Here is a 56,629-nt window from a genome sequence, read left to right as displayed (position 1 = left end):
GAAACGACTGCGCGACGCCGAGGACGCCCAGTGGCAACGCACCGACCCCGAGGCGCAGGCGCGCGCCGCCCAATTCGCCGACCGCGCCGCACAACTCGAGGACCAGGCGCGCAAGGCCGACGAGCGCGGCAAGGCCAAGGACGCCGCCAAGCTGCGTGAACAGGCAGCACAGTGGAAAGAGTGGGCCGACGCCGCGGCGAGCGCCATCGCCGACCGCTGATCGTCGGTCCGCCGACTCCGCCGTTCGCGAAAACGGCGGAGTCGTGGTTCACACTGTCAGCGACGTCAGTGCGGTGGTCGCCGCCTGCGACAGCGGCCGTGACCGTCGGGTCTCCTCGTCCATCGAGACGATGACCGTCCTCGCGGTGGCGACACACCGGTCACCCTGGAAGATCCCCTGCTCGAGCGTCACCGAGCTCCGCCCGATGGCGGCCACCCGCGTCCCGACGATCGCCTCTCCGGGCCAGGTCATCTCGGCCCGGAAGTCCAGTTCGAGCCGCGCGATGACGAATCCGGAACCCGGTTCGGCCAGCGGCGCATGCGGATCGTAGAGGACGGCGACGCGTCCGGATTCCAGGAACGTGGCGAACACCGCGTTGTTGACGTGGCCCTGTCGATCGGTGTCGGCATAGCGGATCTTCTCGGTGACGCAGGCGGGATAGTCGTCGACGGTGATGGTGTCGGTCATACCCTGATCCCACCACAGTCGTTCCGGCTGACCCGGCCTCCACCCCGCTCCCAGCGGTGACGGAAGCCGGCTCACCAGGCTCCGGGTCGGCGGGCCGATGCACTCCCCCCGCTACCGCGATCAGGGGTACGTCAGCGGGTACTTGTCGATGATCGGCGCCAGCAACTGCGCGGCGCGAGCACCGGTGATGACGTCGGCCGGCGCGACCTCGGTGACCACCTTCGACTCGGCGTCCTCGTAGACGTGCTCCCCGATCATCCGGAGGTTCTCGTCATACGGCCAGACGAACGCCAGCGTACGACGAACCAGGTACCAGCCGTCGGGGTCGAACGCCGATCCGACTGATGCGGAACCGTCGTCGAGGGCGCCGAAGACGTTGTCCCCCAACATGCGACCAGGGACGAATTGACTGAACTCGGCTTCACCGGCGAAACCCCAGTCGGCGACGGCCATCTTCTGCCGGCCCGTCCACATCACCAGCATGTCCATCTTCGCCAGCGAGGCGTAGAAGTCACGAACGGTCTCGAGCCCGTCGAGGATGACGCCGTTGCCGCCTTCGAAGATCCGATAGTGCGGGTGACGCACCGTCATCTCGGGTGCAAGCAGTTCGTCGTAGCGGCCGGCGACCTCGAGGAGTCCGTGACGGCGATAGTTGACGAGAATCGCACGGTGGGCGGGATCGGCGGTCGACTCGATGAGGACGTCGATGTCGTCCATCATGTCGACCAGTTCGTGCTCGTAGGCGGTCCTCGGGGTCGCCGTGTCGTCGGTGGTGGCGGCGGTGATGGCGTGGGCTGCGGTCATCGTTGTTTCCTCTTCCTTCTTCTAGAGATACTTGCTGAGATCCGGATAGCCACCGATCTCGTAGCCGCCGTCGACGACGAGTTCGGTTCCGGTGATGTAACTCGCCGCAGAGCTGGCGAGAAATACTGCGGGAGCGGCCAACTCGCGCGGCTGCGCCGGACGCTTGAGGACAGCGTTGGCGTCGAACTCGGCCATGATGCCCTCGTTCTCGAGGATGAAGGCCGCCATCGGCGTGTCCACCAGCCCGGGCAGGATCGTGTTGACCCGAATTCGATGCCGCGCCAGTTCGAGCGCAGCATTGCGCCCGAACATCTCCACGCCGGATTTGCCTGCAGCGTAAGCACTTCCGCCGTACAGCGGCATGTGCGCATTCACCGAGGAGATGTTCACGACGGCGCCACCGGCGCCCGCCGCGATCATGCTCCGCGCGACGTACTTCGTGCACAGGAAGACCCCACGCAGGACGACGTCGATGGTGAAATCCCAGTCATCCTCGGTCAGTTCGACGATCGGCGCCGGACGAAGGCCGCCGGCGACGTTGAAGAGTCCGTCGACGCCGCCGAGTTCACTCTCGGCCGTGCCGACCGCCGACGCGACGGTGCTCACGTCGGTCACCGAACCGTCGAGAGGAAGGTAGGCATCGCCGAAACGGGCAGCCGCCTCGGCCAGGGCGTCCTTGTCGAGATCGAGTGCGAGCACGCGTCCGCCGCCCTCGATGAGCGTCTCGGCAATGGCCAGACCGATCCCGGATGCCGCTCCGGTGACGATCGATCGGCGTGGTGGTTCGTACTCGATCACAGATGCTCCTGACCTCGTCGGGACATGCGGCAACAAGCCACGACACCGCCGGACTGCGGTGCGGCCGTTCATTTTCCGCTGGTGTAGCAACAACATTGACATCGGTCACAGCAGTTGTACATTGAGACCCACGACACGGTGTTAAGGCTCCACTTAACGCCGTCGGAGAGACCGGGAGTTGTGGTGACGGAGTTCTTGAATCTCGGTCTGGTGAACTCACTCGAGGTACTGATCGAGGAGGGGAGCTTCGCCCGCGCGGCGGAGCGGCTGTTCATCACACCCCCGGCGATGACCCAGCAGATCCAGCGCCTCGAGGCGGCCGTGGGTCACCGACTCGTCGAGCGGGGCAGCAAGCCGGTGCGACTGACCGAGCGGGGTGCGGTCTTCATGGGGTACGCAAGCGTCGCACTGATGCAGTCACGGCTCGCGCTCGGTACCGATGCCGAGCACCAGACACTGCGGATCGGTTTCATCAACGGCTATCCCGACGGCCAGGACAACGGTTTCCTGGCCCGATTCCGACGGGAGAACCCCGGCGTCACACTGTCGTTCGTTCAGCTGAGCTGGGGCGAGCAGATCGGCCGGTTGCTCGACGGAGACGTCGACGCGTCCCTTGCGCGCCCGCCCTATGACGACACGAACGGGTTCGACGCGCTGCCGGTACACGCCGAGAAGCGGGTGGTCGCTCTGCCGTCCGACAGTCCACTGGCCGCCCGGGACTCACTGAGAATCGATGATCTCGACGGCTACCCGGTCGTCGGCGCGGCCGGGATCAGTCGCGCCTGGACGAGGTACTGGGTCATCGACCCGCGTCCGAGCGGACGTGCCGTCGAGTACGGCGTGTGGGCGGCGACGATGGAGGAGGCCTTCAACGGCGTCGCGCTCGGCGGGAACATCATGATCACCGCGGAATCGGTCGCCAAGAGGTTCCAGCACGCCGGCGTGGTGTATCGCGATCTCGCAGACGGCGGCAGCTGTCGGGTGGAACTGTGCACACGGACCACCGACAGCCGACCGGCGGTCAGGGCGCTACGTCGTGCCGCCCGAGACGCTGCACCGTCGACCGGCGTGAGAGCACATCCGGACGACCGGTCGTCACGAGTCGGCCCCGCTCATCCCTGATCAGGTTTGTGCTGCAACGAGCGCGCGAGGTCTTCACGCGCGGCGGCCTCCTTGCGGCGTTCCTCCTCGAGGGCCAGCTGGTAGGTGCTGCGTGCCCACACCACGCGAGCCCAATGGAAGGTGAGCACCAACACGGCAAGCCAGCCGATGATCAGTCCGATGCCGACACCGGACGGCGGCTGCACTCCCCCGACCCCCGGGGTGTTCCGCGACCACCAGGCCAGCATGCCGGCGACACAGGCGATGGCGTTGCCGCACAGCGCGATCCAGGCCAGAATCCAGCGTCGGGTGAGCAGTGCCAGCACCGACGCGCCGATGCCGAAGATCGCCACCAGGTAGACGAACACCTTCGAGGTGATGGTCACCCGCTCGGCAACCGAGTCCGGGGCGAATGTCAACACCTCGATACCGGTGGCGGTTCCGGTGTGCGGGAGCACCAACGACAGCATCGCGACGAGAACGGCGACCGCGACCACCACCGCGCGCATTCCCGGGTCGATCTCGCCGGCGACCTTGCGTTCGGCCTTGCGGAGATCTCCCTCGTACTCGGCGAACCGACCCGCGTCCGACTCGCGTCGGGCACGCTGGTCCGATGGACGGTTGACCTCTCGGTCATCGTCTGCGGTCATCAGCCACATCCTCCTGAACATCCGACGGTGACCGGCTCGACCGGCGCGGCCCCGATGCTGGGCATACCCAGACCGACGCCGACCGGCGCCGTGGTGGGCATGCGACTCGCCTCGTGTGCGTCGCCCGCCTTGGTGCGGCGATGCGTCGCCAGGCCGGAATCGGCGATGAGGTGGTGCGGTGCAGCACCGGTGACGCGCGTCGTGACGACGTCTCCGGGCCTGATCGTCGCGGTCGGGTCGAGGCGCTCTCCCTCACCGCTGGTCGCGGCGAAGTGGACCAGACGTCCGTCGCGGGCTCGTCCGGTCATCCGCCCGGTGTGCGCGGACTTGCGCCCTTCGTCGGCGACGACCAGCAGTTCGACCTCGGACCCGACGATCCGTCGATTCTCGGCGAGACAGATCTCCTCCTGGAGGGCGATCAGTCGGCGGTAACGCTCCCCGACGACCTCCGGCGGCACCTGATCGGTCATCGTCGCCGCCGGGGTGCCTGGGCGAGGCGAGTACTGGAAAGTGAACGCGCTCGAGAAGCGCGCTTGCGCAACGACATCCAGTGTCTGCTGGAAGTCCTCTTCGGTCTCGCCGGGAAATCCGACGATGATGTCGGTGGTGATCGCGGCATCGGGCATGGCCGCCCGCACCTTGTCGAGGATGCCGAGGAACTTGCGCTGCCGATAACTGCGTCGCATCGACTTGAGGATGCGGTCGGATCCCGACTGCAACGGCATGTGAAGCTGCGGGCACACATTGTGCGTCTGCGCCATGGCGTCGATGACGTCGTCGGTGAACTCGGCCGGGTGCGGGGAGGTGAACCGGACACGCTCGAGACCGTCGATGGTCCCGCAGGCCCGGAGCAGGTCGGCGAAGGCTCCACGCTGTCGGCCGAGGTCGGGGTCGGCGAACGACATGCCGTAGGCGTTGACGTTCTGACCGAGCAGCGTCACCTCGAGGACTCCCTGCTCGACGAGCGCGGACACCTCGGCCAGGACGTCTCCGGGGCGTCGGTCGACCTCTTTGCCGCGCAACGACGGGACGATGCAGAACGTGCAGGTGTTGTTGCATCCGACCGATACCGACACCCAGCCGGAGTACGCCGAGTCCCTTTTGGCCGGCAGGGTCGACGGGAACCTCTCGAGGGACTCGAGGATCTCCACCTCGGCGGATTCGTTGTGCCGGGCACGCTCGAGCAATGCCGGTAGCGACCCGATGTTGTGGGTGCCGAAGACGACGTCGACCCAGGGCGCCTTGCGCAGGACCGCATCCTTGTCCTTCTGCGCGAGGCAGCCGCCGACGGCGATCTGCATGCCGGGACGCTCGGCTTTGGCCGGCGCCAGATGCGACAGGTTCCCGTACAACTTGTTGTCGGCGTTCTCCCTGATGGCACACGTGTTGAAGACGACCAGATCGGCGTCACCACCGTCGGAGGCCTCGACGTAGCCGGCGTCCTCCAGCAGGCCTGCGATCCGCTCCGAATCGTGCACATTCATCTGGCAGCCGTACGTGCGGACCTGATAGCTGCGGGTGGAATCGGCCGACGCCCCGGACCTCTGTCCGTGGGCGCCACGCCGCTGCGACAACTCGATGCTCACCTTTTCCAGGGTACTGGCCTGCGCAAATCGGCCTTGCGCGGCATTCACGGCGCCGGCCGTGCACCCGATGGCCGAGACGGCGGGTCGCGGCACCATTAGGGTGAGCGTCTATGACCGATTCGCCGAGCGACGATTCCGTGACGACCGGGGATGCGACGACCGGGCAGGCGGCGCCGACGGCGGGCGCGCCGCCGATGATCGCGATGAAGGGCGTCCAGAAGCACTTCGGGTCGTTGCACGTCCTCCGCGACATCGACCTCGAGGTGCCGGCCGGACAGGTCGTCGTGGTGCTCGGCCCGTCGGGCTCGGGCAAGTCGACGCTGTGCCGAACCATCAATCGCCTCGAGCCGATCGATGGCGGTGAGATCTCCATCGGCGGACAACACCTGCCCGAGGAGGGCAAGGACCTCGCCCGCCTGCGCGCCGATGTCGGCATGGTCTTCCAGTCGTTCAACCTGTTCGCGCACAAGACGATTCTGGAGAACGTGACCCTCGCCCCCATCAAGGTGCGCAAGAAGAGCAAGGACGACGCCACCAAGCGGGCGCTCGAGCTGCTCGACCGCGTGGGCATCGCCAGCCAGAAGGACAAGTTCCCGGCGCAGCTCTCCGGCGGTCAGCAACAACGCGTGGCGATCGCGCGGTCGTTGGCCATGGACCCGAAGATCATGCTGTTCGACGAGCCGACGTCGGCCCTCGATCCCGAGATGGTCAACGAGGTCCTCGACGTCATGGTCTCCCTCGCCAAGGAGGGGATGACGATGCTGGTGGTCACCCACGAGATGGGCTTCGCGCGCAAGGCGGCCGACCGGGTGATCTTCATGGCCGACGGCGCGATCGTCGAGGACTCCGATCCGGACAGCTTCTTCTCGGCACCGAAATCCGACCGCGCCAAGGACTTCCTCGGAAAGATCTTGGGCCACTGACATGACGGGCACCCGAGCTTCCACATCGCACCCCGCCCTCCGTCGGTTCTCCGGTCTCGCCGTCCTCGCACTGGCTCTCGCGCTCATCGCGGGCACCGTCTCCGCGTGCGGCAACACCGACCCCCGCAACCTGATCGATTCGATCCGCAGCGGGTCCGTCGTCCTGGGCACCAAGTACGACCAGCCGGGCCTCGGCATCCGCAACCCCGACAAGTCGGTGACCGGTTTCGACCCCTCGGTCTCGGAGTTCGTCGTCGATCACATTGCCGACTCGCTCGGCGTCGATCGTCCCGAGATCCGTTGGCGCGAAACTCCGTCGGCGCAGCGCGAGACGCTGATCGACAACGGCGAGGTCGACATGATCGCCGCGACGTACTCGATCACCGCAGCACGTCAGAAGGAGGTCGATTTCGCCGGCCCCTACCTGGTCAACTACCAGGGATTGCTGGTCCGTGAGGACGACGACTCCATCTCCACACTGACCGATCTGAACTCGGGCAAGAAACTGTGCTCGGTGACCGGATCGACTCCCGCACAGAACGTCAAGGCGCAGCTGCCGTCGGTGCAGTTGCAGGAGTACGACTCGTACTCCTCGTGCGTCGAGGCGTTGCGACGCGGCAAGGTCGACGCGCTGACCACCGACGAGGTGATCCTGGCCGGGTACGCGAACTTCTTCCCCGGCGAGTTCAAGCTGGTCGGCATGAGCTATCCGAAGGACGCGTGCGTCAAGGACGCACTGAAGAAGGCAGGGACGCCGTTCTCCACCGAGTACTACGGCATCGGCATGGCCAAGCAGTACCCGGAGGCGGTCACCAAGGTGAACGAGGCTCTCGACGCGATGATGGTGCCGGGGCCCGGCGGAGAGTCGCCCTGGGATCGCGCGCTGCGGGATGCGATCGGCAATAAGACCGTCGACTCGATGATCGCCCGCGCGGACGCGCCGGATTCGAAGTACAAGTTCACTCCCGATCCCGGGAATCTGGGATTCCTCGACTCCACCTCCACCCCGTGCCCGCCGGGCCTGAGCTGACGCGGAAGGGACTGACGCGCAATGAGTGAACTCTGGGCGGACATGGGGCCACAGTTGTGGCCGGCGTTCTGGGTGACGCTGAAACTGACCTTCTTCTCGTCCATCGGTGCGCTGGTCTGGGGAACGCTGCTGGCCGCGATGCGGGTGTCCCCGGTGCCGGTGATGCGCGGATTCGCCGAGACCTATGTGAACATCGTGCGCAACACCCCGCTCACGCTGATCGTGTTGTTCTGTTCGATCGGGCTCTATCAGAATCTCGGTCTCGCCCTCGCGCCCGACAACGAGAACTTCATCGAGAACAACAATTTCTGGCTCGCTGTACTCGCGTTCGTGCTCTACACCGCGACGTTCGTGTGTGAGACGCTGCGCTCGGGCTTCAACACCGTGCCGCTCGGACAGGCGGAGGCGGCTCGTTCACTCGGCCTGACCTTCCCCCAGGTGTTCGGCATCATCGTTCTGCCCCAGGCGATCCGATCGGTGATCGGCCCGCTCGGCAGCGTGCTCATCGCACTCACCAAGAACACCACCATCGCCTCGGTGATCGGTGTCGCGGAGGCATCGCTGTTGATGAAGGAGGAGATCGAGACGTACTCGGATCAGATCGTCGCGATCTTCGTGATCATCGCGATCGGCTTCATGATCATCACCCTGACCGAGGGATTCGTCTTCGGATACCTCGCCAAGCGACTGGCGGTGAAGCGATGAGTGCCGACGCCACCGTCCTCTATGACGCTCCCGGACCGAAGGCGCGTCTGCGCAACCGGATCATCGCGGCCGTCTTCATCGCGATCCTCGTCGCGGTCGCCGTGTACGTCCTGGTCATTCTCGCCGGCAACGATCAACTCAGCGGCGAGAAGTGGGATCCGTTCATCACGGCGACCACATGGACGACGTACATCCTTCCCGGCCTCTGGGGAACGCTGAAAGCCGCCGCACTCTCGATCGTGCTGGCCCTCGTTCTCGGTGCCGTCCTCGGCATCGGCCGGTTGTCCGACCACGGCTGGGTTCGGCGCCTGTCCGGTGTGTTCGTCGAGGTCTTCCGCGCAATCCCGGTGCTGATCCTGATGATCTTCGCCTACTACCTCTTCGCCGACTACGCGATCTTCCCGTCGTCGCAACTGGCGTTCGCCGCCGTCGTCACCGGCCTCACCCTCTACAACGGGTCGGTGATCGCCGAGATCCTGCGATCCGGTATCAACTCACTGCCGAAGGGACAGACCGAGGCGTCGATGGCGCTGGGGCTCCGCAAGTCCCAGATGATGCGGGTGATCCTCCTGCCGCAGGCTGTCACCGCGATGCTGCCCGCGCTCGTCTCCCAGATGGTGATCGCGTTGAAGGACAGCGCACTCGGCTATGCCATCGGCTACATCGAGGTGGTGCGCTCGGGAATCCAGTCCGCGTCGTACTACGGCAACTACCTTCCAGCGTTGGTCGTGGTCGCGATCGTCATGATCGTCATCAACTTCGGCTTGACAACGCTGGCAACGTACCTCGAAGGCCGCCTACGGAAGGGCCCGCGCGGTACCGTCGTTCCCGACGCCGAGGAGGCCGATCTCGCGGCGATGGAGAACATGCCGTTCGGACAGAAGTAGCCCGCTGCGTGGCCTGATCGCCGGTCGGCGCTCAGGCCGCTGCGACGCCGTCGAGCGCCTCGTTCACGACGTCGATCGCCGTCGACTGCGGATAACCGCGCCGCACCAGCATCCCGACGAGCCGGCGGAACAGCTTCTCGCGAAGCGCTGGATCGGCCTGAAGCCGTTCCACCTGGGCAGGTGTGAGTTTCTTGCTGACGAGGTCGGCCGCGACGGCCCGTTCGTCGTCCGGATCGACCTCGGCCAGCGCGGACTCGATGATGCCGGCGTCGACGCCCTTGGCCTTCAGTTCGTGCCGTAACGCCACGCGGCCGCGGCCGGAGTACGCGTGGCGCGAGCGCACCCACTCGTTCGCGAACTCGACGTCGTCGAGCAGCTGGTGTCGGTCCAGGCGGGTCATCACATCGTCGATGTCGTCGGCGTCGAAACCCTTGCGCGTCAGCCGATCCACCATCTCCTGGCGGGTACGCGCACGGACCCCGAGGAGTCGGAGTGCGGTGTCCCAGGCGTTGGGGCCTTTCCGTTCCTCGGGGTCCGTGGTCGTGCTCATGCCTTGATCAGAACTCCACCGGCGCGGGGGCGACCTCGTCGGCGTCGACGACGGCTCCGATCCCGAGCTTCTCCTTGATCTTCTTCTCGATCTCATCGCGGATGTCGTCGTTCTCGAGCAGGAACTTGCGCGCGTTCTCCTTGCCCTGGCCGAGCTGGTCCCCCTCGTAGGTGAACCAGGAACCGGACTTGCGGATGAAGCCCTCGGCGACACCCATGTCGATCAGCGAGCCTTCCTTGCTGATGCCCTGCCCATAGAGGATGTCGAACTCGGCCTGCTTGAACGGCGGGGCGACCTTGTTCTTGACCACCTTCACGCGGGTTCGGTTGCCGACGGCGTCGGTACCGTCCTTGAGCGTCTCGATGCGACGCACGTCCAGACGGACGGACGAGTAGAACTTGAGCGCCTTGCCGCCGGTGGTGGTCTCCGGCGAACCGAACATGACGCCGATCTTCTCGCGCAGCTGGTTGATGAAGATCGCCGTGGTCTTCGAATTGCTCAGGGCGGACGTCATCTTGCGCAGCGCCTGGCTCATGAGGCGTGCCTGCAGGCCGACATGGCTGTCGCCCATCTCGCCTTCGATCTCGGCGCGCGGCACCAGAGCGGCCACCGAGTCGATGACGAGGATGTCGAGCGCCCCGGACCGGATCAGCATGTCCGCGATCTCGAGTGCTTGCTCACCGGTGTCCGGCTGCGAGACGAGCAGGGCGTCGGTGTCGACACCGAGCTTGGCAGCGTAATCGGGATCGAGTGCGTGCTCGGCGTCGATGAAGGCGGCGATGCCGCCCTGTGCCTGCGCGTTCGCCACGGCGTGCAGGGCGACCGTCGTCTTACCCGATGACTCCGGCCCGTAGATCTCGATGACCCGGCCGCGCGGGAGCCCGCCGATGCCGAGTGCGACGTCGAGCGAGATGGATCCCGTCGGGATGACCTCGATCGGCTGACGCGTCTCCTCGCCGAGACGCATGACCGATCCCTTGCCGAAGTTCTTGTCGATCTGTGCAAGTGCCAGATCGAGCGCCTTCTCCCGATCCTGGGGTGCAGCTGCCATGGGAATCTCCTCCGAACTCTCGACCGGCGATCCGGCCGGATGGTGTGTGGGTCTGTGCTGTGGCCGTTGTGATGTGCACGCTAGCCATGGGGTCTGACAATGTTCGTCGGCTCGGCTTCACGTCATTCATGTCCCGTGTCTTTGACGCATACGACGGGACTGCGGTTCCGTCTGAGACCAGAGTGGACGAACATGTGTTCGATGGCAAGTGTGACACGCCCGTATGTCGGGAGGGCTGAACGTGCCGGATTCCTGTGTATGTGTCAACCGAAGCAGTCTCCGAGTTCGAGCGACCGCGCGTGCGGTCGAAGGACACCGTCGGTCTCCGACGAACGGCGCAGCCGAGAAGATCTCACGTCTGGCGGCCAGCCACCCGACCAACTGGCCTGCCCGGACATCACTCCCGACTGGCGATGGATGGCCGATCGGCGAGACCGAGGCGGAGGTGCTCGCTGTGATAGACCGCTTCGTCCAAGAGTTGGGCCACGTGGGTGTCGTACAAGCTGTAGGTGATCGATCGACCAGCGCGGGTCCCGTTGACAAGGCCGAGGTTGCGTAGCAGACGCAGTTGATGCGACACCGCAGACTGTTCCATGCCCACCGCGTCAGCGAGATCAGTGACTGCGCGGGGTCCGTGGCGCAACTCGGTGAGGATGAGCAATCGACTCGGCGTGGCAAGAGCTTGCAGCGTCGTTGCGACGTGTGCGGCCGAATCCGGGTCCAGGCGAGCGACAGGCCGATCTCGCCCCTCGACTCCATGGCCCATGCCACACATATTAGCGTTCAACTCTCACATGAAGACGTCTTCATATGTTCTGTTATCGTGGGCCGCACGGGTCGCTCCTTCCGGGTGGCCAGGTTTCTGTCAGCAGGATGACTTCACGAGGGCGAGGATCGATGACCTCGACTACAGAAGCGACATCAGGGCGTGTGCTGGTCACGCCCCCGTCGATCGTGCGCACCGGGATGCAACTGCCGGAGGTACGGTGGGCGGCGATCGCGTTGACGCTGTTCCTGAGCGGCTGGGCTTTGCAGTTGGCAGGGATGCCGCCATGGCTGTGGTGGTCGGTCTACCTGGCGTGTTACGCCTGCGGCGGGTGGGAACCGGCGCTTGCCGGGCTCGAGGCCGCGCGCGAACGCACTCTGGATGTCGATCTGCTGATGATCGTCGCGGCCATCGCGGCAGCCTCGATCGGACAGGTCTTCGACGGCGCTCTACTCATCGTCATCTTCGCGACATCTGGCGCGCTGGAGGTGCTCGTCACCCAACGCACAGCCGACTCGGTCAGTTCTCTGCTCGGACTGGCTCCCGAACGGGCCACGCTGATCGCCGCCGACGGGACAACGCGTGTGGTTGATTGTCGAGACCTCGAGGTTGGTCAACGCATTCTGGTGCGTCCGGGCGAACGGATCGGCGCTGACGGAGTTGTCATCGATGGGGTCAGCGAGGTCGATCAGCAGGTGGTCACTGGTGAATCAGTGCCGGTGACACGGCAGGTCGGCGATGACGTCCTCTCGGGCACGGTCAATGGCACCGGCGCGTTGACGGTCGAGGTGACGCGTCCGGCATCAGAGTCGGTCATTGCCCGCATCGTCGCTCTCGTGGAGAATGCGTCGGAGAGGAAAGCACCGACCCAGTTGTTCATCGAGAAGGTCGAGCAGGCGTACTCGGCCACCGTCGTCGTGGCTACCGTGCTTGTGCTGGGCGTGCCAATGATGCTGTTCGGCAGCACATTCGAGGACGCATTGGTGCGGGCCATCGTGTTCATGATCGTCGCCTCGCCCTGCGCAGTTGTGCTCTCGACGATGCCGCCGCTGCTGGCATCGATCGCCAACGCCGGACGCCATGGTGTGCTCGTCAAATCCGCCGAGGTGATGGAAGTGGTAGGACGCACCAGTGTCGTCGCGTTCGACAAGACCGGCACCCTGACCGAGGGACGCCCCGAGGTCACTGCGATCACCGCCGAGAGTGGCTGGACGCTCACGCAAGTCCTGGCTATCGCAGCCGCGGTGGAACGGCCCAGCGAACATCCGCTCGGGCGTGCCGTCGTTGCCGCGGCCGATGATCGCGACCTCGAGGTCAGCCGGGTGGCCGAGTTCCGGGCACTTCCCGGACGAGGCGTGAGCGGTCGCGTCGATGGACACACAGTCGTGGTCGAACGCGCCGACAGCGACCAGGCCACCGGCACGCTGGTCCGCGTGATCGTCGACAGCGCCGACGTCGGTCGGATCGAGTTGGTGGACCGGCTCCGAGACGACACCACCGCCGCAGTCGACGACGTCCTCACTGTGACTTCCGAGCCTGTCATGGTTCTGACCGGTGATCATCGGGCCGCCGCGCAACAAATCGCGGACCGGGCCGGCATCGGCGCGGTCCACGCCGAATTGCTTCCCGAGGACAAGGCTCGCATCATCAGCGATGTCGAGCGCAGCGGACACCGGGTGCTACTCGTCGGTGACGGCATCAATGATGCGCCCGCACTCATGGCCGCCAGCACCGGCGTCGCCATGGGCCGCCACGGATCAGACCTGGCACTCGACACCGCCGACGCCGTCATCGTGCGTGACGACCTCCACGCGGTCGCAGCCTTAATCCGCCTGTCGCGCACAGCGCGTCGCTACGTGACCGCCAACCTCTGCATCGCCGCGACCGTCATTATCACGCTGGTCACCTGGGATCTTGCCGGAAACCTGCCCATACCCCTCGCCGTCGCCGGCCACGAAGGATCAACAATCCTCGTTGCACTCAACGGCACCCGCCTCCTCCGCCAATCAGCATGGACAGCACCACTTTCCCCGCCGCGCTGAGCCTCGTTCCACGCGACGCTCGTGCTCTATGACACTCGGTTGTTGGCCGCGACTACCAGCGCTCGCGCGGTACGTCGAAGTCCCGGCAGATCGCCACCCAGACGTCGCGCGGGTCGATCCCGTCCTCGATGGCCTGGGCGCCGGTCCGTCCGCCGAACTCGGTCAGGACATGGTCGATCAGGATCGAATCCGCCGACCGCTCCCCGAATTCGGTGGTGATCAGTTCGGTGAATTCGGTCAATCGCACGCCGCCAGCCTACGGCAGCAGTCGGCACACGACACGGGCCGGATCGACCGTCGCACGCCCCGATTCGGCGGCCTCGGCGGCGGCGTCGGTGAAGCCCCGATCGGTGAGCACCGCTCGTATGGCGGTCGCCATCGCGTCAGGGGTCACCGGCCGGACCAGGAGTCCGCTGCCCTGTCGCCGGACCCGGTTCGCCAGTTCCCACTGGTCGCCACCACCGGGCACGGTCACCACCGGGATCCCCGCCGACAACGCCTTCGCGAGCATGCCGTGCCCTCCGCCGCACACGACGAGATCGGCATCGGTCAGCAGCTCGTCCTGGCGTGCCGTCCCCGCGACCACCGACTCCGAGTCGGGAATCCCCTCAGGGACGTCGAGCGCCGAGACAACAACGCGCACAGGGAATCCCAGGACCTCCGGCCGCAGCGCCGCGAGGGCGACGGCCGCCATGTCGGCCGCGCCCGTCACCGCGGTCGACGGAGCGAGGAGGACCAGCGGCCCCGGGCCCGCGGGTCGCGCGAACACCTCGTCGGTCGGTTCCCACAGCAGCGGACCCACCAGGTGGGTGTCCTCCGGCCAATCCGGCCGGTGGACCTCCAGGGCCGGCAGCGTCGCGACGAGTCGCGCGACGGGAGGGGCGGTATGGGCACCGAGGCCGATCGCCGACCGCGCACGCGCCCGCTGACGTTCGCCCTGCCGCAACGACCACGACGTCGCCGTGCGCATCGCGGCATAACGGGCCCGCCCGGACCATCCCGGGCCGGGTGCCAGTCCTGCACCGATCGGGGGCAGTCCCCGCGAGGGACGATAGAGCGGATGCGGCGACAGCTCGATCCACGGCACGCCGGTCAGCTCCGCCGCCCACGCACCGCCGACCGTGATGACGTCGGAGATCACGAGATCGATTCCGCGCAGGGCAAGTCGCGGAGCCAGACCGCACGCGATGCGCGCCGCACGCCGACTGAGTTTTTCGCCTGCATCGGTGTCGTCGTCGTCGGCGCCGGCCGCGAGCCCGGGGAGTTCCGCGACGTCGACACCGCGTGGCATCGCGACACCGCTCCACCGGACACCGGTGAACACGACCGTCTCGACCCCCGCCCCGGCGAGCCGCCCGGCCAGCGCGAACGCCGGGAACGCATGTCCCGCATCAGGTCCCGCAACGATGGCGACACATGACACGTCTACTCCTCACGACAGCGGGTGACACTGCGACAGTCGAGACCGACCGCCGCCGGACGACCTCGGGGACGGCGACGGCCTCCCACGAGGTGGGAGGCCGTCGGATGCAGCCGATGCTGCTACGTCGTCTTGTGGATCAGTTGCCGGTCTGCGGCGGCTGTTCGGTGGTCGGTTGGGCCGATGGCTGGGCGGGCTGCGCGGCCGGCTGTGCGGCACCGGCGCCGGACGCGGGCAGAGCACGACCGGACATGCTGGCCCGGATCTGCTCGAGACGGGCGTGGCCGGCCATCTGGACGCCGGCCTGCTCGACCTCCTGCATGCGACCCTGCACGGTGTTCTTGGCGAGCTCGGCCTGTCCGAGAGCATTCGCGTACCGACGCTCGATCTTGTCGCGGACCTGATCGAGGTTGGGGGTGTTGCCCGGAACGGCGAGTTCGCTCATCTGGTTCAGCGAGGCACTGACCTGCTCCTGCATCTTCGCCTGCTCGAGCTGGCTCAGCAGCTTGGAACGCTCGGCGAGCTTCTGCTGCAACATCATCGCGTTGCGCTCGACGGCCTGCTTCGCCTGCTCAGCGGCCTGCAGCGACTGATCGTGCAGGACCTTGAGGTCCTCGACGCTCTGCTCGGCGGTCACCAGCTGCGCGGCGAACGCCTCGGCGGCGTTGGTGTACTCCTGTGCCTTCGCCGCATCGCCGGCGGCATTCGCCTGATCGGCGAGGGTGAGCGCCTGCCGGGTGTTGGCCTGCAGCTTCTCGATCTCCTCGAGCTGCCGGTTGAGCTTCATCTCCAGCTGGCGCTGGTTGCCGATGACCGACGCGGCCTGCTGCGACAGCGCCTGGTGCTGACGCTGAGCGTCCTCGATCGCCTGCTGGATCTGGATCTTCGGGTCTGCGTTCTCGTCGATCTTCGCGTTGCCGAGTGCCATCAGGTAGCGCCACAACTTCACGAACGGGTTCGCCATGCTTGCGTCAACTCCATAGTCCGGTGGTCGGTTGGGGTGTCTAAACCAATCTAGCTGTTGTGTCCCGGGCGCGGTGACGCACTCACGGTACGAGGCCACGACCCGCACGCCGGATGGTGTGCGGGTGGGACGAACATCGCCGATCCGGGCTCAGGCCGCGGCGAGGGCTGCGGTCTCGGTCCGGCCGGGAGGGCCGGGGATGACGACCTTGGCGTCCAGCACGCCCATCTCCGCCGCCGCAGCAGCAGCCTCGGACGCACCGACCAGCCGTTCGCTGTCGGCCGGGAGCATCGCATGACCGACATCGAGCAGCAGTTCGGCGATCTCGACGTCGAGGGCGTCACAGATGGCGGCGAGCAGTTCACTCGACGCCTCCTTCTGGCCGCGCTCCACCTCCGACAGGTAGCCGAGGCTGACCCGGGCGTCGGTGGACACCTCACGCAGGGTGCGACCCTGCGCGGTGCGCACGCGGCGGAGACTGTCGCCGAGCGCCTCCCGCAGTAGCACTGCCATCGAGGTCCTCCTCACTGCTCTGTGGTCCGTCATGCCGTGACGACAACATCATCAGGACAACGCCGAGACCCTGTTCCGGGTTCCCGAGGTCGCCGGCTGCCGAGACCAGGCTCGTGCCGACGAGAGTAGTCGAAGAATCCGGCCGGTGCCGTCCGGGTCGGAGCGCGTCGTACCGGTTGCGCCGTCGGCGAACACGACGGGCGGCCACGACCGGGGCGTCAGTGCTGCCCTGCGTCTGTCCGGGTTCCGTCCGGGTCGACGGCCGACCCGGCGCCGGACGTCGACCGATTGCGCAACGCGACGGCCTGCCAGACGTAGTCGAGGCCGGTGAAGACGGTGACGACCAGCGCAACACCCATGATCACGGCGGCCACGACATGCCAGACCCCTGCCAGCGGCAACAGGTACAGACCGATGGCCACCGCCTGGAGGAGCGTCTTGAGCTTGCCGCCCCGGCTGGCCGGGATGACGCCGTGGCGCAGCACCCAGAAACGCAGAGCGGTGACACCGAGTTCGCGAGCCAGGATGACCGAGGTCACCCACCAGGACAGATCGCCCAGGATCGACAGCCCGACCAGTGCGGCACCGATGAGCGCCTTGTCGGCGATCGGGTCGGCCATCTTGCCGAAATCGGTGATCAGGCCGCGACGTCGGGCCAGCCAACCGTCGTATCGGTCCGTGATCGCGGCGATCCCGAAAATCAGCGCGGCGATGATCCGCCACCCGGTGTCCTCCCCGCCCCCGACGAACAGCGCAGCGATGAAGACGGGTACGAGAACGATCCGAAAGACGGTGAGCGCGTTGGCGATGTTGACCACGGGGACCGGATCGACCGGGTCGGTGATGTGGTCGGGTCCGCGCCCGGCACCGGCGATGCCGTGCTCGGAGACCGCACGGCGCATCCGATCGGTCATGACCCACCGATCCCTGATGGCCGCCGGCGAACCCGGCGATACTGCTGACGCACGTCCCCAAGCCTATCGGCAGGCCCCGCCGACGATCCGTCAGGTGTGCATCAGCGGACCGCCGGACCGCGATCGTGCATCTCCGAGTGGTCGGTCGGTCAGGAAAAACACTCGTGCAGCGCCCTCCTCGACGCGACTACTGTGAAGTGCCATGTCCCCTGTCGCCCCCGAACCGGCATCCCCGACACCGGAACCCATTCCACCGGATTCGACCACGCCGGATTCGACCACGCTCCCGGCCGGGGCCGTACCGGCGGCCACGGAGCAGCACGACGTCGTGATCCGGCGGGCGCGCACCTCGGATGTCCCCCGCATCAAGGAACTCATCGACCAGTACGCGGGGCGCATCCTGCTGGAGAAGAACCTCGTCACGCTCTACGAGGCCGTCCAGGAGTTCTGGGTGGCCGACATCGACGACGTCGTCGTCGGCTGCGGCGCGCTGCACGTCCTGTGGGCCGATCTGGGTGAGGTCCGTACGGTCGCGGTCGACACCGCCCATGCCGGTCGCGGCATCGGGCATCGGCTCGTCGGACAGCTGATGGGTGCGGCGCGCGAGCTGCAACTGTCGCGGGTTTTCGTGCTGACCTTCGAGACCTCCTTTTTCGCCCGGCACGGATTCGCCGAGATCGAGGGCACACCGGTCACCCGAGAGGTCTTCGAGGAGATGTGCCGCTCGTACGACACGGGTGTCGCCGAGTTCCTCGATCTGAGCTATGTGAAACCGAATACGCTCGGCAACACCCGCATGCTGGCCACCCTGAACTGACCACGACAGGAGACGACGATGGCGATCTTCGCCGTGCACTACGCCTACGGACCGATGAAGGCCCAACGCCGCGACGAGCACCGGCCGCAGCACCGCGAATGGCTGGGTGAGGAATTCCGTGCCGGCAATGTGCTGAGCTGCGGACCGTATCCGGACGGCAGCGGTGCGCTGATCATGATCCGCGCCGAGAGTCTCGACGGCGCCGAGGCGTTCCTGGCGAATGATCCATTCATCGCTCATGAGGCAGTCGACGGCGTGCGCGTCGTCGAGTGGACGCAGGTGTTCGGTCCGTTCGACTCCTGAACCGACCCGCGAGCAGTTGACGACGGAGGGTCTCACACCGTGGTGTGAGACCCTCCGTCAACTGTGGGGTCCGCCGACGAACCCGCCGGATCTAGCTGTCGGCGTCGCGGGCGCGTCCGTCCCGCAACTCCCGACCCGCGGGCGGTTGCGCGTCCGATGACTCCTCGCCGTCCGAGGTCTCTCCGGTGACGGCGTTCTCCGGGCCGGCCGACTTCCCGTCCGCGCCGGCACCGTCCGGACTTTCGGCCGCGTCGACGACCTTGGATCTGAGGAGACTCGCCACGGTGGTGATGACCAGCGTGAGGATGATGACGCCGAGCGAGACCGGGGTCGAGATCTCGGGGACCGATACGTGCTCGCCGCCGTTGATGAACGGCAGCGTGTTCTCGTGCAGCGCGTGCAGGACGAGCTTCACGCCGATGAAGGCCAGAATGAACGACAGCCCGTACGACAGGTAGACGAGACGATCGAGGAGCCCGCCGAGCAGGAAGTACAGCTGACGCAGACCCATGAGCGCGAACGCGTTCGCGGTGAAGACCAGATACGGCTCCTGGGTCAGCCCGTAGATCGCCGGTATCGAGTCGAGCGCGAACAGCACATCGGTGAAGCCGATCACGATGAGCACCATGAGCATCGGGGTCGCGAGGCGCTTGCCGTTGGCCTTGGTGAAGAGTTTGTCCCCGTCGTACTCGTCGGAGGTCCGCAGGTACCGCTTCACGAACCGTTCGAGGCGGCCCTCTCGCTGTTCCTCGTGATCGACCGGGTCGTCGCTCTCGCTGATCAGCTTCACCGCGGTGAAGATCAGGAACGCTCCGAACAGGTAGAACACCCAGCTGTAGGCGTTGATGGCGGCCGCGCCGACGGCGATGAAGATGCCGCGCATGAGCAGTGCCATGACGATGCCGAGGAGCAGCACCTTCTGCTGATACTCCTTGGGCACGGCGAACTTCGACATGATGATGACGAAGACGAACAGGTTGTCGACCGACAGTGCCTTCTCGGTCACGTATCCGGCGAAATACTCACCGCCATACGTGCCGCCCCACTGCCACCAGACGAACAGTCCGAAGACGACGGCGATCGAGATGTAGACCGCGGACCAGGTGCCCGATTCCTTGAGACTCGGAGCGTGCGGCACCCGCACATGGGCAAAGAAGTCGAAGACGAACAGCGCCAGGATCACCACACAGGTGACGATCCAGACGGTTGACGAAACATCCATGAGGGCGATCTCCTCCAGCGCGCAGCACAAGGTTGCGATGCCAGAGGTCTCTCCCGCCGGGCTGCGCCGCACTGCTGCGGTGGAACACGATGCCCGACCGACGAATCCGGGTCACTCCCGGCGACGATGATCGGCATCGTGCCGGGACGCGGCCGTATTGACGGAAACGCCACGAGGACGGGGATACTCCCCTCTTCGATCGTCGACCAGCCTAGTACACCGGAGTACCGTTGCACCATGGCGCACGCGCCGCGCCGGGCCACCGCCGACGACATCCACGCGATCGCGACCGGGATGCCGCACGTCACGGATGCCGGAACGTCGTCCGACCGGCCCGTCTACCAGGTCGGCGGCAAGTCGTTCGTGTTCTTCCGTACCCCACGCCCGGACGCCATGGATCCCGACACGGGCGAACGCTACGACGACGTCGTCGTGATCTGGGTGCCCTCCGACGGCGACAAGCGTGCGCTCGTCGGGGATTCGGCGTCCCCGTTCTTCACCACCGCACATTTCGACGGTCATCTGTCGGTGCTCATCCGGCTCTCGCGGGTCGGCGAACTGTCGGTGGACGAACTGACCGAGGTGATCCAGGACGCCTGGCTCAGCCGCGCCTCACACCGTCGCGCGCAGACCTGGCTCGCCGAGCACGGCCTGACCTGACGCTGCCGGGCAGAGGTGGCCTGGGTTCGCGCCGTCGGGAACCCGCAGATCAGAACTCGTCCGCCGCGGCGTCGTCCCCGCCACCGGTGATCGAAGAGATGACCCCGGCGAGATCGTCGGGCTTGACCAGGACCTCCCGCGCCTTCGAGCCCTCACTGGGTCCGACCACGCCGCGCGTCTCCATGAGGTCCATCAGACGGCCGGCCTTGGCGAAGCCGACACGCAGCTTCCGCTGCAGCATCGACGTCGAGCCGAACTGACTGGACACGACGAGTTCGATCGCCTGCAGCAGATCGTCGAGATCGTTGCCGATGTCGCCGTCGATCTCCTTCTTGTCGCCCGCCTTCGCGGTCGTGACGCCCTCGGTGTACTCGGGATCGCTCTGCTCACGGGTGAAGTCGACGACCGCCTGGATCTCTTCGTCGGTGATGAAGGCACCCTGCATGCGGATGGGTTTGTTCGCCCCCATCGGCAGAAACAGTCCGTCACCCATGCCGATGAGCTTCTCCGCGCCCGGTTGATCCAGGATCACTCGCGAGTCGGTGAGCGAGGACGTGGCGAACGCCAGCCGGGACGGCACGTTGGTCTTGATCAGACCCGTCACGACGTCGACCGACGGCCGCTGCGTCGCGAGCACCAGATGAATTCCGGCCGCACGCGCCTTCTGTGTGATGCGCACGATCGCGTCCTCGACGTCGCGCGGTGCGGTCATCATGAGGTCGGCCAGCTCGTCGACGATGGCGAGAATGTACGGATACGGCGTGTACACGCGCTCGCTGCCGAGCGGCGTGGTGATCTCACCGGACCGCACCTTGGAGTTGAAGTCGTCGATGTGACGCACCCGGGACGCCTTCATGTCCTGATAGCGCTGCTCCATCTCCTCCACCAGCCACGCGAGTGCGGCGGCGGCCTTCTTGGGTTGGGTGATGATCGGGGTGATCAGGTGCGGGATGCCCTCGTACGGGGTCAGTTCCACCATCTTCGGGTCGATGAGGATCATCCGGACGTCTTCGGGCGTTGCCCGCGACAACAATGAGACGAGCATCGAGTTGACGAAGCTCGACTTGCCCGAGCCGGTCGAACCGGCCACCAGCAGGTGCGGCATCTTCGCCAGGTTGGCGCTGACGAACTCGCCTTCGATGTCCTTGCCCAGACCGATCACCAGCGGATGGGTGTCCTTGCGCGTCTTGGGCGCCTTCAGCACGTCGGCGAGCCGGACCATCTCGCGGTCGGAGTTGGGGACCTCGATACCGACGGCGGACTTGCCCGGGATCGGCGCCAGCAGGCGGACGTTGTCGGTGGCCACCGCGTAGGCGATGTTCCTTTGCAGCGCGGTGATCTTCTCCACCTTCACGCCGGGGCCGAGTTCGACCTCGTAGCGGGTGACCGTGGGGCCACGGGTGTACCCGGTGACCGCGGCGTCGATCTTGAACTGCTCCATGACACCGGTGATGCGGTCGATCATGTCGTCGTTGGACCTCCCGCCCTGCTTGGGCGGGTCGCCGTCGATCAGCAGGCTCGAGGGCGGTAGGACGTACTCCCCCTCGACGGCACGATCCACCAGGCCCACGGGTGCGTCGTCCTCGGCCGGGGCCGGAGACGGATCGGGGGTCGGCTGCGGACGCGGCTTCGCCCGCTTCGTGGCGGCCGGTCGTGCCGGCGCCTCGGGCTCGGCGTCGGCAGTCGCTGGCCGGCCGATGCGTTCGGTGACCTCGTCGTCGAGGGGCACCGTCGTCGCGGCCGCGAAGTCGGCGGCGTCCACGTCCGGATCCACCGGCCGCCGACGACGGCGCGTTCGACGAACCGGTTCGGCGTCCGGCGGATAGTTGTCGTACGGATCCGAGGAGTAGCCCGCGCCCGGGTCGAGAGCGGCCGTGGCGTCGTCATCGACCGGGTTCGAGCCGTCGGCCGCGAGGTCGTCCTCGTCGAGGTCGTCCCAGGGTGCCGAGTCGTCGCCGTGATGGACAAGTCCGAGTCCGAGATATCCGGCGACCCCGTCGGCGACCTCGCGTACCGTCTTGCCGCTGAGGATGAGAGCGCCGAAAGCGATGCACAACACCAGGATCGGGACCGAGATCCACGCGGTCACGCCGTCGGTCAGCGGTGTGCCGACGGCGTACCCGAGGAAGCCCCCGGCAGCCGAGCGACCGGGGAGCTCCACCGGCGCGCCGGCCACGAGGTGCACGAGTCCGAGGGTCGGCAACACGAGCAGCAGACCGGCCCCGAGGTACCGACCACGCCGTTCGGGATTCGGTGGGCGGCGCATCAGCACAATGGCCAGGGCGGCCAGCGCGACCGGCACCACCACCGAGACCGCCCCGATGATCGCCCGGATGAGCGCCTCGATGAAGGCACCGACCGGTCCGGCCGCCCCGAACCAGACGCTGGCGCCGACCAGCAGCGCCAGTCCGAGGATCGCCAGAGCCGTTCCGTCCCGCCGGTGCGAGTGCCCGCTCAGGTCTCGTCGGGCCGGCGTCGCGGCACGCCGCCGCGGTGCGCGCTCGTCGTCGTCGAGCAATGGTCCGTCGAGATCGAACCCCTCGTCGATCGCGCCCTCGAGGTCGCCGTCGAGGTCGTGATCGTCCCGTCCCGGTCCGGATCCGCCCGATCGTGCACCGCCCGCGCGCGCGAGGCTCCCGACACCGCGCGCCATCAGCGACCAGCCCGCCCCGAGTCCACGGCCGACGGCCGATGCACCACTGGCCGCGACAGATCGATGGATGTCGGCCGACATGTCGGCCCGCTGGGCGGCTGTGCGACGCGTGGAGGTCGATGACCGACCTGTCTGTCGAGACGAGGTGGAGCGTGTGCCGCGTGTCGTGCTGCGCGACGATCCCGTCGCGCGCGTCCCCGTACTGCGCGTCCCCCTCGAACCCGACTTCGTGGTGCCTGCGGTCGCACGCGACGGGCTCTTCTTCGCACCCGTCTTCCGCGCACCCGTGGTTGCTTTCGAAGCCATGCGGACAGACTAGTCCGCAGACGTCACGTCAGTCACACGGGCAACACTGGCAACGCGGTTGTGTGTCGAATTCGTAACCGAACGGAATCGAGCGCCCGGAAGCGGACCGTCAGAAACCGCGGGGAGCGCCCTTGACGGCTTCGACCGCCGGCCCGTCGCCCTCCACCTCGACGTCGACCGGCGTCCGACCGAACGCGAACAGCACGAGCTCGCCGGGCGTGCCCGTGACCACCACGGTGTCGCCGCGACCCGCCGTCACCAGGTCGACCCCCTCGCGGGTGCGCAGTGTGATCTCGGCAGGCGAATCCTTCAGGGTCAGCTTGCCCATCCCCTTGACCGGCCCGGCGAGCGCGTTCTGCATGTCCGGCGACAGCGGCCTCGGCTGCCACGGGCCGCCCTTGTCCGCGCCGCCGCGCAACACGTCCTCGTGATGGACGAACATCTCGGCCAGATTGGCCCAGCGGTCGACGAGCCGGAACGGCGAGTAGATCGGCGGGCCGTCGGCCAGTTTCGCCAGCAGGTCGTCCCAGGGTTCGGTCGCCGCAGCTGCCCGGACGCTCTCGGTGTGGCCGGCGAACTGTTTGATCATGATGCCGGGTCCGGTGTCGAGCCGTCGTTCACGGACGACGAGATGGGCGGCCAGATCCTTGACGGTCCAGCCCTCACACATGGTCGGGGCGTCGGGGCCGACCGACCGCATCGTGTCGACCAGGGCTGCGCGTTCGTCTCGGGCGAGGGTCACCCGCCCCACAGTAGTGCGCGGATCAGGAACCGACCGCGAGCACCGTCGGCACGATCATCGGGCGACGCCGATAGGTGTCGGCGACCCACCGACCGACCGTTCGCCGGATCGTCTGCGCGATCCGGTGGGCGTCGGTGACACCTTCGGCGGCCAGGGACTCCAGGGCCTGGTCGACGAGATCCGCCGCCGCCTTCAGTGCGTCCGGATCGTCGGAGAAGCCACGACCGGACACCTCTGGTGCACTGACCGCCCGCCCGGTGGTGGCATCGATGGCGATGGTGATGGCGATGAAGCCGCCCTCGCCGAGCACGAGTCGTTCCGACAGCGTCGACTCGCCGACATCACCGACGGACAATCCGTCGACGTAGACATGACCGACGGGGACCCGGCCGACGATCTCGGCACGCCCGTCGACGAGGTCGACGACGACCCCGTCCTCGGCGAGCACGACCCGGTCCTCGGCGACGCCGGTCGCGACGGCGAGCGCGGCATTGGCGCGCAGATGCCGCCATTCGCCGTGCACCGGCATGACATTCGACGGCCGCACCGCGTTGTAGAGGTAGAGCAGTTCGCCTGCCGACGCATGTCCGGAGACGTGCACCTTGGCACTCTGCTGGGTGATGACGGTCGCGCCGCGTTTCGCCAGCCCGTTGACCACAGCGAAGACCGAGTTCTCGTTGCCCGGGATGAGCGACGACGCGAGGACCACCAGATCGTCCTCACGGATGTTGATCTGTCGGTGTTCACCGCGCGCCATGCGCGACAGCGCCGACAACGGTTCCCCCTGGGATCCGGTCGAGATCAGCACGAGGCGGTTGTCCGGCAGGTTGGCCGCCGTGTCGAGGTCCACCAGGACGCCGTCGGGCACGGTCAGGTATCCGAGGTCCTGCGCGATCTGCATGTTGCGCACCATCGATCGGCCGACGAAGGCGATCCGCCGGTTGTGGGCGTTGGCGACGTCCACGATCTGCTGGATGCGGTGCACGTGACTGGCGAACGAGGCGACGATGACACGTTGTCGCGCACGGCCGATGACCTGATCGAGCACTCCGCCGATCTCGCGTTCGGGAGTGACGAACCCGGGCACCTCGGCGTTGGTGGAGTCGACGAGGAACAGGTCGACACCTTCGTCGCCGAGTCGGCTGAAGCCGGCCAGGTCGGTGAGCCGCCCATCGAGCGGCAACTGATCGAGCTTGATGTCGCCGGTGTGCAACGCGACACCCGCCCCGGTGCGGATGGCCACCGCGATGGCGTCCGGGATCGAGTGATTCACCGCGAAGTACTCGCACTCGAACGGGCCGTGGGTGGTCCGCTCCCCCTCGGTCACCTGCACGAGCTTCGGCCGCAACCGGTGCTCGCGACATTTCGCATCGACCAGTGCCAGTGTGAATTTCGAGCCGATCACCGGGATGTCGCCGCGCAGCCGCAACAGGAACGGAACGGCGCCGATGTGATCCTCGTGTCCATGGGTGAGGATGATCGCGTCGACGTCGTCCATGCGGTCTTCGATGTAGGTGAAGTCCGGCAGGATCAGGTCGACGCCGGGCTGCGCGTCCTCGGGGAACAGCACACCGCAATCGACGATGAGAAGTCGTCCGTCGTATTCGAAGACGGTCATGTTGCGGCCGATCTCACCGATGCCGCCGAGCGCGACGATCCGCAGGCCATGGCGCGGGGCCCGGCGCGGCGTGCCCAGCCGGTCGACGGCGGGCACCGACGCAGCAGCCTGTGGCGCACGATCCCTGTTGTCCTGGCGGCGATCCCGTCGTTCGTGTTTGCCGCCGGACCGCTGCCCCTTCGCCGAGGCCGCGGACTCCCGCCGGGTGTCGGCGTGGCGGGCGTCGAAGTCACCCCGTCGTGACGACGCCGTCCGACGCGAATTCGACCGTTTCGGAGCGTCTTTCGTCCCGGACGCGTCCGCCCCGGCCGTCGTGGCGCCCGACGTGTCCGGCTCGGCCGGACTCGTCTCGGTCGTGCTCGTCCCGGTCGTGCTCGTCTCTGCCGGGGTCGCCTCGGCCGCCTTCTCGACCGCCGGGGACGGCGGCCCGGCCTGGCGACTTGCGCTGCGGCGACGCCGCGTCGGCCCGGTCATCTGGTCAACACACCGGACGCGCGGAGATCGGCGATGAGCGCCTCGACCTGTGGGCCGTCGGCGGGCACCTGTGGTAATCGCGGATGCCCGACGTCGAATCCGAGGATGCGCAACGACGCCTTGACCATCGTGACCCCTCCGAGCCGGCCCATCGCGTTCACCAGCGGCAGCATCGATGTGTTGATCTCGCGGGCCGTCGCGATGTCCCCCTTCTCGAAGGCCAACTGCATGTCCCGCAGGCGATCTGCGACGAGGTGCCCGATGACGCTCACGAATCCGGTGGCGCCCACGGACAACCATGGAAGGTTGAGTGCATCCTCACCGGACAGGTACTCGAGGTCGGTCGAGGCGATGATCCCGGACGCCGAGTGGAGGTCGCCCTTGGCGTCTTTGACCGCCCGGATCCGCGGGTGCTCGGCCAAGGCCAGCATGGTGTCGTTCATGATCGGCACCACCGATCGCGGCGGGATGTCGTACAGCATCACCGGGAGATCGGTGGAGTCCGCGATCGTGCGGAAATGGGCCAACAGGCCCGCCTGCGGAGGCTTGGAGTAGTACGGCGTCACCACCAGGAGCCCGTGGGCGCCGATCTTCTCGGATTCGATGGCGAACCGCACGCTCTCCGCGGTGTCGTAACTGCCGGCGCCCTGGGTGATGCGTGCGCGATCACCGACGGCGTCGAGGACGACGCGCAGCAGTTCCAGCTTCTCCGGCACCGTCGTCGTCGGCGACTCGCCGGTGGTGCCGGAGACGACGAGTCCGTCACAGCCCTTCGACACCAGATGATCGGCGAGCTCCGCGGCCTTGTCCAGATCCAGCGCACCGTCCGCCGTGAACGGGGTCACCATGGCCACGCCGATGGTCCCGAAGGGGTGGGTGTGCAGCTGGTCTGCGCCTGCGTTCATGGTGCTCAAGGCTACCTTCTCCGTACTGCGGATATGCGTGTGGGCGGGCTGTGTCGCGAGGGGGCGCTCGGCGCTCATCCCTCAAGCACGAACGGCGAGGTCGCGACCTCTGTGCCGTCGGCGAGGGTGCCGATCTCGAAGTCGCCGAACACCGTCGGCGCGACCTTCATCAGATGCCGAAGGCATTCGACGGCCAGTTGCCGGATCTCGACGTCGGCGTGCTCGGTCGCCCGCATCCCGACGAAATGCCGCCACGCCCGATAGTTGCCGGTGACGACGATCTTGGTCTCGGTGGCGTTGGGCAACACCGAGCGGGCCGCCTGGCGCGCCTGTTTGCGTCGCAGGATCGCGTTGGGGACGTCGGCGAACTTGGCCTCGAGGGCATCGAGCAGTTCGCTGTAGGCCTTGCGACTCGCGTCGGTGGCCTCGGTGAACAACGCCTCGAGTTCGGCGTCGCCACGGATGGCGGGTGGCGCGACGACGTTCGAGTCGTGTTCGGGCACGAAACGTTGGGACAACTGGGAGTACGAGAAGTGCCGGTGACGGATCAGCTCGTGGGTGCAGGATCGGGAGATCCCCGTGATGTAGAAGGTGACCGAGGCATGTTCGAGCAGCGACAGATGGCCCACCTCGAGGATGTGGCGTAGATAGCCGGCATTGGTCGCGGTACGCGGGTTCGGCTTGTCCCAGCTCTGATAGCAGGCCCGGCCGGAGAACTCGACGAGCGCCTCGCCACCGTCGGCATCCGTGCTCCAGTCGACGTCCGGGGGCGGCGTGAACTGCGTCGCGGCCACCATCTGCACCTTCAGCGGCACCAACTCGGACACGTTGCCTCCTCACCTGCGTTGCCGTCGGACCGGCCCGCGGGTGCGGCGACGGCCCCGTCGATTGTCCACCAGCCGCACGCCGACGTCCCGGTCACCCCGTCGACGCGTCCACCGTGACCTCGACCCGCTCGTCGTAGAAGCAGATCAGATCGCGCACCGGCCCGCCGTCGGTGAGCGGATCGGTATAGGTCCAGGCGACGTCGGGAACGACGGCATCGTCGACGGACACCGACCAGTAGGTCGCCCGTCCCTTGTAGGCACACGCGGTGACGGTCTCGCTCGGGATGAGCAGGTCCATCCGGACGTCCTCACGCGGCAGATAGTGACGGACGGGCAGATACGTTTCCAGCAGCACCGTGGGACGTCGGCTGTCGGCGATCACCTGATCCCCGGCCCGCACCACCACGTGTCGGCTCGAGCGCAGACAGTCGATCCGCTTGAACGGGTCGCGTGGATGGGCCACGACCACCTGTTCCTCCTCGCGCCACTCGTCGAACGCGTCCCAGTCGAGGATCACGTGGTCGGCCAGGTCCGGATCGTCCGGGGTGAATCCCGCGCCCGCGAGCACCCGGTCGGGCGTGGTGATGTCCCAGGACGTACCGGCGCACGAATGGATCGAGAACTCGTCGTCCGGGGTGAGGATCGGCGGCCGCCGCACTGCCGCACCCACCGGCGACGGCGCACTCAGCGCCGACCCGATGTCGGCGCGCGGGACGGCGTAGAACCCCACCACGCGGTCGGGCTCCCACACCTGCAGTGCGTCCGTGGAGTCGACGACGGTCCTCCCCGCCACCGACGCCCGCACCCGGCGACGCATGTCGACCCAGCGCAGGGAACCGAGATCGGACATGGTCGCTTCGTCCATCGAGATCGCCATCTCCTGATCGTGCGCCGATCGGCGGTTGCGCACCACCCCCTGCCTCCAGTCGACCGATGAGCAGGTGAACGTTCGGCGACCGGTCGGCAAACCACCTGCTCGGTCGGCGCCGAGGTCGGTGATTCACTCGCGCCCGGACGTGTCGGTGACGCATGATGATCGGCGATGTGTCAGCAGCCCACCGGACGCCTCGGCGCGGTGGCCTCGAAATCGGGGGATCGATCCACAGTGCCCGCCCAGTCGCCTCGTCCGACCGACTCTCCGACCGGGACACCGCGTCGGACCTTCCTGGCCGCGGGGGTCGCGGTCGCCGGTGCCGCCCTGCCCGTCGCCGCCGGACGTGCATCGGCCGCACCGTCACGGTCGAGGGTTTTCGCCCACGGCGTCGCGTCGGGTGATCCCTTACCCGACGGGGTCATCCTGTGGACGCGTGTCACCCCGACACCCGCGGCGCGCCCCGGATCGGGAGTCGGGCCGGCGACGGAAGTCGTGTGGGAGGTCGCGCGCGACGAGTCGTTCGCGCGCGTCGTCGCATCGGGGACGGTGCGCACGACCGCCGCGGCCGATCACACCGTCAAGGTCGACGTCGACGGCCTGTCGCCGAACACCCGCTATGCGTATCGGTTTCGCATCGCAGCGGGTCCCGCGCAGGGAGCGGTGTCGGCGACGGGACACACCCGCACCGCGCCGGCGGTCGGCGCCGATATGAGCCGGGTCCGCTTCGGGGTGGTGTCCTGTTCCAACTGGGAGGCGGGATATTTCAGCGCCTACCGACACCTACGCTCGCACCGTGACCTGTCTGCCATCGTGCATCTCGGCGACTACTTCTATGAGTACGAGACCGGTGGGTACACCGGCAAGTCCGGGACGGTCCGTCGCACCGAGCCCGCCAACGAGACCGTCACGTTGCGGGATTACCGGATTCGTCACGCCCAGTACAAGACAGATCCCGACCTGGCCGAGTTGCATCGAGTGCTCCCGTGGATCTGCACCTGGGACGACCACGAATCCGCCAACGACTCGTGGAAGGGCGGTGCGGAGAACCATGGTCTCCGAGAGGGACCGTGGGCCGCGCGCAAGGCCGCGTCGGAGAAGGCGTACTTCGAGTGGATGCCGGTACGTCCGGCGGCGACCGGGACCGGACGCCATCTCTACCGCCGACTGCGCTACGGCCGTCTGCTGGAGTTGTCGATGCTCGATCTGCGAACCTACCGCGACGAACAGGTGTCGGCGACGTCCACTCGTATCGACGACCCGCAGCGGAGCATCACCGGAGCCGCGCAGATGAACTGGCTCACCGGGGGTCTCACGTCCTCGACGACGCGCTGGCAGATCGTCGGCAATCCCGTGATGATCTCCCCGGTCCTGATCCCGCCGCTCGATGAACGCAACGCCGCGGCGCTCACCGAGATGCTAGGCCTCCCCAAGGGCGGCGTCCCGTACAACGCCGACCAATGGGACGGCTACACCGCCGATCGACGACGCCTCCTCGACGCGATCCGGGCCGACGCCGTCGACAACGTCGTCTTCATCACCGGCGACATCCATTCGTCGTGGGCCTGCGACGTCCCGGTCGACGCGGGCAGGTATCCGGGCGGTGGGACGGTGGCCACCGAACTGGTGGTGCCCTCGGTCACCTCGTCGAACGTCGACGACATCATCGGCGTTCCCGAGCACACCGTCGGCAACGCCGTGCCCACGGCGATCATGGCCGCCAATCACCATGTGCGGTGGAACGACTTCGATGCGCATGGGTACGCCGTGCTGACCGTGACACCGGCTGCGGCCCAGATGGACTGGTATTTCGTGAACGACAAGGCCGATCCGCGGACCGGCCGCTACCACGCGCGGTCGTTCCGCGTGGCGTCCGGAACGCAACGCGTCCAACCGGTGGGCCGGCCGGTCGACTGACCTCAGAGCGCCCATCGACCAACAGGCGGAGGCCCGCCGGCGGGTCACCTCGGTCACCGACCCGCGGGCCGCCTGCCACGTTCATCACCGATCCCGCTGCGCGACAGGCGTTCCGACGGCGACGTCGGCAGATCTTGGCGACCACCGCCGATCAGCCGTCGACGATGGCCGAGAGCTTCTCGTAGGTATCGCGCCAGCCGTGGACCGCGATCGACTCGATGCCGAGGTCCTTGACCGGCCGATCGTTCCCACCCTCGTCCAGGCGGTCACCGAAGAAGAGGATGTCGTCGACGCCGAGGTCGAGGAGATCCATCAGCTTGCGCGCGCCGTACGCCTTGTCGATGCCCTTCTTGGTGACGTCGACCGATGTCGAACCGCCACTGCGCACCTCGAGGTCGGGCAGGCGTTGCGCCCCGTACGCACGCAGCGCCTCCTTCTTGCTGCCATCGGGATCCCACGCGGCCTTCGCATCCACGGGCGCCGACTGACCGAGCGCGCTGAAGGTGATCTGGCTGCCCCGGTCCTCCAGGATCGGACCCCAGGTCTCGCTCTCCCACAGCCCGAGTTCCCGGGCGCCCGTCTCGAGGACATCGAGCGTGCGCGACTTCTCGTCGTCACTGAGGTATTCGGCGTAGACCGTGTCCCATTCGCTGCCCGACCACCGGACGTACTGCGTCCCGCAGGTCGGCATGAGGTGGAGGTTGCCGATGGAGTCGAACACACCGATCCGGGCGAGTACCTGCGTGTCGAACTGCTCGAAGCGACCGCCGGAGATGATGCACCCGAGACTGCGGTCGAGCATCCGGCGCATGAGCGCGAGCATCTCGTCGTCCATGGGACTCTTCGACGGTGCGAGGGTGTCGTCGAGGTCGAACATCACCAACCGGTAGTCCTTGCCCTGATACGAAACCGCCATCTCAGCCTCCTTGTCGGATACGTCCGCCGCGAAACGTCGCCCCTGAGCATGTCATCCCGCACCCTCGCACGCACCGCTGGGCCACGGCGCGGCGCGGCCGCATTCATCGATTCCGGCGGCCGTGACGGCGAGGAGCCGCACAGCCTCGGATCGGTTCACCCGTGCGAGTGTCATCGCCGCGATCACCGCCCCGGCGATCGACGCGGCGAGCGCGGCGACCTGCGCGTCGTCCCGGTCGGGGAAGCGGGAACCGACGCCGGAGGCCAGGGCGGACAACAGTTCCGCGTGGTAGGCGGCGATCACCTCCCGGACCGCCGCGTCGTCGCCGAGCGACGTGGCCGCCGAGCCCACCAGCAGACAACCGGTGGGTTCGCCGGCATCGCCGAGCGACGACATCGCCGTGGCGAGCCCCGTGAGGTAATCGACCACCGCGTCCGGATCGATCTCGTCGGCGAGAAGCGGTCGCAGTCGAGGACGGACGACGACGTCGAGATAGTTCTGCACCGCGGCATCGAACAGCCCCCGCATGCTGCCGAACGCGTGATAGATGCTCGACCGCGACAATCCGGTAGCCCGCTCCACGTCGGCCACGGACACCGCGTCGAAACCTTTCTTCCAGAACAGGTTTCGCGCAGCTCCCACCACCACGGCGGTGTCGTATCCCTGCATCCGGCCCATACCGCCCCCTCTGCCCGATCGTCGGTGCTGTTTGTCCTCTGGCCAGTCTAGCCCTATTGTGGAATGGTCAGTACACAATATCGGAGGTACGCCATGGGACAACTGGCAGCGGTACTCGCCCTCGTGGCGGCTGCCATCCACGCGTACATCTTCGTGCTGGAGGCAGTCTGGTGGACGTCCCCGAGGGGCCGGGCGGTCTTCGGCACCACCGAGACCGAGGCGGCCGCCACTCGCCAATTGGCGTTCAACCAGGGCTTCTACAACCTGTTCCTGGCGGTCATCGCCACCGTCGGTGCCATCACGCTGCTCAGCGGCGCCACGACGATCGGCTCGACCCTTCTCGCCGCCGGATGCGGTTCGATGCTCGCGGCCGGTCTCGTCCTGGTGGTCTCGGACCGCACGAAGACCCGGCCCGCGCTCGTCCAACTCGGCGCGCCACTGCTGGCACTCGTCGCGCTGGCGATCTCTGCACGCTGACACCGACCCAGACCCCGAAAGGCAGTGATGACCCACACCAGCACCCAGATCCAGCTCGCCAACCGGCCCGTGGGGTGGCCGACCGACGACGACTTCCGCACCGTCACCGTCGATTACGACGACCTGCCCGACGGCCAGGTCCGCGTGGCCAACGAGTTCCTCTCCGTCGACCCGTACATGCGGGGGCGGATGATCGACACCCGCAGTTACATACCGCCGTTCGCGCTCGACGAGACGATGACCGGTGGGGCCGTCGGCCGCGTCGTCGAGACCACCGTCGACGACCTCCCGGTCGGTGCGCTCGTGTCCCATCAGTACGGCTGGCGCGACATCGTGCAGGAGGACGCAGACGGGTTCCGCGTGCTACCCGAGCCCCCGGAGGGCGCACAGTCCTCGGTCTATCTCGGGCTGCTGGGGATGACCGGTCTCACCGCGTATGTCGGCCTGCTGACCATCGCGGCGATGCAGCCCGGGGACACCGTCTTCATCTCCGGCGCCGCCGGCGCGGTCGGGACGGCCGCGGGTCAGATCGCCCGGCTCAAAGGCGCGAAGCGGGTCATCGGCTCGGCCGGGTCGGCCGAGAAGGTCGCGCTGCTCACCGAGCGCTACGGCTACGACGCCGCCTTCGACTACAAGGACGCACCCTCGGTGCGCAAGCAACTACGCGAGGCCGCGCCCGACGGCATCGACGTCTACTTCGACAACGTCGGTGGCGACCATCTCGAGGCGGCCCTCGATTCGTTCAACGACGGCGGCCGGGCGGCGCTGTGCGGCGCGATCGCCCAGTACAACAGCACCACCCGCACCCCGGGGCCGTCGAACATGGCCAACATCATCACACGCGGCCTCACCCTGACGGGCTTCACCGTCGGCCACCACTTCGACCAGGCCGCGGAGTTCAACCGGGAGATGTCGGCGTGGTTCGCCGACGGCAAGGTCGTGCACGACGAGACCGTCGTCGACGGCATCGACAATGCCGTCGACGCCTTCCTCGGGCTCATGCGCGGCGAGAACACCGGCAAGATGGTCGTGCGGACGTCCTGAGGATCGGTGACGGTCAGCGTCCGGCGTCGGTCGTGATCGACGCCACGGCCGCGGCGAGTGGCCCTGCCAGGTCGCCGCGGTCGATGACGCGGACACGGTCCAGATCCAGCCATCCCGCCATCGCAGCCAGGTCGACCGCCAGTCGCGCGGCGACGTCGGCAGCGGGTTGCCCGTCCTCCAGGTGCGCCGCGAGGACGAGCAGGTCGCCGGCGCGCCGATCTGCCTTGAGGTCGACGCGGGCCGCCATGTCGGTGCCGATGAGATACGGCAGGACGTAGTACCCGTGCACCCGTTTGTGTTCGGGCACATAGATTTCGATGCGGTAGTGGAAGTCGAACAGCCGCTCGGCCCGGGGACGGAAGAACACCAGCGGGTCGAAGGGCGAGAGGATCGCGGAACGCTCGACCCGCCGCGGTATCACCGCCGTCTTCGACAGGTACGCCGGGTCGCGCCACCCCTGGACCTCGACGGGGACGATCTCGCCGGCATCGATGAGGTCGGCGACGGCAGGACGCACGTCGACGGCCTTGGTCCGGTAGTAGTCGGCGAGATCGGCGACGGTGGCCACGCCCAGTGCGGTCGCCGCTCGAGCGGTCAACTCACGGTGGGCATCCGCCCTGTCGACGTGCTGTCGCGCCGTCTCCGGCCCGATGACCCGCTCGGTCAGGTCGTAATGGCGGACGAAGTTCTCGTTGCGCACCGCCGACAGGTCGCCCGAGGCGAACATGGCCTCGCACACGTGCTTGACCTCTCCCCGGTGCCACCAGCCGCCGGGAATCCCGGCGGGCCGTTCGATACCGAGATGATGCTCGATCTGCTTGGGTGTGCTGGGCCCGGACTCGGCGATGACGTCGTGGACGTCGGCTGCCAGCTCACGATTGCGCTGCATGACCTCCCGGGTGTACCGGTATCGACCGTCACGGAATTCGTCTCGGCGCCAACCGAAGAGCGGCCAGTCGGCGATGGGGATCAACGCTGCCTCGTGAGCCCAGTACTCGACGAGCACGCGCGCGCCGCGTCGGGGGCGCCACGCCGCCCGATCGAGGAGTCCACGGTCGTAGGGTCCGAGCCGACTGAACATCGGCATGTAGTGCGCTCGGGCGGCGATGCTGACCGAGTCCATCTGGAACAGCCGCGTGCGTCCGATCACCCGTCGCAGATGTGCCGCCGTCGGCGGCCCGGACGGCATCCGGTCGGTGAAACCCTGTGCGGCGAGGGCGATTCGCCGGGCCTGCGCCGCCGAGAGGTCGGTAGGTGGCATGCCGGTGGGTCAGGCCCCTCGGCGGGCCATGCCCGACACCGTGTGGCGCACGTAGTCGATGAACCGGTAGCGGGTACCCGTCGACGACGTCTCCCACGGCCCGGTGTCGTCGACTTCCCATGCGTAGGGATCGATCTCGGGCGCAAACGCGTCCGCGCCGTCCACCAGCAGATCGATCTCGGTGACCCGCAGATGAGTCGCGACACCCATCGAGGCCTCGTAGATCTGTCCGCCCCCGATCACGGTGACCGGCCCGGAGACCAGTGCGAGGGCGTCGTCGAGCGAGTGGACCACCTCGGCACCGTCGGCGTCGAACACAGCGGCGCGGGTGATCACGACGTTTCGACGCCCCGGTAGCGGCCGGGCGCGGTCCGGCAACGACTCCCACGTCTTGCGACCCATCACGACCGGGCCGTTCCCGGTGATCTCCCGGAAACGGCGCATGTCCTCGGGAACGCGCCACGGTATACCGCCCGCGCGACCGATCGCTCCGACACGGTCCTGTGCCCAGAGCAGCGTGATCGTGTCGGCCATCAGACGGCCACCGGGGCCTTGATCCCCGGGTGCGACTCGTAGCCCTCGATCGCGATGTCGTCGAAGTCGTAGTCGAACAGCGAGTCCCGGCGCCGCAACCGAAGCGTCGGGTACGGGTACGGCTCGCGTGACAGCTGCAACCGGACCTGGTCGACGTGGTTGTCGTAGATGTGGCAATCACCACCGGTCCATACGAACTCGCCGACCTCGAGGTCGGCCTGCTGCGCCATCATGTGCGTCAACAGCGCGTACGAGGCGATGTTGAACGGCACACCGAGGAACAGGTCGGCACTGCGCTGATACAGCTGGCAGGAGAGCTTGCCGTCGGCGACGTAGAACTGGAAGAACGCGTGACATGGCGGCAGCGCCATCTGCGGGATCTCACCCACGTTCCACGCCGATACGATGTTGCGACGCGAATCCGGGTCGGACCGCAGGAGCTCGAGAGCGGCCGAGATCTGATCGATGTGATCGCCCGACGGAGTCGGCCAGCTACGCCACTGCACGCCGTACACGGGTCCGAGGTCACCGTCTCGATCGGCCCATTCGTCCCAGATCGTCACACCGCGATCCTGCAGCCACCGCACGTTCGAGTCGCCACGGAGGAACCACAGCAACTCGTAGATGATCGACTTGAGATGCACCTTCTTCGTGGTGATCAGCGGAAATCCCGCACTGAGGTCGTACCGCAACTGGTGCCCGAACAGACTTCGGGTGCCGGTGCCCGTCCGATCGGCCTTGGGTGTCCCGCTGTCGAGGACCAGCCGCAGCAGATCCTCGTACGGGGTGGGGATGTCGCCCGCCGGCGTGATGTCTCGGATGGCCATGCTCACGACAGCGAGTTTACGTCTCAGGACATCTCAGGACATCAGGCCCGCCGCAACCGTCGCCCCGAGTTCCCAGCAGGCCTCCCGCGCGTCGGAGTCCGGTGCGCCCGACACCACCACGGTCTCGGCGGCCCGGGTCCATCCCAGGCCGGTGGTGATGGCGTCGATCGCCTTCTCGGCGCCCTCGGTCCCCTGGTTCCCGTGCAGATAGAGGCCGTACGGTCGCCCTCGCGTCGAATCGAGGATCTGGTAGTAGCACGTGTCGAACGCGTGCTTGAGTGCGCCGCTCATGTAGCCGAGGTTGGCGGGCGTGCCAAGGATGTAGCCGTCGGCGGAGAGCATGTCGGTCGGCGTGACGACGAGCGCCGCGCGACGGACGATTTCCACGCCCTCGATCTCGGGATCGGTTGCACCCGAGAGCACCGCCTCGAACATCTCCTGGCAGTGCGGCGACGGTGTGTGGTGGACGATCAGCAAGGTACTCATTGCTGCTCCTCGTCGAACTGCTGCTCCTTGTACTGGGCGACGGCCCGCTTCATCATCTCCCGGGCACGGCTGCGATCGCCGGCATAGTCGTAGGCGCGCGCGATCCGATAGGTGTTGTGCCAGTCCGTCGGATCGGCCTCCCACTCCGCCTTGACGGTCGCGAAGAGTTCGTCGGCGGCGTCTCGCTCGATCCGGCCGGACGCGCGTCGGGGCAGCTCCGAGACGTCGAGTTCGCGTCCTTCCTCGGCCATCACACGCGCGAGCCGTTGGTGCTCGATGCCCGCGCGCAGTGTCGCGAAGATGAGCCACGCCCCGATGAACGGCAGGATCAGCACGCCGATACCCACGCCGATGCCGGCGACCGTTCCCGAGGCGATCAGATCGAACGCACGCCAGCCGAGGATGCCGAAGTAGACGACGAGCGCGACGACGAGAAACCCGATCATCCAGACGATGGGTCGGGCATCGCGCTTCTGTGGATCGCGCCCCTGGGGCCTCTGGGAGTCGGCAGCCATGATGGGTGTCCCGTCCGTTCTCGACTACAGGTCCGTCGGCTCTAGAGGTCCATCAGCTCGTCGAGACCGACGGTGAGACCCGGCCGGCCACCGATCTGCCGTACCCCGAGCAGCACCCCGGGGGCGAACGACGTGCGGTCCAGCGAGTCGTGCCGGATGGTGAGGGTCTCCCCCTCCGTGCCGAGCAGCACCTCCTGGTGCGCGACCAGGCCCGCGAGGCGCACCGAATGCACCCGGACGTCGTCGACGACGGCGCCCCGGGCGCCGTCGAGCTCATCGGTGGTGGCGTCCGGACTCGGCCCCACCCCGGCGTCGGCGCGCGCCTGCGCGATGAGCGATGCCGTGCGGTAGGCGGTCCCCGACGGTGCGTCGGCCTTGTGGGGATGGTGGAGTTCGATGACCTCGACCGAATCGTAGAAACGCGCAGCCTGCGCGGCGAAGCGCATCGACAGCACGGCGCCGATCGCGAAGTTCGGCGCGATGAGGACTCCGACTCCCGGACTGTCGGCGAGCCAGCCACGCACCTGCGCCAGGCGTTCCTCGGTGAAGCCGGTCGTCCCGACCACCGCGTGAATCCCGTTGCGGATCAAGAACTCCAGATTGTCCATGACGACGCTCGGATGAGTGAAGTCGACGACGACCGACGTCGACGTCTTGACGAACGATTCCGGCGAGTCACCCTTGTCGACCCCGACCGTGAAGGTCAGGTCGTCGGCGGCCTCGACCGCGGCGACGATGGCCTGACCCACCTTCCCCGCACTGCCGAACACACCGACTCGCACACCACCTGGCTGTGCATCAACTGACATCCGAGAAGTCCCTTCGATCGCTCATGTTCGGCCCGGTCCCCGATTCTATGGCGCCCGAACGCTCAGAAGATCGGCGCACCACCCCGGCGGTGCTCGAAGACGAGCGAGGTGGTGGTGCCGGCGACCTCGCGGCGCGCATTCAGCATCTCGACGAACTGCCGCAACGCCTCGGTGTCGGCGGTCGCGACATGCAAGAGGTAGTCGTCGGTGCCTGCCAGGAAGAACACGTCGATGACCTCGTCGTGCCGTTCGATCTCACCGACGAACTGCCGGATCTCGCCCCGCGCCTCGGCCTGCAGACTGACCGCCACCATCGCGCGCAGGGGCCGTCCGACGGCGGCCGGGTCGACATCGGCGAAGAACCCTCTGATGACGCCGACGTCGGCGAGCCGGCGAACTCGTCCATGGCAGGTGGACGGGGCGATCCCGGCACGCGCGGCCAGTTCGCTGTTCGGCATGCGGGCGTCGGTTTGTAGCAGACGCAGCAACGTCCGGTCGGTCTCGTCCAAGGCGGGTTCGCCTGCTCGAACATCCTTCGGCGTAGCAGCCATGCCACCTCCCATTATCGAAGATTGTTCGGCCAATACTAGCCCTCCGAGAATATTACTCGCAGACATTGTGCGGATTCCGATGTTCCTTCACTCTTGAGATCAGTACCGCGAGATCTGAGCCACCGCACAGACCGAGGGCGTCGCCCGACCACCACCGCCCGACCACAACCGTCAGCCCACCATCGTCAGGAGAGCCGCCATGCGCGTCGGAATTCCCACCGAGATCAAGAACAACGAGTACCGAGTCGCCATCACGCCCGCGGGCGTTGCCGAACTCCATCATCGCGGCCACGACGTCGTGATCCAGGCGGGCGCCGGCGAGGGCTCGTCGTTCCACGACAACGACTACAAGGAGGCCGGGGCGCAGATCCTATCGACGGCCGATCAGGTGTGGGAGCAGGCCGACCTCCTGCTCAAGGTCAAGGAACCCATCGCGGCCGAGTATCCCCTGCTGCGCAAGGGCCAGACCGTGTTCACCTATCTGCACCTGGCCGCGAGCCGACCGTGCACCGAGGCGTTGCTGGCGTCGCAGACCACATCCATCGCCTACGAGACCGTGCGGGCGGCCGACGGCTCGCTGCCACTGCTCGCACCGATGAGCGAGGTCGCGGGACGTCTCGCGCCGCAGGTCGGGGCCTACCACCTGATGCGCTCCGAGGGCGGGCGCGGTGTGCTCATGGGCGGGGTCCCGGGTACCGAACCGGCGAACGTCGTCGTGATCGGCGCCGGAGTCAGTGGGGTCAATGCCGCCACCATCGCGGTCGGCATGGGCGCGCAGGTGACGGTGTTCGATATCGACATCGCCAAGTTGCGCGCCGTGGACGCCCGCTTCGCCGGGCGCGTCCATACGCGATACAGCACCGGCCTGGCCCTCGCCGAGGCCGTCCGCGAGGCGGACCTCGTCATCGGTGCCGTGCTCGTGCCCGGGGCGAAGGCGCCGGTCCTGGTCCCCAACAGCCTTGTCGCCCAGATGAAGCCCGGTGCGGTGCTCGTCGACATCGCCATCGATCAGGGCGGGTGTTTCGAGGACTCGCGTCCCACCACCCACGACGACCCGACCTTCGCGGTGCACGACACCGTGTTCTACTGCGTGGCCAACATGCCGGGCACCGTGGCACGGACGTCGACGATGGCCCTCACCGGTGCGACCCTTCCCTATGTGCTCCGTCTGGCCGACAAGGGCTGGGAACAGGCCTGCCGCGACGACGCGACCCTGGCCGCCGGCCTCAGCACCCACGACGGCGCTCTGTTCACACCGGAAGTCGGTGCCGCACTGGATATCCCGGTCGCATCCTTCGCGTCCGTCTGATCGGCCCACGTCTGGCATCCGAGCGACAATGACGGCGATCCGGCTCACCCGAGCCGGATCGCCGTCGTCCCGCGCCGTCTGCCCCGCCAGGTGTATCGGCGTTCGGTGACGTCACCGGTGCCGTCGTGCCCGATCCGCAGCACCGTCGAGGCCCGCGTCCCGTAGCCGCGCATGTCGACGAAGATCGGCCCGAGTTGCTGTTCGAGCTCGTGCGGTACCCCCGTGGACGGGAGTCGATCGTCGGACGGGTGGTGCCGGTCGGCGAGCAGGGTGAGGTACGGCTCGACCGACGATGCGGTCGGCTCCCCCGCGATCAGATCGCCCAGTGCCGCACGGCCATCGGTCACCTTGGGCCAGTCGCTGTCCAGCGCGCCGTTGGACAGACCGTGTACCCCCTCCGATACCCGTTGGGCGTGGGGCTCGGGATGGTTGGTGACCCACCAGAGGTCGTCGGCGTCGCCGATCAGCAGGTTCACCGGGTGATACTCCCCCGCGCGGCGCGCGACCCCGACCGCGAAGGATTCCGGAGTGTCGTCGCCGGAGAGGAATTGGACGGGCAGTTCACCCCGTGACCTCGTCCCGGCCGGCGCCGGTCGCCCGACGCGGACATTGGTGACCATCGCGACGCGGGACGGGTCGTCGGCGTTCACACCCATCCATGTCCCGCCCGCCAGACGGTCACGGCCGGCGACGATCGGCAGGTCGGGCCAGCGCCCGAGTGGGCTGGTGGCGCGCCGGTGATACTCATCGCGATTGGCCGCGACCACCAGCCGATGCCGGGGATGCGCGTTCCACGCGAACAGGATGAGGCACATGACGTCTCGGGCCGACCTAGTCGGCGACCTTCAGATAGTGACTCATGTTCGTCATCCGGCGCTGCGTGCCCGCGACCTCGCGCACCGCCTGCGCGACCAGGCTGCGGTCCAGCGGCGACAGCCGCTTCATGTCCAGGACGTCCGACACGGCCTCGCCCCGGTCGAACTGCGCCACCTGATAGCTCAGTCGAACCCGCTGCAGCACATCGAAGACCTCGACGAGGGTGGCCGACTGGTCGGCGGTCACCATCGGACTGCCGGCGGCCGCACGTAGACGCGCCCGGGTGTCGAGATCTGTCGATCCCACGCTCAGCGCCGCCCATCGCGCGATGTTGATCAGCGGCGTGAGCGCGTGTGCCTTGATGTCGAACGTGTCACCGCGGCGCGCGAGTACCTCCCGCATCGACCGGAAGCGTGCCTTGTACGACAGCGCCTCGGCCAGGAGCAATCCCATCGTCCCGGGGTGGGATCGCAGGTCGGTGAACACCTCGCCGACCGCGGACAGCCCCTCGTCACCCCAGATCGGCCGGCCGTCGAGCAGCAGCGAGGTGAAGATCATCCCCTTGTTCTCCAGCGGCGCATCGATCCACGTGCGGGCCGCCTCCCGCCACTGCGTGTGCGTTCTGGCGAACAGCGGCTTCGAGGCGATGGCGCCGTTCTCGTCGATGCTGATCCCGGCGCCACGCAGGATGACGTCGATCTCCTCGAACGCGCCCCGGAACAGCGCGATCTGTGCGGGGTCCAGCTCGTCGTCGAACGAGACGGCCGAATCGATGTCGGAGGTGAGGACCGGTTCCCGACGCGCGTTGCTGCCCAACGACAACCACGTCACCGCCGACGGATCGAGCTCCGGGTGGCACGCGAGCACGAGTTCGAGCGCGCGACGGACGACGGCATCGTGGATGAGTGACGCGACGGCGGTGATCTCGTGGACCGGCTGCTCGCGCCGGAGCAGGTCGGCCACCAGGTACGGGATCCGACGCGCCCGCTCCTGCAGGTCCTCGGCGGTTGCGGCGCGAGCGATTTGGCCGCGCAACGACATTCCCGGCCCCGCCGGAGCCGCGATGAAATCGGCCGCGGCCACGACACCGATGACCTCACCCACCGGATCGAGGACCGGCATCACGGTCAGTCCGCGATCCAGCAACTCGGTCAGCGCGTCGACCGCCGCGAGGTCCCGCTGGACACCCGGCACGGGCTTCGTCACGAGATCACCGACCGAGACGTCGGCTCCTCGTCCCGCGGCGACCACCCGAGCGCGGATGTCGGCATCGGTCAGCACGCCGTAGTCGCCGTCGGACAACGGGATCAGCACGTAGTCCTGATGGCGCTCGGTCATCAGTGCCGCCGCCTCGCGCACCGACATCGTGGGCGACCCGACGACCGGTGCGGTCACGACGAGATCGGCGACCGTGGCCCGGTCGACGTCATCGCGTCGCCGCCGTCGAGCGACCGTGAGCTTGTCGGCAGGACCCCTGGGCCGATCGTCGGTCACGGTCCTCGCCCCTTTCGCGTCATCGGACGTCCTGACACCTCGGATCGGACCGATGTGCGAGACGGTGTTGTCGCACAGCCTAACCAGACGGCCGCGGCCCGCCACCCGGGGACGGGTGGCGGGCCGCGGCGACTGCGAGCCGATCAGGCGGTGTCGATCAGGCGATATCGATCAGGCGTCGGCGGTGACGGCTTCCGCGTCCGCCGAGGCCGCAGCCTCATCGTCGACCGGGACGAGACTGATCTTGCCGCGGTCGTCGATGTCGGCGATCTCGACGCGCAGCTTGCTGCCCACGTTCACCACATCCTCGACCTTGTTGATGCGCTTGCCCTTGCCCAGCTTCGAGATGTGCACGAGCCCGTCGCGCCCCGGCAGCAACGACACGAACGCACCGAAAGCGGTGGTCTTGACGACGGTTCCGAGGAATCGTTCGCCCACCTTCGGCAACTGCGGGTTGGCGATCGCGTTGACGCGGTCGATCGCGGCCTGCGCGGAGACGCCGTCGGCGGCACCGATGAACACTGTGCCGTCGTCCTCGATCGAGATGTTGGCGCCGGTCTCCTCGGTGATGCCGTTGATCGTCTTGCCCTTGGGGCCGATCAGCTCACCGATCTTGTCCATCGGGATCTTGATGGTGGTGATCCGCGGGGCGTACGGGCTCATCTCGTCGGGCTCGTCGATGGCCTCGGCCATGACATCGAGGATGGTCAGCCGGGCATCCTTGGCCTGGCTCAGCGCACCCGCGAGGACCTGCGACGGGATGCCGTCGAGCTTGGTGTCGAGCTGCAGGGCCGTCACGAAGTCCTTGGTGCCCGCGACCTTGAAGTCCATGTCGCCGAAGGCATCCTCGGCGCCGAGGATGTCGGTCAGTGCGACATAGCGGGTCTCACCGTCGACGGTGTCGGAGACCAGGCCCATGGCGATGCCGGCGACCGGGGCCCGCAGCGGGACACCGGCGTTCAGCAACGCCATCGTCGAGGCGCACACCGAGCCCATCGAGGTGGAACCGTTGGAGCCCAACGCTTCCGACACCTGACGGATCGCGTACGGGAAGTCCTCGACGCTCGGGATCACCGGCACGAGAGCGCGTTCGGCGAGTGCGCCGTGGCCGATCTCGCGACGCTTGGGCGATCCGACGCGGCCGGTCTCACCGGTCGAGTACGGCGGGAAGTTGTAGTGGTGCATGTACCGCTTGCTCGTCTCGGGTCCGAGCGAGTCGATCTGCTGGGCCATCTTGACCATGTCCAACGTGGTGACACCCAGGATCTGGGTCTCGCCGCGCTCGAACAGCGCGCTGCCGTGAGCCCGCGGGATCACCGCGACCTCGGCGGAGAGCGAACGGATGTCGGTGATGCCACGGCCGTCGATCCGGAAGTGATCGGTCAGGATGCGCTGACGGACCAGCTTCTTGGTGAGCGACCGGTAGGCGCCGCCGATCTCCTTCTCGCGTCCCTCGAACTGCTCACCGAGCTGCGCCAGGATGTCGGCCTTGAGCTCGTCGGTCTTGTCGTCGCGCTCCTGCTTGGCCGGGATCGTCAGAATCTCGGACAGGCGATCGGTCGCGGCGGCGGCGACGGCGTCGTACACGTCGGACTCATACGGCGGGAACAGCGGGAACTCGCCGGTCTCCTTGGCGGCCGCGGCGGCCAAGGACTTCTGTGCCTCACAGAGGCGCGCGATGAACGGCTTCGCCGCCTCGAGCCCTTCGGCGACGATCGCCTCGGTCGGTGCCTGCGCACCACCGGCGATGATGTCGATGACGTTCTCGGTGGCCTCCGCCTCGACCATCATGATCGCGACGTCGGCGGAATCGCCCTGACCGGACACGATCCGTCCGGCGACGACCATGTCGAAGACGGCGCCTTCGAGCTGCTCGACGGTCGGGAAGGCGACCCACTGGCCGGCCTTGTTCTCCTCGGTCGGGATCAGCGCGACCCGGACACCACCGACGGGACCCGAGAACGGGAGTCCGGCGAGCTGAGTCGAGGCCGACGCGGCGTTGATCGCGACGACGTCGTAGAGGTCCTTGGGATCCAGCGACATGACGGTCACGACGACCTGGATCTCGTTGCGGAGTCCGTCCACGAACGACGGACGCAGGGGTCGGTCGATGAGGCGGCAGGTCAGGATGGCGTCGGTGGACGGACGGCCCTCGCGACGGAAGAACGACCCGGGAATGCGCCCCGCGGCATACATGCGCTCTTCGACGTCGACGGTCAGCGGGAAGAAGTCGAAATGCTCCTTCGGCTGCTTCGACGCGGTGGTGGTGGACAGCAGCATCGTCTCGTCGTCGAGATATGCGGTGACCGATCCGGCGGCCTGGAGTGCCAGGCGTCCGGTCTCGAATCGGATGGTGCGGGTGCCGAAGCTCCCGTTGTCGATCACGGCGGTCGCCTCGGTGATCGTGTCGTCGTAGTCGGCGTCGGTGTCGATGCCGGGGTTTGTCACATCGGTCATGCGGTTGTCAGAGTCCCTTCGTGTCAGCCGCCGACGTCCGGCGACTGCGATTCTCGAATGCGGATCGGCTCACTTCGGCACGCACCACAGAGTGCGGCGACGCCTGCGTGGGCAGGGGCCGACCCGGAACGGAGCCATGAGAGAAGTGCCGGTCGTGCGGGGCGCGCGATCTCGAGATGCGCGCCGGGTTGTAGCGCAGACGGCCTTCGATCGAAGCGGCCGGAACCATTGGCGTTCCGGCGGCCACTACCGAGGACCGATCTGCTCGTGTGTCACGTCCAGCAGGACTTTCACGGCAACGATCACTGGCCAGCCTATCATTGCGAACCGACCAGCATAAACGACACGGCCGTCCCCGCGTGGTGTGCGGAAACGGCCGTGAGGTCGTGGGCCCGCGAGACGGGCCGGAGGGGCATCGCTCAGCGACGCAGCCCGAGGCGCTCGATGAGCGCGCGGTAGCGGTTGATGTCGACCTTGGCGACGTACTTGAGGAGACGACGACGGCGGCCGACGAGAAGCAGCAGACCACGACGGCTGTGGTGATCGTGCTTGTGCTCCTTGAGGTGCTCGGTGAGGTCGGTGATGCGCTTGGTCAGCAGCGCGACCTGTGCCTCCGGCGAACCGGTGTCGGTCTCGTGCAGGCCGTACTCGGACAGGATGTCCTTCTTCTGCGCGGCAGTCAGTGCCATGGGAAAACTCCTGATATCTCAGTCCCGCGTTCATCGGATTCTCTCGGCATCCACCCGGATGCTCCAAGGAGACGGCGCGCCACCGCGGACCGCAGCAACGCCAGCGACCGAATCTACCAGCGGCACCCCCACCTGCCCAAATCCGACGTTCGGCGCACGCCGCGCGAGCGGGTCGAGGTGAATGCAGACGGTCAGGACGGGCCGATCAGGTCTCGGCTTTCGCGAGCAATCGCCGGGTCTCTTCGACGTCACCGGCGATCGCGGTGATCAGGTCGTCGACCTCGGCGTAGTTCACCATGCCACGGATCCGGCCGACGAAATCGACCGCGACGTGCTGGCCGTAGAGATCCGCGCTGGTGTCCAGGACGAACGCCTCGACGGTGCGGGTACGGCCGGAGAAGGTGGGATTGGTCCCAACCGAGACGGCAGCCTGATATCGCTCGCCCGGCACCACCTGCCCGACGACCGGCCCGACCCCCAGGACGGTGAACCACGCGGCGTAGACGCCATCGGCAGGGATCGCCGCGAACATCGGCGGCGCGACATTCGCGGTCGGGAAGCCGAGTTCGCGGCCGCGGCCGTCTCCGCGGACGACGACACCCTCAACCCGGTGCGGGCGGCCGAGCGCCTCGGCGGCGAGCTCGACGTCGCCGGAGGCCACGCACGATCTGATGTAGGTCGACGAGAAGGTCACCGCGTGTTCGCCGAACAGTGAGATGCCCTGGACCTCGAACCCGAACTTCTGGCCGAGTTCGGTGAGCTTGGCGACGTCGCCGGCGGCCTTCTTGCCGAACGTGAAGTTGTCGCCGACGACGACGTCGGCGGCGTGCAGGGTCTCGACGAGGATGTCGTGCGCGAAGTCCTTCGGCGAGCGCGACGCGAGCTCGGCGGTGAAGGGCATGACACAGAACACGTCGATGCCGAGTTCTTCGGCGAGTTCGGCGCGCCGCGTCAGTGTGGTCAGCTGCGGCGGATGGGTACCGGGCCGGACCACCTCGGCGGGATGCGGATCGAACGTCATCAGCACGGCGGGCACCCCACGTTCGGCCGCCGCCGTGGTTGCGGCGTGGATCAGTTGGGCATGCCCACGATGAACACCGTCGAACACGCCGATGGTGACCACGCACCTACCCCAGTCCGCGGGGATGTCCTCGAGACCTCGCCAACGCAACACGCGCACCAGCCTACGGCCCGGTCGGTTCCCAAACCACTTCCGGCCGTCGGTGGTGAACAGTGTGTTTCGTCCACCTCGATCGGCGTTGAACGAACAGCGCCCGGTGACAACACGCGATGACACATGTCGCTCCCCGATCGGGCAGGTTCTAAGCTCGAGGAATGCCCCAGTCCCCCACGGCCGGTCCCGGCACGTCAGAGTCCGGCGGGTCCGACCCCACCGCACCGGCCGCCGAGCGCCCGGTGACCGAGTTGTCGTCGGTGACACAGGACTACCTCAAGGTCATCTGGACCGTCCAGGAGTGGGCCGACGTGAAGGTCACCACGAAGATGCTCGCCGAACGTCTCGGCGTCTCGGCATCGACGGCGTCCGAGGCGATCCGCAAGCTCGCCGACCAGGGCCTGGTCTCCCATGAGCGCTACGGCGCGGTGACCCTCACCGACGAGGGGCGATCCGCGGCGATCCTCATGGTCCGCCGGCACCGGCTGCTCGAGACGTTCCTCGTCCGTGAACTCGGCTACGGCTGGGACGAGGTCCATGACGAGGCCGAGATCCTCGAGCACGCGGTGTCCGATCGGCTGATGTCGCGTCTCGACGCGAAACTCGGCTATCCCAGTCGGGACCCGCACGGTGACCCGATCCCCGCGATCGACGGCTCGGTGCCCAGCCCCGACGCGAAGCTCCTCTCCGACCTCGATGTCGACGAATCCGGCACCGTCGCAAGGATTTCCGATGACGATCCGGACATGCTCCGCTACTTCGACGAAGTCGGGGTGGCATTGGATCGCGTGGTCACCGTCGTCGAGAAGCGGCCGTTCGCCGGCACCATCTCCATCTCGGTCGACGGCAGCGACCACATCGATCTCGGTGACGTCGCCGCGCGCGCGATCTTCTTGATCCCGTCGGGCTGATCACGACGTCCTGCACACCGCTACCGAAGCGTCGCGGGACGCACCACCATCACCGAGCTCGCCCGGCGCCCCTTCTCCTGAACCAGCGCGATCGCGCGGCCGGCGGGGTCGATGACCACGTAGGTCTCCTTGCGGCCCACCGGCGTCAGCCACCGCCCCTGACTGATCGACTCGGCCTCGTCGTCGTCGATGTCGCGGTGCGGGAAGGAGATCTTCACCGCCTCGTCGATGGTCAGCGACAACCGCGGCTCCTCGGAGAGGGCGTCGAGCGTACGTGCGTGCTCGAGGGTGAAGGGGCCGACGGCGGTCCTGCGCAACGCGGTCAGGTGGCCTCCGACACCGAGGGCCGAGCCGAGATCCCGTGCCAGCGAACGGATGTAGGTGCCCGCCGAGCAATCGACCTCGACATCGAGGTCGATGAACCCTTCGAGACGCCCGCTCGCTCCGCTCACGGGCTCCTCAGGGACCGACACACCCCCACCCGCTCCGCTCACGGGCTCCTCAGGGACCGACACACCCCCACCCGCACCGCTCACGGGCTCCTCAGGGACCGGGTCACGTCGGATCGATCGAACATCGAAGCGCGACACCGACACCGGGCGGGCGGCCAGATCGAACTCCGCGCCGGTGCGCGCCAGACTGTGCGCCCGGCGCCCGTCGACCTTGATCGCGCTCACCCGCGCCGGAACCTGCTGGATGTCGCCGGTGAGATCGGCGATCCGCTCGAGGATCTGCGTGTCGGTGAGATGGCTCGCGTCCGTGCGCGAGATCTCCTCCCCCTCACGATCATCGGTGTCGGTCGCGGCGCCGAGACGGATGGTCGCGGAGTACGACTTGGTGGTCAGGGTGAGCAGTCCGAGCAGTTTGGTGGCCCGCTCGACCCCGACGACGAGAACGCCGGTCGCCATGGGATCCAGGGTGCCCGCATGCCCGACCCGTCTGGTGTCGAACATCTTGCGGCACCTGGACACCACATCGTGGCTCGTCATGCCGGCGTCCTTGTCGACGATGACCAGCCCGGCGTTCTCGATGGATGCGTCGGCCATCTCAGGCCAGCGTGATCGTGGTCGTGATCAGGCCGCGGTCGACCAGCCACCGTCCGGTGAGTTCGGTCAGCGGGGAGCCGCCGTCGATCGCCGCGCCGTCGATGAGAATGCGCGAGGTGAACGAACCGCCCGTCGGCGAGGTCTGGTCGAAGGTGATGTGTGCGTCCTCGAAACCGAGCCACCGTTGAGTGACCGGAAACCACGCCTTGTAGGTGGCCTCCTTGGCGCAGAACAGAAGTCGATCCCAGTGCAGTCCGTCGGGCCGGGTGGCCAGCACCTCTCGCTCCGCGTCGATGCTCGTGTGCTCGAGAACCCCGTCCGGCAACCGGTCGTGGGGTTCGGCGTCGATGCCGAGCGAGCGGACCTGCAGAGAGTAGGCGACAACGGCGGCACGATACCCGTCGCAGTGCGTGAGGCTCCCGACGACACGTTCCGGCCACAGCGGCATCCCGCGCTCGCCGCGCATGATCGGGGTGGGTTCGATCCCCAACTGCGACATGGCCTTGCGCGCGCAGTGACGTGCGGTGACGAACTCGCGACGCCGCTTGTCGACCGCGCGTTCGATCAGCGAACGTTCGGCGGGCATGGGTTCGAGACCGGGCGGATCCTCGAAGGCCTCGGCCGAGGCCACTCCGCTCGGGACGAGCTGTTCGATCACTCTTGTTCCTCGGTGGTCGTGCGGGCGGCCCCTCGGGCGGCCCGGCGTTCGCGACGTTCGGCAATCCGCTGTGCGAACTCCTGGGCGCGGCGTTCGTAATCGGGCGGCAGCTCGAACCGGGCGCCGTGCCCGGGCAGGTCGGCCTCGGTCAGGCCCGGATCCGGGATGATGGGCCGCAGCAGCGGCTCCGGGAGTCCGCGCCGCTTCCACTCCCGCGGATAGCCGACCGACACCTCCTCGAAGCGCACATCGTCGTACCACGTGGTGCGTGGGATGTGCAGGTGGCCGTACACGCAACAGGCCGCGTTGTAGCGGGTGTGCCAGTCGGCCGTCAGCTCGCTGCCGCACCAGAGCGCGAACTCCGGATACATCAGGGTGTCGGTGGGCTCACGCCGCAGCGGCCAGTGATTGATCAGCACCGTCTGCTCGGACGGATCAAGCGCGTCAAGCCTCGCGCGGGTGGCCTCGATCCGGGCGCGCCCCCAGGCGTCGCGGGTCGGGAAGGGCTCCGGCGACAGGAGGAACTCGTCGGTGGCGACGACATTGCGTTCGCGGGCCAGCGCGAGGGCGGTGAGGGTCGTCGAGGTGCCCTCGGGCCGAAAGGTGTAGTCGTACAGCAGGAACATCGGCACCACCCGGACCGGCGTCGCGCCGTTCCCGGGATCGAAGAGCGGATAGATGTCCTCCGGGGTGACCACACCGATGTCGCGACACGCCTGCACGAGGTAGTCGTAGCGGGCCACCCCGTGGATCTGCAGCGGATCCTTGGCCGTCGTGTACAGCTCGTGATTGCCGGGCACCCACACGACCGTGTGGAAACGGGTCCGCAGCCTGCGCAGTGTGTCGACGATGTCGTCGGTGCGTTCGGCCACGTCGCCCGCGACGATCAACCAGTCGTCGCTGTCCTGAGGACGGAGCAGATCGACGATGTGCTCGTTCCCCCGGTGGGCGACGTGAAGATCGCTGATTGCCCACAAGGTCGCCATGTCACCACCCTAACGATGTGTGGCCGCTCACCTCCGAGCGGCCGCGCACACCGTCCGGTACCCGACCCGCGGTTCCGGTCAGCGGTGACCCGGCGCTCCCGGCAGCGTCGACTTCTGGTAGGTCAGCACCCCGTCGGGTTCGGTGACGAACTGCCCGCGGCACTGCCCGTTGATGGCGGCCACGGTCACATCCCAGATCTTCGGATCGATCATCTCGAAGGTGTGCTCGAGGCCGAGTTCGGGCAACGATTCGTTGGCGGGGATCGGAGAGACCCGGCACTGGCCTCCGTCGAGATGTCCGTCGACCCACTCGCGGGCGCTGCGCACGCCGTAGTAGCGGGTCGGGCCGGGTGTGTCGTCGCCGGCGTTCAGGGTGGCCAGGAACGGTGTCCCGGGGCAGACCTCGGGGCCGGCCTGCTGACCGCAGGCGCCGGGAGAGCCGTACTGCGGGCTCCCGAAGGCGACGTAGGTGGCGACCTTGTCGGCGCCGCCCATCTCCTTCAGATACCAGCGGGCGCTGACGCCACCGATGCTGTGTCCGACCAGCGCGACGCGGTCGCCGGGATGCTGACGGTGAATGCGGTCGACGGCTGCCGAGATCGCGGCGGCGTCCTTCTTCATGTCGAAGCCGCGCAGGTCCAGCGCGGTGGCCGGATAGCCACGGGAGGTCAGATTGTCGGCCATCGGCTGGAACACCGCTCCGGGCAGATACTGTCCGGGGATCAGAAGCACACGTGTCGTCGTGGGTGCTGCATCGGCAGGCGCGGCCCCGACGACCACGGATGCGAGTACGGCGAGTGCGCCGCAGGCCGCGGCGACGAGGGATCGGATCGACATCGGGTAAGGATAACCTGACCTGATTCTGACTCCAATCGTCCTCTCATGTGTCGACGCCGGTACGACGCCATCGACCCGACCTGACCCGCATGGCCACCGCACCCAGTCGGACGAGCATGAACACCACCAGCCCACTCCAGATCCCGGCCAGCCCCCAGTCGAATGCGAGCGAGCACCAGATGAGCGGGAGGAACCCGACCAGAGCGGCGGCAAGGGTCGCGGTACGCAGGAACCGGGCATCCCCGCTCCCCAGCAGCACGCCGTCGAGAGCGAACACGATCCCCGCGATCGGCAGCATCGCGACGAAGAACCACCACGGCACGGCGATCGCGTCGAGGATCTCGGGGTCGGAGGTGAACAGACGCGGGATCAGCTCGGCGCCGAGTGCGAAGGCACCGGCCATGATCGTCGCGGCGATGAGCGAGACCACGGTGACCCGGCGGGCCACTCCCACCGCGACGCCGACCGCTCCCCCGCCCAACGCCGCACCGACGAGCGATTGGGCGGCGATGGCGAGGGAGTCGAGGAACAGCGACATGAACTCCCAGAGCTGCAACACGACCTGATGTGCCGCCACCGCCTCCACTCCGAACCGTGCGGCGACCGCGGCAGCGGACAGGAAGCAGACCTGGAACGACAGGCTGCGCACGACGAGGTCGCGCGCCATCACGAGCTGAGCACCGATGACCGCGCGGTCGGGTCCGAGTCGACGGACACCGGATCGTCGCGCCTCGCGGATCACGCGCTGCGCGAACAGGATTCCGGTCAGCCCCTGGCCGACGAGGTTGGCCACCGCACTCCCCGGCAATCCGAACCGCGGGAATCCGGCGACCCCGTGGGTCAGGCCGACGACGAGAACCGCGGCCACCGACAGACCGACGACGACGTAGACGACGGGCCGTCTCGTCTCCTGCACTCCGCGCATCCATCCGTTGCCGGCCATCGAGAGCAGGATCAGCGGAACCCCGAACATGGCGATGCGCACCCAGCCGGTCGCGTCCGCGACGACCTGACCGGACTGAGGTGAACCCGAGCCGACCAGGATTCGCATGACGACAGGCGCCAACGGATACATGACGGCGACCAGCACCACGCCGACACCGACGGCGATCCAGCTCGCCTGGATGCCCTCGGAGACGGCGCCGGCACGATCACCCCCACCGAATCGACGCGCCGACCGCGCCGTGGTCCCGTAGGACAGGAAGGTCAGCTGGGTGCTGATCACCGACAGCACCAGCGTTGCCACACCGAGCGCGGCGAGTTCGTCGCCGCCCAGGCGGCCGACGACGGCCAGATCGAGCAGCAGATAGAGCGGTGGTGCGATCAGCACCGCGAGCGCGGAGACCGTCAGGACCGCGATGCGCCGGCCTCCGGCGGTCGGATCGTGGACGGTCGCCTCGCTCAGAGCGATCCCACCAGTCGGGCCACCACCTCGTCGGCGGGGCCGGAGTCGTTGTACCCGGAAGCATGTCGGTGTCCGCCGCCGCCGTGGGCGCCTGCGATGGGCACCAGGTCGACGGTGCGCTTCGAACGCAACGAAACCGTCCACGTCTGCGGCGCGGTCTCCTTGAACACCGCGGCGACCTCGGCCTCGTTCGCCGTGCGGACGATGTCGATGACGCTCTCGCCCTCTTCCCAGCTCATGCCGGACAGCACCTCGTGGTCGACGACCGCATAGACCAGGCCGGCGCCGTCGCAGGCGTCGGCGACCAACTCGGCACCGCCGAGAACGTCGGCCACCATCTGGAACCAGCGGAACGGATGGCTGTCGAGCAACGCCCGGCTCCAGGCCCGGGCATCGACACCGGCGTCGATGAGACGCGCCGCGACCCGGAACGACTCCGGCCGGGCCCATCGGAACGAACCGGTGTCGGTGACCAGCCCCGCGTACAGACAGGTCGCGATCTCGTCGTCGATCGTGACGCCGAGGTCGTCGAGGACCGACAACACGAGCACCGCGGTGCAGTCGGCGGCAGGGTCGATCAGGTCGAGATCGCCGAATCCGAGGTTCGACGCGTGGTGGTCGATGGTCACCGTCCGCTGCGCGGCCGCGAAAACCGTTGTCAGCGAATCCAACCGACTCAGACTGGCCGCGTCGACGGATACGACGACCGGGTGCCCGACGACATCACGTTCGTGGACGAGGAGCTTGGCACCGGGCAGTTCACCCAGGGGCGACGGCAACGCCACCGTGTCGGGGAACGCCACCTCGACCTGTGCGCCGAGCCGGTCCAGCGCCAATCCCAGTGCCAGGCCGCTACCGATGGTGTCCGCGTCCGGCCGGACGTGGCAGAGGATGGTCACCGCGGAAACACCGGCCAGCTCGGCCGCCACCGCTGTGCTGGTCGCCGATGTCACTCCCGGGGACCGTCCTCGGCGGAATCGGCGTCGGCTGCGTCGTCGGCGCTGCGATACGGGTCGGCGTCACCGGCGGGCTCGGCCCGCTCGGCCTGACGCGCCACCAGTTCGTCGTTGGCCCGGGCGCGGGCGACGAGTTCTTCCATGTGCCGCGCCGCGTCCGGGACGGTGTCGAGCACGAAGGTCAGCGTCGGGGTGAACCGGACGCCGGTGCCTGCACCGACCTTCGATCGCAGGATGCCGGTGGCCTTGGCCAGTCCGGCGGCGGCCGCCTCGTAGTCGGGTTCGTCGTCGATGGTGGCGCCCATCACGGTGTAGAACAGAGTCGCGTCGTGCAGGTCGTTGGTCACCCGCGCGTCGGTGATGGTGACGTACGCCAGTCGCGGATCCTTGATCTCGCTCCCGATCGCCGAGGCGACGATCGACGAGATGCGTTTCGCCATCCGGGCAGCCCTGGCCGAATCAGCCATGTCGGGTCCTTTCCACTGAGAACAGCGCCCCCCACGGGTCCCCCGCCGGTGCACGGCGGGGAACCCGAGGGGCGTGTCGGAGTTCGCGACGCGACGATCAGTCGCGCGGCTTCTCCTGCAGTTCGTAGCTCTCGATGACGTCGTCGACCTTGATGTCGCTATAGGTCAGCGTGAGACCACATTCGTAGCCTTCGCGGACCTCGGTCGCGTCGTCCTTCTCCCGTCGCAGCGAGGAGATGGACAGGTTCTCGGCGATCACGACATTGTCGCGGAGCAGACGGGCCTTGGCGTTACGCCGCATGATGCCCGACTGGACCAGACAGCCGGCGATGTTGCCGACCTTCGACGACTTGAAGATGGCACGGATCTCGGCGCGGCCGAGCTCGACCTCCTCGTAGATCGGCTTGAGCATGCCCTTGAGCGCGCTCTCGATCTCGTCGATCGCCTGGTAGATCACCGAGTAGTACCGGATGTCGACACCCTCGCGGTTGGCCAGCTCGGTGGCCTTGCCCTCCGCACGGACGTTGAATCCGATGATGATCGCATCCGACGCCGCAGCCAGGTTGACGTTGGTCTCGGTGACGCCACCGACGCCGCGGTCGATGACACGCAACGACACCTCGTCGCCCATGTCGATCCCCAACAACGCCTCCTCGAGCGCCTCGACGGTACCCGAGTTGTCGCCCTTGAGGATCAGGTTGAGCTGGCTGGTCTCCTTGAGGGCGGAGTCCAGGTCCTCGAGGCTGATCCGCTTGCGGCTGCGCGCGGCCAGCGCGTTGCGCTTGCGCGCATTGCGCCGGTCGGCGATCTGCCGAGCGGTGCGGTCCTCTTCGACGACGAGCAGGTTGTCACCCGCGCCGGGCACCGACGTGAAGCCGATGACCTGCACCGGCCGTGACGGCAGCGCCTCGGCGACGTCGTCACCGTGCTCGTCGACCATGCGTCGGACGCGGCCGTAGGCGTCTCCGGCGACGATCGAGTCGCCGACCTTCAGCGTTCCGCGCTGGACCAGGACGGTGGCCACCGGGCCGCGACCGCGGTCGAGATGTGCCTCGATCGCGACGCCCTGGGCGTCCATGTCCGGGTTGGCACGCAGATCCAGCGACGCATCGGCGGTCAGCAGCACGGCCTCGAGCAGTGCTTCGATGTTGTCGCCCTGCTTGGCGGAGATGTCGACGAACATGCTGTCGCCGCCGTACTCCTCCGGGATCAGCCCGTACTCGGTCAGCTGGCCACGGATCTTCTGCGGATCCGCACCCTCCTTGTCGATCTTGTTGACCGCCACCACGATCGGCACGTCGGCCGCCTGGGCGTGGTTGACCGCCTCCACCGTCTGCGGCATGACGCCGTCGTCGGCCGCGACCACGAGGATCGCGATGTCGGTGGCCTTCGCGCCGCGGGCACGCATGGCGGTGAACGCCTCGTGACCCGGGGTGTCGATGAAGGTGATCAGACGGTCCTCGCCGTTGAGGTGGGTGTCGACCTGATAGGCACCGATGTGCTGGGTGATGCCACCGGCCTCCGCCTCGCGGACGTTGGCCTTGCGGATCGTGTCCAGCAGGCGGGTCTTGCCGTGGTCGACGTGACCCATGACGGTGACCACCGGCGGACGCTGCTCGAGGTCCTCGTCGCTGCCCTCGTCCTCGCCGTAGGTGAGGTCGAAGCTCTCCAGGAGCTCGCGGTCCTCGTCCTCCGGGCTGACGACCTGGACGTTGTAGTTCATCTCGCCGCCGAGCAGCTCCAGCGTCTCGTCGTTGACCGACTCGGTCGCCGTGACCATCTCGCCGAGGTTGAACAACGCCTGGACCAGCGATGCCGGGTTGGCGTCGATCTTGTCGGCGAAGTCCGACAGCGATGCACCACGGGCGAGACGGATGGTCTCGCCGTTGCCACGGGGCAACCGCACACCGCCGACGGCGGGCGCCTGCATCGAGTCGTATTCCTGACGCTTCTGACGCTTCGACTTGCGGCCCTTGCGGGGTGCGCCGCCGGGACGACCGAAGGCACCTGCGGCACCGCCGCGACCACGGCCACCGCCGCCGCCGGGACGACCGCGGAAACCACCACCGGGAGCACCGGTCGGAGCGCCGCCACCGCCACCGCGGTAGCCGCCTCCGCCGCCACCGCCGCGGTTACCGCCGCCACCCGGGCCGCCACGACCCGGACGTCCGGCGTCGGGGCGAGCCGCACGGCTGGGCATTGCACCCGGATTCGGGCGCGGGGGCATGCTGCCGGGGCTGGGGCGGGGTCCGCCCTGACCCGGACCCGGGCGAGGACCGCCCTGACCTGGGCGTCCGGTGGCACCCGGACGACCGCCGCCGGGCCGCGGGCCACCCTGTCCGGGACCGGGACGAGGACCCTGCGGACGCGGCGCGGGCGCCGGTGCAGATGAGTACGGGTTGTTGCCGACGCGGGGTGCACGGGGGCCCGGCTTGGGACCGGGTCGAGGGCCGGGCCGTGTCGGCGCGGCCGCACCACCGTCCTGGGCAGCCGCCGCCGGGGCGTCGGGCTGCGGAGCCTGCGGCGCGGGCTTGGACGCAGCCGGGCTCGGCGCCGGGCTGGGTGCTGCGGGGGCCGGAGTCGGCGCGGGAGTCGCCGGAGCGCTCGCCGCCGCGGGGG

General features: G+C 67.7%; 58 protein-coding genes (1 of these 58 cut by a window edge). 16 read left to right on the top strand and 42 right to left on the bottom strand.

The window, feature by feature from the left end; genetic code table 11:
* Positions 1-220, top strand: partial view of a DUF349 domain-containing protein gene (locus EEB19_RS00285; RefSeq protein WP_187582085.1) — the 3' end only. 1,178 nt of this gene lie to the left of the window's left edge; 220 of the gene's 1,398 nt are visible here — the last part of the coding sequence; its start codon lies off the left edge, out of view; the stop codon is at positions 218-220.
* 48 nt (positions 221-268) lie between these two features.
* Here the strand turns inward: EEB19_RS00285 and EEB19_RS00280 are convergent, their stop codons facing one another.
* The 3 genes from EEB19_RS00280 to EEB19_RS00270 form a co-directional block, all read right to left on the bottom strand.
* Positions 269-688, bottom strand: coding sequence for a thioesterase family protein (locus tag EEB19_RS00280; protein ID WP_187582083.1), 420 nt, complete (start codon positions 686-688; stop codon positions 269-271).
* Between the two features lie 120 nt (positions 689-808).
* A complete protein-coding gene (locus tag EEB19_RS00275) occupies positions 809-1,492 on the bottom strand; it encodes a hypothetical protein (protein ID WP_187582081.1) in 684 nt (227 codons plus the stop codon).
* Between the two features lie 21 nt (positions 1,493-1,513).
* Positions 1,514-2,290, bottom strand: a complete 777-nt coding sequence (locus tag EEB19_RS00270; protein WP_262365341.1) for an SDR family NAD(P)-dependent oxidoreductase — start codon at positions 2,288-2,290, stop codon at positions 1,514-1,516.
* A gap of 183 nt (positions 2,291-2,473) precedes the next feature.
* Between EEB19_RS00270 and EEB19_RS00265 the strand changes: the two genes are divergently transcribed.
* Positions 2,474-3,412 carry a LysR family transcriptional regulator gene (locus tag EEB19_RS00265; RefSeq protein WP_187582077.1) on the top strand — a complete coding sequence of 313 codons (939 nt, stop codon included), beginning with the start codon at positions 2,474-2,476 and terminating at the stop codon, positions 3,410-3,412.
* Here EEB19_RS00265 and EEB19_RS00260 read toward each other — a convergent pair.
* Complete coding sequence (locus EEB19_RS00260; protein WP_187582075.1) at positions 3,403-4,041, bottom strand: hypothetical protein; 639 nt, start codon at positions 4,039-4,041, stop codon at positions 3,403-3,405. The two genes, EEB19_RS00265 and EEB19_RS00260, sit on opposite strands and share 10 nt — an antisense overlap.
* The gene (gene miaB, locus EEB19_RS00255) at positions 4,041-5,627 is read right to left on the bottom strand and encodes a tRNA (N6-isopentenyl adenosine(37)-C2)-methylthiotransferase MiaB (protein ID WP_262365340.1); all 1,587 of its coding nucleotides are present in this window, start codon (positions 5,625-5,627) and stop codon (positions 4,041-4,043) included. The genes EEB19_RS00260 and miaB overlap by 1 nt, the downstream gene beginning before the upstream one ends.
* A gap of 194 nt (positions 5,628-5,821) precedes the next feature.
* On the opposite strand from miaB, the gene gluA reads away from it, so the two are divergent.
* The 4 genes from gluA to EEB19_RS00235 are packed head-to-tail and all read left to right on the top strand — an operon-like array spanning position 5,822 to position 9,172.
* The gene (gene gluA / locus EEB19_RS00250; RefSeq protein WP_187583005.1) at positions 5,822-6,550 is read left to right on the top strand and encodes a glutamate ABC transporter ATP-binding protein GluA; all 729 of its coding nucleotides are present in this window, start codon (positions 5,822-5,824) and stop codon (positions 6,548-6,550) included.
* Between the two features lies 1 nt (position 6,551).
* Positions 6,552-7,580, top strand: coding sequence for a glutamate ABC transporter substrate-binding protein (locus EEB19_RS00245; RefSeq protein ID WP_187582072.1), 1,029 nt, complete (start codon positions 6,552-6,554; stop codon positions 7,578-7,580).
* Between the two features lie 21 nt (positions 7,581-7,601).
* Positions 7,602-8,285, top strand: coding sequence for an amino acid ABC transporter permease (locus tag EEB19_RS00240; RefSeq protein ID WP_187582070.1), 684 nt, complete (start codon positions 7,602-7,604; stop codon positions 8,283-8,285).
* On the top strand, positions 8,282-9,172 hold the full coding sequence (locus tag EEB19_RS00235; RefSeq protein WP_187582068.1) for an amino acid ABC transporter permease: 891 nt from the start codon (positions 8,282-8,284) through the stop codon (positions 9,170-9,172). The genes EEB19_RS00240 and EEB19_RS00235 overlap by 4 nt, the downstream gene beginning before the upstream one ends.
* A 31-nt stretch (positions 9,173-9,203) precedes the next feature.
* Here the strand turns inward: EEB19_RS00235 and EEB19_RS00230 are convergent, their stop codons facing one another.
* The 3 genes from EEB19_RS00230 to EEB19_RS00220 all read right to left on the bottom strand — a co-directional run bounded on the left by EEB19_RS00230 (position 9,204) and on the right by EEB19_RS00220 (position 11,539).
* On the bottom strand, positions 9,204-9,722 hold the full coding sequence (locus EEB19_RS00230) for a regulatory protein RecX (RefSeq protein WP_187582066.1): 519 nt from the start codon (positions 9,720-9,722) through the stop codon (positions 9,204-9,206).
* Positions 9,723-9,729: 7 nt separating this feature from the next.
* Positions 9,730-10,773, bottom strand: a complete 1,044-nt coding sequence (gene recA, locus EEB19_RS00225) for a recombinase RecA (protein ID WP_187582064.1) — start codon at positions 10,771-10,773, stop codon at positions 9,730-9,732.
* 397 nt (positions 10,774-11,170) lie between these two features.
* Entirely contained in the window at positions 11,171-11,539 is a 369-nt protein-coding gene (locus EEB19_RS00220; protein ID WP_187582062.1) for a metalloregulator ArsR/SmtB family transcription factor, read from the bottom strand.
* A 131-nt stretch (positions 11,540-11,670) separates the two neighbouring features.
* On the opposite strand from EEB19_RS00220, the gene EEB19_RS00215 reads away from it, so the two are divergent.
* Complete coding sequence (locus EEB19_RS00215; protein WP_187582060.1) at positions 11,671-13,581, top strand: heavy metal translocating P-type ATPase; 1,911 nt, start codon at positions 11,671-11,673, stop codon at positions 13,579-13,581.
* Positions 13,582-13,633: 52 nt separating this feature from the next.
* Here the strand turns inward: EEB19_RS00215 and EEB19_RS00210 are convergent, their stop codons facing one another.
* From EEB19_RS00210 to pgsA, 5 genes are all read right to left on the bottom strand, one after another.
* Complete coding sequence (locus EEB19_RS00210; RefSeq protein WP_187582058.1) at positions 13,634-13,828, bottom strand: DUF3046 domain-containing protein; 195 nt, start codon at positions 13,826-13,828, stop codon at positions 13,634-13,636.
* A gap of 9 nt (positions 13,829-13,837) precedes the next feature.
* Positions 13,838-15,004: a glycosyltransferase gene (locus EEB19_RS00205; RefSeq protein ID WP_187582056.1), complete on the bottom strand. Its 1,167-nt coding sequence runs from the start codon at positions 15,002-15,004 to the stop codon at positions 13,838-13,840.
* 136 nt (positions 15,005-15,140) lie between these two features.
* Complete coding sequence (locus EEB19_RS00200) at positions 15,141-15,965, bottom strand: PspA/IM30 family protein (protein ID WP_187582054.1); 825 nt, start codon at positions 15,963-15,965, stop codon at positions 15,141-15,143.
* 150 nt (positions 15,966-16,115) lie between these two features.
* A complete protein-coding gene (locus EEB19_RS00195; RefSeq protein ID WP_187582052.1) occupies positions 16,116-16,478 on the bottom strand; it encodes a helix-turn-helix domain-containing protein in 363 nt (120 codons plus the stop codon).
* 218 nt (positions 16,479-16,696) lie between these two features.
* Positions 16,697-17,392 (bottom strand): CDP-diacylglycerol--glycerol-3-phosphate 3-phosphatidyltransferase, encoded by a 696-nt coding sequence (pgsA, locus tag EEB19_RS00190; protein ID WP_187582050.1) that lies wholly within the window; start codon positions 17,390-17,392, stop codon positions 16,697-16,699.
* Between the two features lie 202 nt (positions 17,393-17,594).
* Between pgsA and EEB19_RS00185 the strand changes: the two genes are divergently transcribed.
* Both EEB19_RS00185 and EEB19_RS00180 read left to right on the top strand, forming a co-directional pair.
* Positions 17,595-18,209 carry an amino-acid N-acetyltransferase gene (locus tag EEB19_RS00185; RefSeq protein WP_187582048.1) on the top strand — a complete coding sequence of 205 codons (615 nt, stop codon included), beginning with the start codon at positions 17,595-17,597 and terminating at the stop codon, positions 18,207-18,209.
* 18 nt (positions 18,210-18,227) lie between these two features.
* Positions 18,228-18,512 carry a YciI family protein gene (locus EEB19_RS00180; RefSeq protein WP_187582046.1) on the top strand — a complete coding sequence of 95 codons (285 nt, stop codon included), beginning with the start codon at positions 18,228-18,230 and terminating at the stop codon, positions 18,510-18,512.
* Between the two features lie 91 nt (positions 18,513-18,603).
* Here EEB19_RS00180 and EEB19_RS00175 read toward each other — a convergent pair whose 3' ends face one another.
* Positions 18,604-19,734 carry a TerC family protein gene (locus tag EEB19_RS00175; protein WP_187582044.1) on the bottom strand — a complete coding sequence of 377 codons (1,131 nt, stop codon included), beginning with the start codon at positions 19,732-19,734 and terminating at the stop codon, positions 18,604-18,606.
* Positions 19,735-19,971: 237 nt separating this feature from the next.
* Here EEB19_RS00175 and EEB19_RS00170 point away from each other — a divergent pair, with 237 nt between their 5' ends.
* Positions 19,972-20,394: an MmcQ/YjbR family DNA-binding protein gene (locus tag EEB19_RS00170; RefSeq protein WP_187582042.1), complete on the top strand. Its 423-nt coding sequence runs from the start codon at positions 19,972-19,974 to the stop codon at positions 20,392-20,394.
* Between the two features lie 49 nt (positions 20,395-20,443).
* Here EEB19_RS00170 and EEB19_RS00165 read toward each other — a convergent pair whose 3' ends face one another.
* Positions 20,444-23,128 carry a DNA translocase FtsK gene (locus EEB19_RS00165; RefSeq protein ID WP_262365339.1) on the bottom strand — a complete coding sequence of 895 codons (2,685 nt, stop codon included), beginning with the start codon at positions 23,126-23,128 and terminating at the stop codon, positions 20,444-20,446.
* Between the two features lie 73 nt (positions 23,129-23,201).
* Between EEB19_RS00165 and EEB19_RS26800 the strand changes: the two genes are divergently transcribed.
* Positions 23,202-23,366: a hypothetical protein gene (locus EEB19_RS26800; protein WP_262365338.1), complete on the top strand. Its 165-nt coding sequence runs from the start codon at positions 23,202-23,204 to the stop codon at positions 23,364-23,366.
* Between the two features lie 96 nt (positions 23,367-23,462).
* Here the strand turns inward: EEB19_RS26800 and EEB19_RS00160 are convergent, their stop codons facing one another.
* The 5 genes from EEB19_RS00160 to EEB19_RS00140 form a co-directional block, all read right to left on the bottom strand.
* Entirely contained in the window at positions 23,463-24,095 is a 633-nt protein-coding gene (locus EEB19_RS00160) for a TIGR03085 family metal-binding protein (RefSeq protein WP_187582038.1), read from the bottom strand.
* 22 nt (positions 24,096-24,117) lie between these two features.
* Complete coding sequence (locus tag EEB19_RS00155) at positions 24,118-26,187, bottom strand: ribonuclease J (protein WP_187582035.1); 2,070 nt, start codon at positions 26,185-26,187, stop codon at positions 24,118-24,120.
* On the bottom strand, positions 26,184-27,092 hold the full coding sequence (gene dapA / locus EEB19_RS00150; protein ID WP_187582033.1) for a 4-hydroxy-tetrahydrodipicolinate synthase: 909 nt from the start codon (positions 27,090-27,092) through the stop codon (positions 26,184-26,186). The genes EEB19_RS00155 and dapA overlap by 4 nt, the downstream gene beginning before the upstream one ends.
* A 74-nt stretch (positions 27,093-27,166) precedes the next feature.
* Positions 27,167-27,919 (bottom strand): FAD-dependent thymidylate synthase, encoded by a 753-nt coding sequence (gene thyX / locus EEB19_RS00145; protein ID WP_187582031.1) that lies wholly within the window; start codon positions 27,917-27,919, stop codon positions 27,167-27,169.
* 91 nt (positions 27,920-28,010) lie between these two features.
* Complete coding sequence (locus tag EEB19_RS00140) at positions 28,011-28,796, bottom strand: DUF427 domain-containing protein (protein WP_187582029.1); 786 nt, start codon at positions 28,794-28,796, stop codon at positions 28,011-28,013.
* A 165-nt stretch (positions 28,797-28,961) separates the two neighbouring features.
* On the opposite strand from EEB19_RS00140, the gene EEB19_RS00135 reads away from it, so the two are divergent.
* Positions 28,962-30,707 carry an alkaline phosphatase gene (locus EEB19_RS00135; protein WP_187582027.1) on the top strand — a complete coding sequence of 582 codons (1,746 nt, stop codon included), beginning with the start codon at positions 28,962-28,964 and terminating at the stop codon, positions 30,705-30,707.
* 151 nt (positions 30,708-30,858) lie between these two features.
* Here the strand turns inward: EEB19_RS00135 and EEB19_RS00130 are convergent, their stop codons facing one another.
* Both EEB19_RS00130 and EEB19_RS00125 read right to left on the bottom strand, forming a co-directional pair.
* Entirely contained in the window at positions 30,859-31,623 is a 765-nt protein-coding gene (locus EEB19_RS00130) for an HAD-IIB family hydrolase (protein ID WP_187582025.1), read from the bottom strand.
* 51 nt (positions 31,624-31,674) lie between these two features.
* On the bottom strand, positions 31,675-32,301 hold the full coding sequence (locus EEB19_RS00125; protein WP_187582023.1) for a TetR/AcrR family transcriptional regulator: 627 nt from the start codon (positions 32,299-32,301) through the stop codon (positions 31,675-31,677).
* Between the two features lie 93 nt (positions 32,302-32,394).
* On the opposite strand from EEB19_RS00125, the gene EEB19_RS00120 reads away from it, so the two are divergent.
* Both EEB19_RS00120 and EEB19_RS00115 read left to right on the top strand, forming a co-directional pair.
* Positions 32,395-32,778 carry a DUF1304 domain-containing protein gene (locus EEB19_RS00120; protein ID WP_187582021.1) on the top strand — a complete coding sequence of 128 codons (384 nt, stop codon included), beginning with the start codon at positions 32,395-32,397 and terminating at the stop codon, positions 32,776-32,778.
* 27 nt (positions 32,779-32,805) lie between these two features.
* On the top strand, positions 32,806-33,822 hold the full coding sequence (locus EEB19_RS00115; protein ID WP_187582019.1) for an NADP-dependent oxidoreductase: 1,017 nt from the start codon (positions 32,806-32,808) through the stop codon (positions 33,820-33,822).
* A 13-nt stretch (positions 33,823-33,835) separates the two neighbouring features.
* On the opposite strand, the gene EEB19_RS00110 is transcribed toward EEB19_RS00115, so the two are convergent.
* The 7 genes from EEB19_RS00110 to EEB19_RS00080 form a co-directional block, all read right to left on the bottom strand.
* Entirely contained in the window at positions 33,836-35,083 is a 1,248-nt protein-coding gene (locus EEB19_RS00110; protein WP_187582017.1) for a winged helix-turn-helix domain-containing protein, read from the bottom strand.
* 9 nt (positions 35,084-35,092) lie between these two features.
* Positions 35,093-35,617: a dihydrofolate reductase gene (locus tag EEB19_RS00105; RefSeq protein WP_187582015.1), complete on the bottom strand. Its 525-nt coding sequence runs from the start codon at positions 35,615-35,617 to the stop codon at positions 35,093-35,095.
* Complete coding sequence (locus tag EEB19_RS00100; RefSeq protein WP_316245450.1) at positions 35,617-36,450, bottom strand: thymidylate synthase; 834 nt, start codon at positions 36,448-36,450, stop codon at positions 35,617-35,619. Before EEB19_RS00100 ends, EEB19_RS00105 begins: the two co-directional genes overlap by 1 nt.
* Positions 36,451-36,477: 27 nt before the next feature.
* Positions 36,478-36,930, bottom strand: coding sequence for a flavodoxin family protein (locus tag EEB19_RS00095; RefSeq protein WP_187582013.1), 453 nt, complete (start codon positions 36,928-36,930; stop codon positions 36,478-36,480).
* Positions 36,927-37,445, bottom strand: a complete 519-nt coding sequence (locus EEB19_RS00090; protein WP_187582010.1) for a hypothetical protein — start codon at positions 37,443-37,445, stop codon at positions 36,927-36,929. Before EEB19_RS00090 ends, EEB19_RS00095 begins: the two co-directional genes overlap by 4 nt.
* Positions 37,446-37,486: 41 nt before the next feature.
* Entirely contained in the window at positions 37,487-38,254 is a 768-nt protein-coding gene (gene dapB, locus EEB19_RS00085; RefSeq protein ID WP_187582008.1) for a 4-hydroxy-tetrahydrodipicolinate reductase, read from the bottom strand.
* A 62-nt stretch (positions 38,255-38,316) separates the two neighbouring features.
* Positions 38,317-38,805, bottom strand: a complete 489-nt coding sequence (locus tag EEB19_RS00080; RefSeq protein WP_187582006.1) for an Lrp/AsnC family transcriptional regulator — start codon at positions 38,803-38,805, stop codon at positions 38,317-38,319.
* A 199-nt stretch (positions 38,806-39,004) separates the two neighbouring features.
* Here EEB19_RS00080 and ald point away from each other — a divergent pair, with 199 nt between their 5' ends.
* A complete protein-coding gene (gene ald / locus EEB19_RS00075; RefSeq protein ID WP_187582004.1) occupies positions 39,005-40,114 on the top strand; it encodes an alanine dehydrogenase in 1,110 nt (369 codons plus the stop codon).
* A 44-nt stretch (positions 40,115-40,158) separates the two neighbouring features.
* On the opposite strand, the gene EEB19_RS00070 is transcribed toward ald, so the two are convergent.
* The 5 genes from EEB19_RS00070 to EEB19_RS00050 all read right to left on the bottom strand — a co-directional run bounded on the left by EEB19_RS00070 (position 40,159) and on the right by EEB19_RS00050 (position 46,744).
* Positions 40,159-40,929, bottom strand: coding sequence for an NRDE family protein (locus EEB19_RS00070; protein WP_187582002.1), 771 nt, complete (start codon positions 40,927-40,929; stop codon positions 40,159-40,161).
* Between the two features lie 16 nt (positions 40,930-40,945).
* Entirely contained in the window at positions 40,946-42,424 is a 1,479-nt protein-coding gene (locus tag EEB19_RS00065; RefSeq protein WP_187582000.1) for a putative nucleotidyltransferase substrate binding domain-containing protein, read from the bottom strand.
* A gap of 171 nt (positions 42,425-42,595) precedes the next feature.
* Positions 42,596-44,881 (bottom strand): polyribonucleotide nucleotidyltransferase, encoded by a 2,286-nt coding sequence (locus tag EEB19_RS00060; protein ID WP_187581998.1) that lies wholly within the window; start codon positions 44,879-44,881, stop codon positions 42,596-42,598.
* Between the two features lie 419 nt (positions 44,882-45,300).
* A complete protein-coding gene (rpsO, locus tag EEB19_RS00055; protein WP_187581996.1) occupies positions 45,301-45,570 on the bottom strand; it encodes a 30S ribosomal protein S15 in 270 nt (89 codons plus the stop codon).
* Positions 45,571-45,775: 205 nt separating this feature from the next.
* On the bottom strand, positions 45,776-46,744 hold the full coding sequence (locus EEB19_RS00050; RefSeq protein ID WP_187581988.1) for a bifunctional riboflavin kinase/FAD synthetase: 969 nt from the start codon (positions 46,742-46,744) through the stop codon (positions 45,776-45,778).
* A 161-nt stretch (positions 46,745-46,905) separates the two neighbouring features.
* Between EEB19_RS00050 and EEB19_RS00045 the strand changes: the two genes are divergently transcribed.
* Positions 46,906-47,655: a metal-dependent transcriptional regulator gene (locus tag EEB19_RS00045; protein ID WP_187581986.1), complete on the top strand. Its 750-nt coding sequence runs from the start codon at positions 46,906-46,908 to the stop codon at positions 47,653-47,655.
* Positions 47,656-47,675: 20 nt separating this feature from the next.
* Here the strand turns inward: EEB19_RS00045 and truB are convergent, their stop codons facing one another.
* The 8 genes from truB to infB all read right to left on the bottom strand — a co-directional run.
* Positions 47,676-48,701 (bottom strand): tRNA pseudouridine(55) synthase TruB, encoded by a 1,026-nt coding sequence (truB, locus tag EEB19_RS00040; RefSeq protein WP_187581984.1) that lies wholly within the window; start codon positions 48,699-48,701, stop codon positions 47,676-47,678.
* Between the two features lies 1 nt (position 48,702).
* Positions 48,703-49,359: a 4'-phosphopantetheinyl transferase gene (locus EEB19_RS00035; RefSeq protein WP_187581982.1), complete on the bottom strand. Its 657-nt coding sequence runs from the start codon at positions 49,357-49,359 to the stop codon at positions 48,703-48,705.
* Entirely contained in the window at positions 49,356-50,345 is a 990-nt protein-coding gene (locus EEB19_RS00030) for a metallophosphoesterase (protein WP_187581980.1), read from the bottom strand. The genes EEB19_RS00035 and EEB19_RS00030 overlap by 4 nt, the downstream gene beginning before the upstream one ends.
* 78 nt (positions 50,346-50,423) lie before the next feature.
* Positions 50,424-51,182 (bottom strand): triacylglycerol lipase, encoded by a 759-nt coding sequence (locus EEB19_RS00025; protein ID WP_187581978.1) that lies wholly within the window; start codon positions 51,180-51,182, stop codon positions 50,424-50,426.
* A gap of 43 nt (positions 51,183-51,225) precedes the next feature.
* Positions 51,226-52,542, bottom strand: a complete 1,317-nt coding sequence (locus tag EEB19_RS00020; RefSeq protein ID WP_262365387.1) for an MATE family efflux transporter — start codon at positions 52,540-52,542, stop codon at positions 51,226-51,228.
* Between the two features lie 41 nt (positions 52,543-52,583).
* Positions 52,584-53,540 carry a bifunctional oligoribonuclease/PAP phosphatase NrnA gene (locus tag EEB19_RS00015; RefSeq protein ID WP_187581976.1) on the bottom strand — a complete coding sequence of 319 codons (957 nt, stop codon included), beginning with the start codon at positions 53,538-53,540 and terminating at the stop codon, positions 52,584-52,586.
* Positions 53,537-54,010 carry a 30S ribosome-binding factor RbfA gene (rbfA, locus tag EEB19_RS00010; RefSeq protein ID WP_187581974.1) on the bottom strand — a complete coding sequence of 158 codons (474 nt, stop codon included), beginning with the start codon at positions 54,008-54,010 and terminating at the stop codon, positions 53,537-53,539. The genes EEB19_RS00015 and rbfA overlap by 4 nt, the downstream gene beginning before the upstream one ends.
* 97 nt (positions 54,011-54,107) lie before the next feature.
* A partial coding sequence (infB, locus tag EEB19_RS00005) for a translation initiation factor IF-2 (protein WP_187581972.1) occupies positions 54,108-56,629 on the bottom strand: 2,522 nt, incomplete at its 5' end.

It is taken from the genome of Gordonia sp. OPL2, from assembly GCF_003797825.1.
Lineage (GTDB): Bacteria > Actinomycetota > Actinomycetes > Mycobacteriales > Mycobacteriaceae > Gordonia.
Note: the sequence above shows the minus strand (reverse complement) of the source record. Positions and strands in the feature narration are given on the sequence as shown.

Bases quoted from the DNA above. Each gene is read 5' to 3' on its own strand.
- EEB19_RS00280 (WP_187582083.1), bottom strand. From the start codon at position 688: ATGACCGACACCATCACCGTCGACGACTATCCCGCCTGCGTCACCGAG.
- EEB19_RS00275 (WP_187582081.1), bottom strand. From the start codon at position 1,492: ATGACCGCAGCCCACGCCATCACCGCCGCCACCACCGACGACACGGCG.
- EEB19_RS00260 (WP_187582075.1), bottom strand. From the start codon at position 4,041: ATGACCGCAGACGATGACCGAGAGGTCAACCGTCCATCGGACCAGCGT.
- gluA (WP_187583005.1), top strand. From the start codon at position 5,822: ATGATCGCGATGAAGGGCGTCCAGAAGCACTTCGGGTCGTTGCACGTC.
- EEB19_RS00245 (WP_187582072.1), top strand. From the start codon at position 6,552: ATGACGGGCACCCGAGCTTCCACATCGCACCCCGCCCTCCGTCGGTTC.
- EEB19_RS00240 (WP_187582070.1), top strand. From the start codon at position 7,602: ATGAGTGAACTCTGGGCGGACATGGGGCCACAGTTGTGGCCGGCGTTC.
- EEB19_RS00235 (WP_187582068.1), top strand. From the start codon at position 8,282: ATGAGTGCCGACGCCACCGTCCTCTATGACGCTCCCGGACCGAAGGCG.
- EEB19_RS00230 (WP_187582066.1), bottom strand. From the start codon at position 9,722: ATGAGCACGACCACGGACCCCGAGGAACGGAAAGGCCCCAACGCCTGG.
- recA (WP_187582064.1), bottom strand. From the start codon at position 10,773: ATGGCAGCTGCACCCCAGGATCGGGAGAAGGCGCTCGATCTGGCACTT.
- EEB19_RS00220 (WP_187582062.1), bottom strand. From the start codon at position 11,539: ATGGGCCATGGAGTCGAGGGGCGAGATCGGCCTGTCGCTCGCCTGGAC.
- EEB19_RS00215 (WP_187582060.1), top strand. From the start codon at position 11,671: ATGACCTCGACTACAGAAGCGACATCAGGGCGTGTGCTGGTCACGCCC.
- EEB19_RS00200 (WP_187582054.1), bottom strand. From the start codon at position 15,965: ATGGCGAACCCGTTCGTGAAGTTGTGGCGCTACCTGATGGCACTCGGC.
- EEB19_RS00195 (WP_187582052.1), bottom strand. From the start codon at position 16,478: ATGGCAGTGCTACTGCGGGAGGCGCTCGGCGACAGTCTCCGCCGCGTG.
- pgsA (WP_187582050.1), bottom strand. From the start codon at position 17,392: ATGACCGATCGGATGCGCCGTGCGGTCTCCGAGCACGGCATCGCCGGT.
- EEB19_RS00185 (WP_187582048.1), top strand. From the start codon at position 17,595: ATGTCCCCTGTCGCCCCCGAACCGGCATCCCCGACACCGGAACCCATT.
- EEB19_RS00180 (WP_187582046.1), top strand. From the start codon at position 18,228: ATGGCGATCTTCGCCGTGCACTACGCCTACGGACCGATGAAGGCCCAA.
- EEB19_RS00175 (WP_187582044.1), bottom strand. From the start codon at position 19,734: ATGGATGTTTCGTCAACCGTCTGGATCGTCACCTGTGTGGTGATCCTG.
- EEB19_RS00170 (WP_187582042.1), top strand. From the start codon at position 19,972: ATGGCGCACGCGCCGCGCCGGGCCACCGCCGACGACATCCACGCGATC.
- EEB19_RS00165 (WP_262365339.1), bottom strand. From the start codon at position 23,128: ATGTCGGCCGACATCCATCGATCTGTCGCGGCCAGTGGTGCATCGGCC.
- EEB19_RS00155 (WP_187582035.1), bottom strand. From the start codon at position 26,187: ATGACCGGGCCGACGCGGCGTCGCCGCAGCGCAAGTCGCCAGGCCGGG.
- dapA (WP_187582033.1), bottom strand. From the start codon at position 27,092: ATGAACGCAGGCGCAGACCAGCTGCACACCCACCCCTTCGGGACCATC.
- EEB19_RS00140 (WP_187582029.1), bottom strand. From the start codon at position 28,796: ATGGCGATCTCGATGGACGAAGCGACCATGTCCGATCTCGGTTCCCTG.
- EEB19_RS00135 (WP_187582027.1), top strand. From the start codon at position 28,962: ATGTGTCAGCAGCCCACCGGACGCCTCGGCGCGGTGGCCTCGAAATCG.
- EEB19_RS00130 (WP_187582025.1), bottom strand. From the start codon at position 31,623: ATGGCGGTTTCGTATCAGGGCAAGGACTACCGGTTGGTGATGTTCGAC.
- EEB19_RS00125 (WP_187582023.1), bottom strand. From the start codon at position 32,301: ATGGGCCGGATGCAGGGATACGACACCGCCGTGGTGGTGGGAGCTGCG.
- EEB19_RS00120 (WP_187582021.1), top strand. From the start codon at position 32,395: ATGGGACAACTGGCAGCGGTACTCGCCCTCGTGGCGGCTGCCATCCAC.
- EEB19_RS00115 (WP_187582019.1), top strand. From the start codon at position 32,806: ATGACCCACACCAGCACCCAGATCCAGCTCGCCAACCGGCCCGTGGGG.
- EEB19_RS00110 (WP_187582017.1), bottom strand. From the start codon at position 35,083: ATGCCACCTACCGACCTCTCGGCGGCGCAGGCCCGGCGAATCGCCCTC.
- EEB19_RS00105 (WP_187582015.1), bottom strand. From the start codon at position 35,617: ATGGCCGACACGATCACGCTGCTCTGGGCACAGGACCGTGTCGGAGCG.
- EEB19_RS00095 (WP_187582013.1), bottom strand. From the start codon at position 36,930: ATGAGTACCTTGCTGATCGTCCACCACACACCGTCGCCGCACTGCCAG.
- EEB19_RS00090 (WP_187582010.1), bottom strand. From the start codon at position 37,445: ATGGCTGCCGACTCCCAGAGGCCCCAGGGGCGCGATCCACAGAAGCGC.
- dapB (WP_187582008.1), bottom strand. From the start codon at position 38,254: ATGTCAGTTGATGCACAGCCAGGTGGTGTGCGAGTCGGTGTGTTCGGC.
- EEB19_RS00080 (WP_187582006.1), bottom strand. From the start codon at position 38,805: ATGGCTGCTACGCCGAAGGATGTTCGAGCAGGCGAACCCGCCTTGGAC.
- ald (WP_187582004.1), top strand. From the start codon at position 39,005: ATGCGCGTCGGAATTCCCACCGAGATCAAGAACAACGAGTACCGAGTC.
- EEB19_RS00070 (WP_187582002.1), bottom strand. From the start codon at position 40,929: ATGTGCCTCATCCTGTTCGCGTGGAACGCGCATCCCCGGCATCGGCTG.
- EEB19_RS00060 (WP_187581998.1), bottom strand. From the start codon at position 44,881: ATGACCGATGTGACAAACCCCGGCATCGACACCGACGCCGACTACGAC.
- rpsO (WP_187581996.1), bottom strand. From the start codon at position 45,570: ATGGCACTGACTGCCGCGCAGAAGAAGGACATCCTGTCCGAGTACGGC.
- EEB19_RS00045 (WP_187581986.1), top strand. From the start codon at position 46,906: ATGCCCCAGTCCCCCACGGCCGGTCCCGGCACGTCAGAGTCCGGCGGG.
- truB (WP_187581984.1), bottom strand. From the start codon at position 48,701: ATGGCCGACGCATCCATCGAGAACGCCGGGCTGGTCATCGTCGACAAG.
- EEB19_RS00030 (WP_187581980.1), bottom strand. From the start codon at position 50,345: ATGGCGACCTTGTGGGCAATCAGCGATCTTCACGTCGCCCACCGGGGG.
- EEB19_RS00025 (WP_187581978.1), bottom strand. From the start codon at position 51,182: ATGTCGATCCGATCCCTCGTCGCCGCGGCCTGCGGCGCACTCGCCGTA.
- rbfA (WP_187581974.1), bottom strand. From the start codon at position 54,010: ATGGCTGATTCGGCCAGGGCTGCCCGGATGGCGAAACGCATCTCGTCG.